Source organism: Serratia sp. Ag1 (genome assembly GCF_000743355.1).
Classification (GTDB): Bacteria; Pseudomonadota; Gammaproteobacteria; order Enterobacterales; family Enterobacteriaceae; genus Chania.
Genome location: NZ_JQEI01000004.1, coordinates 1 through 57,671, shown reverse-complemented (window position 1 = coordinate 57,671; position 57,671 = coordinate 1). Strand labels below are relative to the sequence as shown.

The window sequence follows — 57,671 nt, the reverse complement described above, 5'->3', positions numbered from 1 at the left end:
CCTAAGGAAGCGTTTTATGACTACGCAAGAAATCGACGCCTGCAGCAGCCAGGCGGGGGATGCTGTTGCCGAAAACCCGCAGGATCGGGTGCGCTGGTCAGTACCGGCGGCCCTGTTTGCCTGCGTTTTATTGGCGTTTTTCGACAAGATCAGTATTGCGGCGCTGTTTTCCGATAGTGCATTTCAGGAGGCGATGGGGATTGGTTTTGATCCCACGCGGCTTGGGCTCTTGATGAGTGCCTTTTTGTTCTCGTACGGCTTCTCTTCAATGCTGTTAAGCGGCATTGGCGATCGGCTGAACCCGGTCAAGATGCTGTTCGGCATGATGGTGGTGTGGGGCATATTGATGGTGATGATGGGCATGGCGCGCTCTTATCACACCATGATGACCCTGCGTATTATGCTCGGCATCGCCGAAGGGCCGTTGATAGCGATTGCTTATGCGATTGTCCGCCATGCTTTCCCACAGCGCCTGCAAGCGCGTGCCACCATGATGTGGCTGCTGGGAACGCCGATCGGCGCGGCGCTGGGCTTCCCGGTAACGCTGTTCATTCTTAGCCATTTTGACTGGCGAACCACCTTCTTCTTTATGGCATTTCTCACCTTGCCGGTGATGCTGCTGGTGATGTTCGGTTTACGTCATCTGAACGTTTCACGCTCGGCGAAAAGCGCCGTTGCGCAACCGAGCAGTGCCGAACGCAAACAGCTGCGTTATGAACTGTTTCGAACTCCGCATTTCTGGATGATCTGCCTGTTTAACATCGCGTTTCTGACCTACCTGTGGGGCATGAACGGCTGGCTACCCAGCTACCTGATCAAAGGCAAAGGGATCCATCTGGAGCATGCCGGTTACCTGTCATCACTGCCGTTTATCGCCATGCTGCTGGGGGAGGTGGTGGGGGCCTGGCTTTCAGACAAACTGGATCGCCGCGCTTTGGCCTGCTTTATCTCGCTGTGCGGCGCTGGGCTAGGGTTGGCAGTGGTACTGCACCTGCAAGGCACCTACAGCGTGATCGCTGCCATGTCGTTCAGCACCTTTATGTGGGGGGCCGGTGCGCCGAATATTTTCGCCCTGTTGGCGAAGGCCACCAGCAGCCGGGTCAGTGCCACTGCAGGCGGCATTTTTAACGGATTAGGTAATTTTTCCGGGGCATTGGCTCCGGTGGTGATGGGCGCGCTGATCGCCGCCACCGGCAACATGGATAACGGCCTGCTGTTCCTGGTGGTAATGGCCTTGGTCGGCAGCACCATTCTGCTGCCACTGCTGAAGAAATATTGACAACGAAGGAGAAACAACATGTCTCAAGTTGATAATCAAACTGGCATCAAGCCGCAAGATCTGTCGATGGCGCAGTGGGTGGAGTCACGCATTGCCCGGTTTGAAGGCCGTAAATATGACTGGAATGCGCTGAAATTCCAGGCTGATTACGATCCAAAGTACCGCCGTGCGCAGATGCGCTATATCGGTACTGGTGCGACCGGCGTGGTCAGCGACACCAACACCGTGCCGGCAGAGCATTTTACCTTCTCCACTATGGTGTTGCCGTCCAAATGCGAAGGGCCACTGCACCTGCATGACGATGTGGAAGAAGTGTTTTTTATGCTCAGAGGCAGCATTACGCTGATGATTCAGGATGGTGAAGAGTACTACGAAACCAAGCTGAAAGAGCGCGACCTGATTTCAGTGCCTGCAGGCGTTTATCGTGGCCTGTTTAATCACGGTGAAGAAGAAGCGCTGATGTGCGTGATGCTCGGCACCTCCAAGCCGGAAACCCCGACCTACCCGGCGGATCATCCACTGTCAAAGGTGAAACGTTACTGATGAACGCGTTACCGGAACGCCAGCAGGAAGATTGTAGTGGCTTTTGGCTGGGTTGGCGCGAAGCCGGGCATGGCCGGGCAGTGGTACTGCTGCATGGTATCAGTTCCGGTTCTGCGTCCTGGGTGAAGCAGTTTGGCGATGGAGCGTTAACCAACGGCCATCGCCTGATTGCCTGGGACGCGCCAGGCTATGGCGGCAGTGCGGCATTGCCGCTGGCGGAGTCAAAGGCCAGCGGTTATGCCCAAGCGCTGGCGGCGCTGATCGCTGAACTGGAATTAGAGCAGCCGCTGATTGTCGGGCATTCGCTTGGGGCGCTGATCGGCAGTGCTTATGCAGCCGCTTATCCCAGTGGGCTGAGTGGGCTGGTGCTGGCAGACCCTGCACAAGGCTATGCCAGCGCAGCAGCGGAAAAACGCCAGCAGGTGTATGGGCAGCGCAAGCAGATGATCGAAACGCTCGGCCCGCAGGGCTACGGTGAACAGCGTGCAGCGGCCTTGCTGCGTGATGGTGCCGATCCGTTGGATATCGCCTGGGTACGCAGTGGCATGCAGCAGCTTAACCCGGCGGGTTTTCTCAGTGCTGCCTGGATGTTGGCGAATGACGATATCAGCCGCTACCTGCGCCATTACCACGGCCCGCTACAGGTGTGGTGTGGGCGTGAAGATCGCATCACGCCACCAGAAGGGGCTGAAGCATTGGCGCAACAACAGGATGCCCAGTTTCGCCCGATCGACGCTGCCGGGCATGCCAGTTATCTCGATGCACCAGAGCAATTCAACCGCTATGTGCAGGATTTTACGGGAGTAATCCAACCATGAACTTTCAGATTGAACAGCGGGTAGCGGTGGTCACCGGCGGTTCTTCAGGCATCGGTTTTGAAACCCTGCGTTTGCTGCTGGTGGAAGGAGCGAAAGTGGCCTTCTGTGGCCGCAACCCGGACAAACTGGCCAGCGCCGAGGCCAGCCTGCGTGAAGAGTTCCCGCAGGCGGAGATCCTGGCGCTGTGCTGCGATGTGCTGGATGCAGAACAGGTGGCACAGTTTGCCCAGCAGGTCAGCCACCGTTTTGGTGGCGTGGATATGTTGATCAACAACGCCGGGCAGGGTTTTGTCGCCCATTTTGACCAAACTCCGCGTGACGCCTGGTTACATGAGGCCGAGCTGAAACTGTTTGGCGTGATCAACCCGGTGCAAGCCTTTTTACCGGCGCTGGAACGTTCAAATATCGCCTCCATCACCTGTGTTAACTCGTTGCTGGCGTTGCAGCCGGAAGAACACATGATCGCCACTTCTGCCGCCCGCGCCGCCTTGCTCAATATGACGTTAACGCTGTCGAAAGAGCTGGTGGGCAAAGGTATCCGCGTTAATTCCATCCTGCTGGGCATGGTGGAGTCTGGCCAGTGGCGGCGGCGTTTTGCCGAGCGGCAGGACAAAGAACAAAACTGGGAGCAGTGGACGGCAGCGATTGCGGCACGGCGCGGCATCCCGTTAGGCCGCTTGGGTAAACCGCAGGAGCCAGCGCGAGCGTTGTTATTCCTGGCTTCGCCGATGGCGTCATTCACCACGGGTGCGGCGCTGGACGTGTCCGGCGGCTTTAGTCGCCATCTGTAATCAGGGCTGAAAAAATGAAAAAGATCATGATGATTGGCTACGGCGCGATGGCGAAAGAGGTGTTGGCGCGCCTGCCGGAAGGCGTCGGTCTTGGGTGGATCGTCGCTCGTGAAAAATATCACGCTGAGATCCAAACAGCTTTTACCGGGCGAGTACAGGCGCTGACGCATCCTGAACAATGCAGCGAGCAGCCCGATTTGGTGCTGGAATGTGCCAGCCAGCAGGCGGTGGCTGAATTTGGCGAAGCGATCGTCAAGCGTGGTTGGCGCTTGGCGGTCATCTCTACCGGAGCACTGGCGGATGCCGCGTTGCAACAGCGCCTGCAACAAGCCTGTGCGCGTTTTAACGGGCGCTTGATCGTGCTGTCTGGTGCCGTGGCAGGCATGGACGGATTAGCCTCGGCGCGCGAAGGCGGGCTGGAGAGCGTCACCTATCAATCCAGCAAAAGCCCCGCCAGTTGGCGTGGCAGTATGGCGGAGAAGTTGATCGACCTGAATGCCGTCAGCGAAGCGCGGGTGTTCTTTGAAGGATCGGCGCGCGAGGCGGCGCAGATGTTCCCGGCCAACGCCAACGTGGCGGCCACCATTGCCTTGCACGGCCTGGGGATGGATGCCACACGGGTGCGTCTGCAGGTGGATCCCCATACCCAGCGTAATACCCATCGCTTACAGGTGTGCGGTCAGTTTGGTGAATTCCAGATTGAACTGTGCGGTAACCCGCTGGCGAGTAACCCAAAAACCTCGACACTGGCAGCACTGAGCGCGGTGCAAGCCTGCCGCAGTCTGGTGGATGGCGGTTTTATTGCCTGAATGGCAGGAGTATTAAATGGAAACGTTAAAGATTTTCCTTGCTGGGCGCTGGTGTGAAGGGCGTGGCGAGGTCATGAGCTCGGTTTTTCCGGCTGATGGCAGCAGCAACGCCCGCTTGCACGCGGCTAACGTCGAAGACGTTAATGAGGCGGTAGGCGCTGCCGAACGTGCTTGGCGCGATCCGGCCTGGCGTGGTTTGGTGCCGCATCAGCGTGCGGCGATCCTGCATCGCGTCAGCGATTTGATTACCGCGCAGGTAGATGAACTGGCGCAACTGCAAACCCGCGACAACGGCAAACCGCTGGAGGAAACCCGTGGCCTGGTGATGAGTGCCGCCGCGACCGCCCGCTATTTTGCGGCGGCCTGCGAAGTGCTGGAAGGGGAACTCCCCACCCAGCGCAACCGCGATGTGATGACGCTGAGCCAGTATCAGCCGCTGGGGGTGATCGCGGCGATCACCCCGTGGAACTCGCCCATTGCCAGTGAAATGCAGAAAGTGGCCCCCGCACTGGCGGCGGGTAACGCGGTGATCCTCAAACCGGCGGAAGCGACGCCGCTGATGGCGCTGAAGCTGGCGGAACTGTTTGAGCAGGCCGGGTTGCCTGCTGGCTTGCTTAGCGTGCTGCCGGGCAAAGGATCGGTGATCGGTGAGGCGTTGGCACGCCATCCATTGGTGAAAAAGATCTCCTTTACCGGTGGCACCAGCACCGGTCGCCATTTGGCGCATATCGCCGCCGAAAAACTGATCCCGACCTCGCTGGAACTGGGGGGCAAATCGCCCACTATCGTGCTGGACGATGCCGATCTGGAACAGGCGGCGCGCGGTATCTGCTACGGCATTTTCAGCTCTGCCGGGCAGGCTTGCATTGCCGGGTCACGGCTGTTTGTCCACCGTTCGCTGTACCAACCGCTGCTGGCGCGTTTATGTGAGTTGACCGCCGGGTTGCGTATCGGCAACCCGTTTGAGCCGGGAGTGCATCTGGGCCCGCTGATCAATGAAAAACACCGGCAGAGTGTGGCGGACTACGTGGCATTGGCGAAGCAGGAAGGGGGCCGGGTGGTGATGGGCGGCGAAGCGCCAGCCGATCCTCTACTGGCACAGGGCAGTTATTACCTGCCGACCATTATCGAGGGGTTGAGCAACAGTGCGCGCACCTGCCAGGAAGAGATCTTCGGCCCGGTGTTGGTGGCACTGCCGTTTGACGATGAGCAACAGTTGATCGAACAGGCTAACGACTCGGTTTATGGGCTGGCCGCCGGGATCTGGACACGCGATTTTACCCGCGCCATGGCGTTGGCTGAGCAGTTGGAAACCGGCACCGTGTGGATCAACACCTACAAGACATTCTCGATTTCTACGCCGTTCGGCGGATTTAAGCAAAGTGGTCTGGGGCGTGAAAAAGGCCTGCACGGCATTCAGGCTTATATGCAGCAAAAGAGTCTGTATCTGGCCCTTAACAATCAGCCTAACCGCTGGAGCGATTAACTCGCGATCCCGACGACATAAGACAATTAAGAAGGCAGATGATGAGCGAAAAAATAACGGTTGGTGAGGCGATAGCCCGAACTCTGGAACAGTACGAGGTGGCCGCAATGTACGGCATCATCTCAATTCACAATCTGCCGATTGCCGATGCCGTAGGGCAACGCGGGGCGATCCGCTTTGTGCCTGCGCGTGGTGAGGCTGGTGCGGTGACGATGGCAGACGCCCACGGGCGTTTCTCTGGCTTGGGCGTGGCGCTGACCAGCACCGGTGCCGGAGCGGGTAACGCAGTAGGGGCGATGATTGAAGCGTTGAATGCCAATACGCCGTTGCTGCATATCACCGGCCAGGTAGAAAAGGCCTATCTGGATGCCGACGCCGGGTTTATCCATGAAACCAAAGATCAGTTGGGCTTCCTGCGCGCCTGTTCGAAGCAGGCTTACCGGGTAAACTCCCCTGAGCAGGCGGTGGCGGTGATCCAACGGGCGATTAAAGAAGCGCAGACTGTGCCTTGTGGCCCGGTGGCGGTAGAGATCCCGATTGATATTCAGAACAGCCTGGTACCCGCCAATCTGGTAGGGAAAGCGATACAGCCGCCAGAACTACCGGTGGCTGATCAAGCGGCGGTTGAGCTGCTTTATCAACGGTTAAAACAGGCTAAACGCCCCTTGTTGTGGGTAGGTGGGGGCGCATTAGCGTGTCGCGATGCGGTGAAGCGGTTGGCGGACGCCGGGGTGGTGGTGATGTCCAGCACCCATGGGCGCGGTATTTTGCCAGACAGCCACCCGCGCAGCCTGCGCGCTTTCCACAACTCACCGAGCGTTGAGGGCATTCTCAAACAGTGTGATTTGACGCTGGTCGCCGGTTCCCGCCTGCGCAGCAACGAAACCCGCACCTGGACGCTGCCGTTGCCGCGCCCGCTGGTGCAGATTGATATCGATCCGGCGGCGGCCAACCGCAACTATGTGGCGGACGAGCAGGTTAATGGCGACTGTGGTGCATTGCTCAGCGCGCTGGCGGCCCGTTTAGCCCCTGGTGAGAAGGTGAATGCTGCATGGGATGCCGAGATTAGCTTGGCGGTGCAGCAGGCTGAAACGGCGTTGCGCCAGCAATCGGGTGAATATGCCAAACTGAATGACGCGATTGCCGCCGCGCTGCCCGCAGATGGCCTGCTGGTGCGCGACATCACCGTCTCCGGTAGCGTATGGGGCAGCCGCTTGTTCCGGGCGATCTCGCCGCTGTGCAACATTCACTCCTTGGCTGGGGCGATCGGTATGGGGCTGCCGATGGCGATCGGCACAGCGATTGCCAACCCGCAGCGCAAAGTGGTTGGGCTGGTGGGGGATGGCGGTTTGGCGCTGGGATTGGGAGAGCTGGCGACCATGGCGCAGGAGCAGGCCAATATCACGCTGCTGATCATGAACGACGGTGGCTATGGCGTGATGCGTGGCATTCAGGACAAGTATTTCGCCGGGCGTCAGTACTATAACGATTTGCATACCCCAGCATTTTGCCAAGTGGCAGAAGCGATGGGGCTGAAGGCCTGGAAAGTCAGCGATGCTGCGCAGTTCAACGGTGTGCTGGCAGAGGCGATTAACTATCCGGGGCCGTCAGTGGTGGAAGTGGATATGAAGAGCGTTGGGCCGTTGACGTTCGCCGGGCCACCGCAGAAGCTGTATTGAGTGGGTGAACAGGTAATAAATGGGCGCAGCGATCTGCGCCCAGAACAGATAATTTATTTCCCGGCGGCAATACGCTCGCGGATATGCTGCGCGCGGGCTTCTGAAGGTGGGTGGCCGTCAAACATGCTGCTCTTGCGGCTGCCTTCCATCTGCGCCAATTTCTCGAAGCTGGTCACCAGCCCGTTTGGATCGATACCGCGCTTCTTCAGCAGATCAAACGAATAATCATCAGCCTGGCTTTCCTGCTTCTGAGAGAACTGAGCATTGATCAGCTTTTCGCCCAGATCGGCCAACTGCGACTCAGACAATGAACCCACAATGCCACCAGCCGAAGAGGCGGCGGTGCGCAGTGCTACGGTGCCGTAAGCCACCTGCATCGCTTTACGGGTGTGGCCCAGCGCCACGTGGCCGATTTCATGGCCCAATACGCCTTCCACTTCGTTGTCGTTCATGATGTCCATCAGGCCGCTGTAAACGCGGATGCAGCCGTTAGCCATCGCCCAGGCATTCACGTCTTTTGTCAGGTAAACCTTGTAGTTCGCGGAGGTACCGTCGATATTATCACCCAGCGCAGCAGCGATCTTGTTCAGACGCTGTGTGTAGGTGCTGTTGGCGGGTGCGATTTGCGCCTGGTTGTCCATTTCGGCGCAGGATTTATCACTCAGCGCTTTGACATCGTCATTACTTAGCGTAGCGGCCTGAAAGGCTTGTGCTCCAGATTGCATCAGAGTATCAGTGTTCAGGTTCTGGCAGCCGGTCAACAGGGTAGTGATGCTGATTGCCAGCAAAGAAGTGCGGATCTTCATAAAGCTATCTTCCCATGATAGTAAAAGGGTGGTGTGCGCAGTGTTTGTTGACGTCATTTCTGTCGCACGAGCCTATTGTACGTCAAGTATGGTGAGAATAGTGTTATTCCGAAAAACTGACCGAACGTGCTAATAAGTTGTGAACTCGCTCTCATTTGGCATTAGGGATTGCCGTTTTAATGCTGAGTCTGAGAAAATAGAAAACTAGACTGCTTTTTTAATCCGACCTGGAGTAAAACATGTCCTCTCGTAAAGAGCTTGCCAACGCGATCCGCGCCCTCAGCATGGATGCCGTGCAAAAAGCCAATTCCGGCCACCCTGGGGCCCCAATGGGGATGGCAGATATCGCCGAAGTCCTGTGGCGTGACTACCTGAACCATAACCCGACTAACCCACAATGGGCTGACCGTGACCGTTTCGTGTTGTCAAATGGTCATGGTTCCATGTTGATTTACAGCCTGCTGCACCTCACCGGTTACGATCTGCCGATGAGCGAGTTGGAAAACTTCCGCCAACTGCATTCCAAAACGCCGGGCCACCCGGAATACGGTTATACCCCAGGGGTAGAAACCACGACCGGCCCATTGGGGCAGGGGATTGCCAACGCGATTGGTTTTGCCATCGCCGAGCGCACGCTGGCGGCGCAGTTTAACCGCCCGGGTCATGACATTGTCGATCACCACACCTATGCCTTTATGGGCGATGGTTGCATGATGGAAGGCATTTCCCACGAAGCCTGTTCGCTGGCGGGTACCATGAAGCTCGGCAAACTGACCGCGTTTTATGACGACAACGGTATTTCCATCGACGGCCACGTAGAAGGCTGGTTCACTGACGATACCGCCAAACGCTTCGAATCCTATGGCTGGCACGTGGTGCGTGGTGTTGATGGCCACAACAGCGATGCCATCAAAGCGGCGATCGAAGAAGCACATAAAGTCACCGACAAACCTTCCTTGCTGATGTGTAAAACCACCATCGGCTTCGGATCACCGAATAAAGCCGGTAGCCATGAATCCCATGGTGCACCGCTAGGTGCCGCTGAAGTCGCAGCTACCCGTGAAGCACTCGGTTGGAAATATGCCGCCTTCGAGATCCCGCAGGATATCTATGCCCAGTGGGATGCCAAAGAAGCCGGTCAGGCGAAAGAAGCGGCCTGGAACGGCAAGTTCGCCGCTTACGCCAAGGCCTTCCCAGAACTGGCCGCCGAGTTTAAGCGCCGTGTGAATGGGGAGCTGCCTGCCAACTGGCAAACCGAAGCCAAGCAGTTCGTTGAACAACTGCAAGCTAATCCAGCTAACATTGCCAGCCGTAAAGCTTCACAGAACGCGTTAGAAGCTTTCGGTAAAGTGTTGCCAGAATTCCTCGGCGGCTCCGCTGACCTGGCGCCGAGCAACCTGACCATGTGGTCTGGTTCCAAATCCTTGAGCGATGATCCGGCGGGTAACTACATCCACTACGGTGTGCGCGAATTCGGCATGACCGCCATCACCAACGGTATCGCGTTGCACGGTGGTTTCCTGCCGTACTCTGCTACCTTCCTGATGTTTGTGGAGTATGCCCGTAACGCGGTGCGTATGGCGGCGTTGATGAAACTGCGCAACGTGTTTGTCTACACCCACGACTCTATCGGTCTGGGCGAAGATGGCCCGACGCATCAGCCGGTTGAACAACTGGCCAGCCTGCGCGTGACCCCGAATATGAGCACCTGGCGCCCTTGCGATCAGGTTGAGTCTGCGGTTGCCTGGCAGTACGGTATCGAACGCAACGACGGCCCGACCACGCTGGTATTCTCCCGCCAGAACCTGACCCAGCAGCCGCGTACTGCTGAACAGTTGGCAAACGTCTATCGTGGTGCTTACGTGCTGAAAGATTGCGCTGGCACGCCAGACGTGATCCTGATTGCTACCGGTTCTGAAGTGGGTATTACCGTACAGGCTGCTGATAAGCTGAGTGCCGAAGGGCACAAAGTGCGCGTAGTCTCCATGCCGTCTACTGACGCGTTCGACAAGCAGGATGCGGCGTACCGCGAGTCTGTGTTGCCATCTTCCGTGAGTGCCCGTGTGGCGGTGGAAGCCGGTATTGCGGATTACTGGTACAAGTACGTGGGCCTGAACGGTGCGATCGTAGGTATGCACACCTTTGGTGAGTCTGCTCCGGCAGAGCTGTTGTTCAAAGAGTTTGGTTTCACCGTTGATAACGTGGTAGCCAAGGCTCAAGCCTTGTTGAAATAAATCCGCTGGGAGCTGTGTGCAGCTCCTATTGGTTTTTTCTGCAGTTGCAGCAAAGCCCGGCAATCCCGGGCTTTATTTGACTTAGAGCTGAGTCAATCTCTTCACTTCTAAACTCACCAGCTTCCCTTCCAGTTCAGCTAAGAAGGCATCATGGTAAGACATGGCCATATGCTCTTTCAGTGCTTGCTCAGAAGTCCAACGTTCGATAAACACGAAAGCCCCCGGATGGCCTTGCTCTTCATGCAGATCATACTGGATGCAGCCTGGTTCAGAGCGGCTTGGAGCAACCATGGCACGCACGGCTTTATCCACGGCAGCACGGTGTTCTGGCTGGGCTTTGATCAGGGCGACTACTTTAACTTCACTCATTTCTGCTCCTTGTTATGCAACATTGACTGCCAAAAAACCTTACCCGTCATACTGTAAAACGTAGCGGATGACTTCCGATTGCTAGCGGGCAGCGTAAAGGCTAACAGTTTACCTCAATAAATGCTGAATTTATCTTAAGTATCTGACTGTTTACGTTAACTCATGTGCTTGATGCCAGCATGCTAATGCTATTGGGGATAAGGGCGTAAAAACGTGCGCTAGATCATTTTATTTTCGCAAAATCACTTCCACTCGACAGGCTGGTGGTTACACCTGTTCCTTTTAGCAAAACTTTGGTTTATTCTCGGCTGAAGCGTTTCAGTTGGCGTTGTATGCCACTGAAACGTGCGAGGAGCGGTTGCGATGAGCAACAAGGTTTGATGAATAATGTAATGCAGCGATTCACAGCAGGCGGTGCGCTACAGTACTCTAGGCGGATAATCACAACCCGACCTTTAACCGGAGTAGCTCCGGCAGGGAAGGCCCTTTTTCAGGGAGTAGCATGACAATCCGCATAGCGATAAACGGCTTTGGCCGTATTGGCCGCAGCGTTTTACGCGCACTGTATGAATCAGGACGACGCGCTGAGATTTCTGTAGTGGCCATCAATGAACTGGCAAACGCTGAAGGGATGGCCCATCTGCTGAAATATGATTCCAGCCATGGCCGTTTTGCCTGGGATGTGCATCAGGAAGCTGATGTGCTGAGCGTTGGGGATGACAGCATCCGGTTGTTGCATCAACCCGCAGTGGAACAACTGCCCTGGGGCGAATTGGGCGTGGATGTGGTGTTGGATTGCAGCGGCGTGTACGGCAGCCGCGCCGACGGTGAGGCCCATTTGGCCGCTGGCGCGAAGAAGGTGCTGTTTGCCCACCCGGGGGGCAACGATCTGGATGCAACTATCGTGTTTGGGGTTAATCACCAAACGCTGCGTGGCGACCACCGCATCGTTTCCAACGCATCCTGTACCACCAACTGCATTATTCCGATTATCAAACTGCTGGACGATGCCTACGGCATCGAATCCGGCACGGTGACCACCATCCACTCCTCAATGAACGATCAGCCGGTGATAGATGCCTATCATCAGGATTTGCGGCGCACCCGTGCGGCGAGCCAGTCGATTATTCCGGTCGACACCAAGCTGGCCGCGGGTATCACCCGTATCTTCCCGCAGTTTTGCGATCGTTTTGAAGCGATTTCCGTGCGTGTGCCAACCATCAACGTCACGGCCATTGATCTCAGCGTCAGCGTGAGTTCAAAGGTGTTGGTGACAGAGGTCAACCAGTTGTTGCAAAAGGCCGCACGGGGCGCATTTCGTGGTATAGTTGACTACACCGAACTACCATTAGTTTCGATCGATTTTAACCATGACCCGCACAGCGCCATCGTGGATGGCACGCAGACTCGGGTCAGTGGGCAGCACCTGATAAAGACCTTGGTCTGGTGCGATAACGAATGGGGCTTTGCCAACCGGATGTTGGATACAACACAGGCAATGGCCGCAAGCGGTTTCTAATAAGGCACTCTGCATCAACGCCGTGTTGATGTGCTGTTCAGGCAATTTTTATAGAGAATCAACAAAGAGGGTTCACCATGTCTGTAATCAAGATGACCGATCTGGATCTGGCCGGTAAGCGCGTTCTGATCCGTTCCGATCTGAACGTTCCAGTAAAAGACGGTAAAGTGACTTCCGATGCGCGTATCCGTGCCTCCCTGCCGACCATTGAAGCTGCGCTGAAACAAGGTGCGCATGTGATGGTGACTTCGCACTTGGGCCGCCCTACCGAAGGCGAGTACAACGAAGAGTTCTCTCTGCTGCCGGTGGTGAACTACCTGAAAGAACACATGAAATCCCCAGTACGTCTGGCGAAGGATTATCTGGACGGTGTTGAGGTTGCAGCCGGTGAACTGGTGGTTCTGGAGAACGTGCGCTTCAACAAAGGCGAAAAGAAAGACGACGAAACCTTGTCCAAAAAATATGCGGCGCTGTGCGACGTGTATGTGATGGACGCTTTCGGGACTGCACACCGTGCGCAGGCTTCGACTCACGGCGTGGGCAAATTTGCTCCTGTTGCCTGTGCGGGCCCACTGTTGTCTGCTGAGCTGGAAGCTCTGGGCAAAGCCCTGGGTAACCCGGCGCGCCCAATGGTGGCGATTGTTGGCGGTTCTAAAGTCTCTACCAAACTGACCGTACTGGATTCTCTGTCCAAGATTGCCGATCAGCTGATCGTGGGCGGTGGTATTGCCAACACCTTCGTGGCTGCTCAAGGTCACAACGTCGGCAAATCCCTGTACGAAGCCGATCTGATCCCAGAAGCGAAAAAGCTGCTGGAAACCTGTGATATCCCGGTGCCTACCGATGTACGTGTAGCGACCGAGTTCTCTGAAACCGCAGTGGCGACCCTGAAGCCAGCCAGCGAAATCAAAGACGAAGAACAAATTCTGGATCTGGGCGATGTTTCGGCTGAGCGCCTGGCCAAGATCCTGAAAGACGCCAAAACCATTCTGTGGAATGGCCCGGTTGGCGTATTCGAGTTCCCTAACTTCCGTAAAGGCACCGAAGTTGTGGCACGTGCTATCGCTGATAGCGAAGCCTTCTCGATTGCAGGCGGCGGTGACACTCTGGCAGCGATCGATCTGTTCGGTATTGCTGACAAGATTTCCTACATCTCTACCGGTGGCGGTGCTTTCCTTGAGTTCGTGGAAGGCAAACAGCTGCCAGCTGTGGTGATGCTGGAAGAACGCGCTAAGCAGTGATTCAGATAACGGGGGGTGAAAACCGCCCGTTTGCTTTGCTCCGCCCGAGATACTGTGGTGCGGAATGTAAAATAAATCTCCATCCCTACCCGTTAGCTTTCAGGCTGCAGCCAACTGTGCTGTGGCTTAAAAATGAAGGGATTAACGGCCAACGAAACAGGACAAAGTCGCATGTCTAAAATATTTGATTTCGTAAAACCTGGTGTTATCACCGGTGATGACGTTCAGAAAGTATTCGCAGTTGCTAAAGAGAACAACTTTGCTCTGCCAGCAGTAAACTGCGTGGGTACCGATTCCATCAACGCCGTGCTGGAAACCGCCGCCAAGGTGCGTGCTCCGGTTATCGTTCAGTTCTCTAACGGCGGTGCCGCGTTTGTTGCAGGCAAAGGCGTGAAGACTGATATCCCACAGGGTGCGGCGATTCTGGGCGCAATCTCTGGTGCACACCATGTTCACCAGATGGCTGAGCATTACGGCGTGCCGGTGATTCTGCACACCGACCACTGTGCGAAGAAACTGCTGCCATGGCTGGACGGCCTGTTGGATGCGGGTGAGAAACACTTTGCAGCCACCGGTAAGCCACTGTTCTCTTCTCACATGATCGATCTGTCTGAAGAATCTCTGGAAGAAAACATCGAAATCTGCAGCAAGTACCTGACTCGCATGGCGAAGATCGGTATGACGCTGGAAATCGAACTGGGTTGCACCGGTGGTGAAGAAGATGGTGTAGACAACAGCCATATGGACGCATCCGCGCTGTACACGCAGCCAGAAGACGTGGCTTACGCTTACGAAAAACTGAATGCTATCAGCCCGAACTTCACCATTGCGGCCTCTTTCGGTAACGTACACGGTGTGTACAAGCCAGGTAACGTGAAGCTGACCCCAACCATCCTGCGTGATTCTCAGGCTTACGTCTCCAAGAAATTCAACCTGCCACACAACAGCCTGAACTTCGTGTTCCACGGTGGTTCAGGTTCTAGCGACGCAGAGATCAAAGAGTCCGTCAGCTATGGCGTGATCAAGATGAACATCGATACCGACACCCAGTGGGCCACATGGGAAGGTATCCTGAATTACTACAAAGAAAACGAAGCTTATCTGCAAGGCCAGTTGGGTAACCCTAAAGGCGCAGATCAGCCGAACAAGAAATATTATGACCCACGTGTATGGCTGCGTGCTGCCCAGACTTCTATGATTACCCGTCTGGAACAGGCTTTCAAAGATCTGAACGCCGTAAACGTGCTGTAATCTTTGTCCTCCTTGACGCTGAAGGCTCCCTTTTGGGGGCCTTTTTTGTGGTGTGAATCCCCCTCGATTGAGGGAATGAAAGTAGAGGCACTAAAATGAAAGATCTCAATATCATTGAGGACATCAATCAGGCTAGCAGTTGGCTGGTGGATCATCAGGATATGCTGATCCAGTATGCGGTAAACATTGTCGCTGCGATCGTCATTTTCATCATCGGTTCGATTATTGCGCGCGTTATCAGTAACGCGATCAATCGCGTAATGAAGCTGCGGGGTATTGACGCCACGGTGGCTGACTTCCTCGCTGCAATGGTGCGTTACGGCATTCTGGCATTTACGCTGATTGCGGTGTTGGGGCGGATTGGCGTGCAAACCACCTCGGTGATTGCGGTGTTGGGTGCCGCCGGTTTGGCGATTGGCCTGGCGTTACAAGGCTCGCTGTCTAACTTTGCGGCTGGCGTGCTGTTGGTTGCCTTCCGTCCGTTGCGTGCCGGTGAGTTTGTCGATCTGGGAGGTGTTGCTGGTACGGTTGATCAGGTAGAGATTTTCTCTACTACCCTGCGTACTTCCGATAACAAAACCATTGTAGTGCCGAACGGTAAAATCATCTCTGGTAATATCATCAACTTCTCGCGTGAGCCGCACCGCCGCGTGGATATCGTGGTGGCGGTAGCTTACAGCGCTGATGTTGATCGGGTGAAACAGGTACTGGGCGATGTGATTGCTGCCGACAAGCGTATTATGCACGATAAAGGGGTGACCGTGCGTTTGAACGAAATGGCTCCTCCGGCATTGAATTTTGTCACCCGTTGCTGGACGACTAATGCCCAGTTCTGGGAGGTTTACTTCGATCTGATGGAAAACTTCAAACGCCAGTTAGACATTCACCAGATCGGCGTCCCGTGTCCGCAGATGGATGTACGTGTTAGCCATCTTGAAAAGCCAGAATAATCAGCAAATTGCTGACAAAGCGGGTTATTAGGGGGAGCGTCCCTCGGTGCGCTAGACCTGGGTATCCCGGGCTAGAAGACCAACCTCAGGCCACCCCCACGGTGGCCTTGTCGTATCCGTCATAAGCGTTTCAAGCTTGTCGTTTTTGCCCTTTATTTTACGCCCCAGATGGTTTTGTAATGTTCCTGATAACCGTTCTGCGGGTCATACAGGTTACTGGCACCGCCGCTGCTGGCAATATTGTCACGGGTGATCAGGTGCACGGGGGTGACGTAACCGGAAGGTGGCTGTTTGGCAAAGGCGCGGTTGAATTCATCCAGCAACTGCCAGCCGTGCAGCTTCAGCGGTTCAGGCACGGTGGCGGATTGGCTGTCGCCTGAGCGGATGCGCTGATAGGCGGAAATAGAACCGTCACCGGCAGAGATGTTATACGGTGCATTTTGGCCGCCTTTACCGGCGGTTTTTAGTGCTGGAGCCATAAAGTCGAAATACAGATCGTTGATCGCCAGCGCGTACTGGAATTGATCACCGTACTTCTGCAGCAGGCTGAAGGTCATGGCGGGCATACGGTTGGCGGTATCAGCCAACGGTGTGTCGATGAATTCCAGCACTTTGCAGCCGCTGCATTTACCGATCTCCTGTTTCATCACATTGGCCTTATCCAAAGCGATTTGATACAGCGAATCTGTAAAGATCAGCACGTTAGCCTGCCCGCCGGATTTCACCACCGCGTATTGTGCCGCGATGCGCGCCACCTCGTTGGAATCGGAAGTGACGTTATAGAAGATATTGTACTTGGCGATCGGGCCTGGCTCTGGCTCTGCGTGCCAGGCGGTAAGCACGATGCCTTGCTGGATGGCCTTTTTCAGCGGGATCTTGGCTACGTTGGGGTTCCAGCCACCGATGACGATGCCGTCCGGTTTCTGGGCAATCGCCTGGTTGAGTGATGACAGTTGATCTTTCACCGATCCACCGCCGTCCAGCGTTTCTAGCTGCCAACCGGCGGCTTTGGCCGCTTCACTCAGCCCTTGCTGCACCCCCTGTACACCGCCGTTTTTCATGTCGGAGGCAATAAAAATGATTTTCTTGTGCGGTTGTAACTGCGGACCGCTGGTGGGGCCATCCCACTGGGTGGTGCTTGCCGTGGCCCTGTTCACTGCTGCCGTGGCTTGCTCAAGATAAGTATCCGCCCAAGCGGGTGCGGTGGTTAACAGCAACGTGGTGGCTCCTGCCAACATCCAAAAACGTTTCATACGTGAACTCCGGCTCAAGAATCGATCTCTTTCTGGTTATTTTTTTCAGTTAAAACGGCATGGCTGTGCTGTACCGTTTTTTGATTGAGTAATCGGCGGCGCTGGGCATAGCCTGCCAGCGTGATGGAAAGCAGTAAGGTGGCACCGTTGAATAACGGTTCCACCCAGAATGCCCCGCCAAATTGTTGGATACCGGCAATGCCGATCGCCAGAATGGCAATACCGATCACTGTACCCCAGACGTTAACCCGTCCTGGGCGGATGGTGGTGCTGCCGAGGAAAGCCCCAACCAAGGCCGGTAACAGATAATCCATACCGACGCTGGCCTGCCCAACCCCTTGCTCTGCAGCGATCAACACACCACTGAAACCGGTGAGCACGCTGGAAGCAATAAAAGCACCTATGGTGAAGCGGTTGACGGAAATACCGTTCAGCCGTGCTGCTGCCGGGTTGCCGCCGACCGCATACATGCAGCGGCCAAGTGGCGTGTGTTCTGTGATTAACCACAGAACGATAGCCACGATCAGCACATAAAAAGCGACGATCGGGATACCGGCGATTTCGCTATGGTGCAGGGCGATAAAGGCATCGGGTAAATCGCCGACAATCTGCCGCCCGCCGGAGTGCCACAGGGCTACGGCATACAGCACGGTGCCGGAACCCAGTGTGGCAACGAAGCTGTCGATATCCGCCAATGCCACCAGAATCCCGTTCAGCAGGCCATACAAGGCAGAAATCACCAACACGGTTAACACCGCCATCTGCCAGGAAAACCCGTATTCCACCTGGAGGGTGATTGCCAGAATGTGCCACAGCACGATGCCGAAACCGACGTTGAGGTCGATCTTGCCGACGATCATCGGAATGGTGGCTGCCAGTGCCAGCAGGGCGATTTTGGCTTTGCTGGACAGGATCGCCTGCAGCGTCAGCATGGAGGCGAACGACGGCGTAGTCAGTGAAAACAGGGTCACCAGCAGGATGCAGAGCAACAACAAGCCGTAACGGGTGAGGAGTTGCATTAACCACGGGCCCGCGCCGTCTTGCGCAAGGCTGACGCGCTGTTCTAATGCTGTTGATTTAACGGATGTTTTATTCGACATGCTGTTGCTCCACCACAACTTCCTCAAGGCTGGCAGAGGCCAGTTCCAATAAATTGGCGAACGAGACCTGCTGGTTTTTCAGTTCGCCGACCACGCTTCCCCGGTTGAACACCAAGGCACGGTTGCAGATATGGGCGATCTCCTCGAAATCGTTGGAGATCACCAAGACAGCCACGCCTGCGGCCAGGGATTGATTTAACAGATGATAAATTTCTGCCCGTGCACCGACATCGACACCTGCGGTCGGATCTTCCAGGATCAGCAGCGGTGCGCCCAAGTGCATCCAACGTGCCATCACGACTTTTTGCTGATTGCCACCGGACAGGGCGCTGATATCGGTATCAACACCTGTTGGCCGCACGTCAAACAGTTGCACTTTCTGCGCGCTGGCGGCGGTTTCGGCACGGCGACTGTAGTGTGCCAGCAGCCTGTGGCCGTCGGCGCAAGGGTTGAGGAACAGGTTTTCACGCACGCTCATCGACATCACCAGACTTTCGCCGGTACGATCGCCTGCGACTAACGAAACGCCGCAGGCGATCGCCTGTTGTGGGCTTGTGGCTGCGTAAGGCCGATCGCGGAACTGGATTTCACCGCTATCGCGCTGGCGCAGGCCAAACAGCAGGCGGCCAATCTCTTCCTGCCCGGCGCCGCGCAGCCCGGCCAAAGCCAGCATTTCACCCGGTTGCAGACTGAAGCTGACTGACCCGATCTCGCCGATCACCACATTACTGAGCTGCAGTACCGCAGGTTGCTGCTCTGGCAACGGCTTGCGGCTATCGCCCGTTATCGCTTCGCCGACGATCAGGTGTACCAGATCGTGCAGGGAGTAATCGGCGGTGTGGCCCCCGGCAACGTAACAGCCGTCGCGCATCACGCATACCCGATCGGCAATCTCAATCACCTCATCCAGGCGATGGGTGACATAGATCATGCCGACCTTTTTGGCGCGCAGCCGGTTGATCACGGCAAATAAGTGGCGCACATCGTTGGCGGGGAGAGACGCGGTGGGTTCATCCAGCACCAGCAGTTCGGCGTTTACCGCCACCGCCCGGGCGATGGCCAGCAGCGATTTCTCGGTGCGGGAAAGTTCAAACACTCGGGCCTCAGGATCCAGCATCAGGCCGATATCCTGCAAGGCTTCTGCGGCGCGCTGGCGGACGGCGCGCCAGTTGATCAGCCCCAAACGGCGCGGGAAACCCATCACCAGGGCCATGTTTTCGGCCACCGTCATCCACTCGATCAGCCCTAAATCCTGGTGGATAAAGGCAATCGGCTGGTGGTTGGCGTTGTTTATCGCCGCCGCCGAGCTGATATTGCGGCCCTGAAAGCGAATCTCACCACCCTCACGTGGGTAAACCCCGGCTAACACCTTGATCAGCGTCGATTTGCCAGCACCATTCTCACCCAATAGCGCCACTACCTCGCCGGGCATCACTTGCAGGCTGACATCGTTCACCGCGATGTTGCCGCCAAATCGCTTCACGATATTGCTAAGTGTCAGAATGGGTTGGTCTGTATTGCTCTGCATCATGTGATGTCCCCCGGTGTTCGGTGAGCGCAACCTTGAGCGGCCAGCAGATACCGTTGTGCTGAGCGGTCTTGGGCAAGATCGTTATGAAACATGGCGGGCTATTAGTGTTGCTGATGGCTGATTAGAAATATCCATTTCCCCTAATAATCATCTCTTCGTATGATGCGCGTGCTGAATGACATGTGCCGCTTTTCTGGCGTTCTCGCCTTCGAAACGCGGTCTAAAAGCCCAGCATTCTATAGTCAGAGGAAACAAAATGTTAACCATCTTTTTGCAAGGCTTTGCTTTGAGTGCTGCGATGATCTTGCCGCTGGGGCCGCAAAACGTGTTTGTGATGAACCAGGGGATCCGCCGCCAGTATCATCTGATGATCGCCTCGCTGTGCGCCTTGAGCGATATCGCTCTGATTTGTGGCGGTATTTTCGGTGGTAGCGCTTTGCTGAGCCGTTCGCCGCTGTTGTTGCAGTTGGTCACCTGGGGGGGAGTGGCGTTTCTGCTGTGGTATGGTTGGGGAGCCTTCCGCACCGCGTTCAGCCAGCATCTGGCACTGGCGACGGCCAAAGAGATGAACCAAAGCCGCTGGCGCATCGTGGTTACTATGTTGGCGGTAACCTGGCTGAACCCACATGTTTATCTTGATACCTTTGTGGTGCTCGGCAGTCTCGGCAGCCAACTGGCTCCGGAGATCCGCTCCTGGTTTGCCTTGGGCGCAGCCAGTGCGTCGATCGTCTGGTTTTTCGCTTTGGCTTTGCTGGCTTCCTGGTTGGCTCCGTGGTTGCAAACTCAACTGGCGCAGAGGATTATCAACGTTCTGGTCGGGCTGGTGATGTGGGCTATCGCAATACAATTAGCCTGGAATAGCGCAAGTTTGTAGAATTTGTCACTAATCCGAATTTAAAGTACCGCCAGATATGTTAGATTTTAGGCTCAGTAACGAACCATTTTAAGGAGACACTGTGAAGCTGAAAGCATTGGCCATGGCCGCAATGATTGGATTTGGGGCATTACCTCTGGCGCTGCAGGCGGCGGAATTACCCGAAGGGCCGCACGTAGTGACTTCCGGTAGCGCCAGCGTGGACGCCACCCCGGATATCGCTACGCTGGCGATCGAAGTCAGCGTGTCCTCTAAAGACGCCGCTGAAGCGAAAAAGCAGGTCGACGAGCGTGTCGCGCAATATTTCGATTTCCTGCAAAAAAGCGGTATTGAAAAGAAAGATATCAATGCCGCCAATCTGCGCACGCAGCCGGAATATGATTATCTGAAAACCGGTGAGTCGGTGCTGAAAGGTTATCGTGCGGTGCGTCAGGTACAGGTGACGTTGCGTCAGTTGGATAAGCTGAACGAGCTGTTGGACGGCGCGTTGAAGTCTGGCCTCAATGAGATCCGCTCGGTTGAACTGGGTGTGGCCAACCCGGAGGCTTATCGTGAGCAAGCCCGCCAGAAAGCGATAGAAAACGCTACCCAGCAGGCGGCTTCACTGGCGAAGGGCTTTAAAGTGACGTTAGGGCCGGTTTACAGCATCCGTTATCACGTGGCTAATACTCAGCCGATGCCGGAACCGCGTATGTTCAAAATGGCCGCTGCCGCACCGGAAAACGATGTGGCACAAACCTATCAGCAGCAAAGCATACGCTTTGACGATCAGGTCGATGTCGTTTTTGAATTGCAGCGTAACGCGGCGCAGTGAATCACGAGCAGGGCGCGGTTATTGCGCCCCATACCCGTCATACTTCAAGTTGCTTGGGTGTTGGCTTCCCTCACTCACCCCAGTCACTTACTTGAGTAAACTCCTGGGGCTTCGCTCAGTTGCTGCCTACAAGCAACTCGAATTATTTAGGGTATATACTCTATTAATCTTGCCTTAACACCTGATGCCCATGCGCTAGTAATGCGTCGGTCACCTTGCGCATCATGCGGCTTTCTGGCGCGAAACGGTGCCAGAACAGCATGCGCCGCTGGAACAGGCCCGGCGTCAGATCGATCAACTCCCCTGAAGCCAATTCTCTTTCAATCTGCAGATGCGGGATCATACAGCAGGTGGTGCCTTGCCGTGCCAATTGCACAAAAGCTTCTGAAGAGTTAACGATATGACAGGGCACACTGCCCGGGGAAAGATCGAAGTTTTGCTGCAAAAATGCCTGGTGCATGTCGTCAAGGTGATCAAACGCCACCGCCGGAGCTTTCAGCAGGGCGGAGCGGGTAACGCCATTGGGGAAATAGCGCTCGGCAAAGCCCTTGGAAGCGACAAACAGATAATCCAGCGCCCCTAACTGATCCACCAGGCAACTCGGCAGCGGCTGCGGTTGGATACTCACCGCGCCCACTACTTCACCCCGGCGCAGGCGTTCCTGAGTGCGGGTTTCGTCTTCAACTTGCAGATTCAGGCGGATCGGTGAGTCGGTCAGCACTGGTTTTAGCGCCGGTAACAGCCAGGTTGCCAGGCTATCGGCGTTAACCGCCAGCGACAGCAGCAGCGGCGTGTCGACCCCGTTATCATTCCCCAGCCACTCTTCTTCCAGCAGTTCAACCTGGTGCAGTAATGCCAGCAATTTCTGCCCTTGTTCTGTCGGGCGCGGCGGCACGGTACGCACTAACAGCGGTTGGCCGAACAGGTTTTCCAACTGTTTGATGCGTTGGGATACAGCCGATTGGGTGATACACAGTTTTTGTGCCGCGCGTTCAAAACCACGCTCACGGATCACCGCGTCCAGCGCTTGTAGCGTTCGATAGTCTGGGCGTTTCATCGGAGATATATCCCTATAAAAATAAATTGATATCGGCACTATGCCACATTTTTACGCTTTCTCGGGTGAAATAAGTGTGATCATGCCTGAGTGTCAAATGGCGATTTACCCTATAATACGCCCACGTTTTCGCACATAGGCAATGAACACATCATGACTCAGGATGAACTGAAAAAAGCGGTAGGCTGGGCGGCGCTGGAATATGTGAAACCAGGCACTATTGTGGGGGTTGGCACTGGCTCCACAGCGGCTCATTTTATCGACGCACTTGGCTCGATCAAAAACCAGATCGAAGGTGCGGTATCCAGCTCCGACGCTTCTACCGCCAAGTTGAAAAGCCTGGGGATCCACGTTTTCGACAGCAACGAAGTGGATTCGCTGGATATCTATGTTGATGGCGCAGATGAGATCAACGGCCATATGCAGATGATCAAAGGCGGTGGTGCAGCCTTGACCCGCGAGAAAATCATTGCCGCGATTGCCCGCAAGTTTATCTGCATCGTCGATTCAACCAAACAGGTTGATGTGTTGGGCAAGTTCCCATTGCCAGTGGAAGTGATCCCGATGGCGCGTTCTTACGTGGCACGTGAACTGGTGAAGCTGGGCGGTTTGCCGGAATATCGCCAGAACGTGCTGACCGACAATGGCAACGTGATCCTGGATGTGCATAACCTGAACATTCTTGATGCGGTGGCGCTGGAAAATACGATCAATGGCATCGCGGGTGTGGTGACTGTCGGTCTGTTTGCCAACCGTGGCGCGGATGTTGCGCTGGTCGGTACGCCGGATGGCGTTAAAAAAGTGCTCAAATAACGTAGTCGTCAGGGCGCAGTGGATTGCGCCCTGATAGTTTGCCGTTTTCCTGTTTCTTGAGATTTTTGGCTAAAAAATATCTTATCTCAAAACCGCTAAATTTAGTGATATATATCACGTTATACTCATAACCTCCATTAAGTTCCTGCCAAACTCTTTCGCTCTGGCATCTTCCACCAGAAACCTGCCGCATCAATGAGCCTTGTGCTGATCGGCGGGCAATCGTTTGTATTGCCGGGCGCGTTATTTTTGTTATGTTGGGGGGATGTACTGTTTTTTATGCCCGGGCAACTCGAAGTATGAAGGGTATAGCAGTGGTTTCTGAGGTCTGAATATAGGGTCGGGTAAATGGCAAAAGTATCATTGGAGAAAGACAGGATTAAATTTCTGTTGGTGGAAGGGGTTCATCAAAGCACGGTAGATAGCCTGCGCGCTGCAGGGTATACCAACATTGAATATCACAAAGGTGCGTTAGACACCGAAGCGCTTAAGGCATCGATCCGCGATGCGCACTTCATCGGTATCCGTTCACGCACCAATCTGACCGAAGAAGTTTTCGCTGCTGCAGAGAAGCTGGTTGCAGTGGGTTGTTTCTGTATCGGCACCAATCAGGTTGATTTGAAAGCGGCGACCAAACGCGGTATCCCGGTGTTTAACGCCCCATTCTCCAATACTCGCTCCGTTGCTGAAATGGTGTTGGGTGAGCTGTTGCTGATGTTGCGCGGTATCCCAATGGCTAACGCCAAGGCGCACCGTGGCCAGTGGCAAAAACTGGCCGTGGGTTCGTATGAAGCGCGTGGCAAGAAACTGGGGATCATCGGCTACGGCCATATCGGTACTCAGCTCGGTATTCTGGCGGAAGGCCTGGGTATGAAGGTGTTCTTCTATGATATCGAGAATAAATTGCCGCTGGGTAACGCTCAGCAGGTACGCCACTTATCCGATCTGCTCAATATGAGCGATGTGGTAACGCTGCATGTGCCGGAAACGCTGTCTACCAAAGACATGATCGGCGCTGAAGAGTTAGCACTGATGAAGCCAGGGGCGATTTTGATCAACGCCTCACGTGGCACCGTAGTGGATATCCCTGCGCTCTGCAACGCGCTGGCGAGCAATCATCTTTCAGGGGCGGCGATCGACGTCTTCCCAGAAGAACCTGCAACCAACAGCGATCCGTTCAATTCGCCACTGTGCGAGTTCGACAACGTGCTGCTGACGCCGCACATCGGCGGTTCAACCCAGGAAGCGCAGGAGAACATCGGTGATGAAGTGGCCGGGAAACTGGCGAAATACTCTGACAACGGTTCTACGCTGTCTGCGGTTAACTTCCCAGAAGTTTCACTGCCGACGCATGGCCCAAACTCGAGCCGTTTGCTGCACATCCATGAAAACCGCCCAGGCATCCTGACGCAGATTAACCAGATCTTCGCGGAAGAGGGTGTGAACATTGCGGCGCAGTATCTGCAGACCGGTGCGGAAATCGGCTATGTGGTTATTGATGTCGAAGCAGAAACCGAGCGTGCTGAAGCGGCGTTGCAACGGATGAAAGCGATCGAAGGCACCATTCGTACGCGCCTGCTGTTCTGATAACGATTGTGCTTGAATCCAAGGCCGGTGAAAACCGGCCTTTGCTATTCTGCCGTTGGCCATGCCCACTGTTGCGAAGGCGTAATGATTTCCGGCAGCGGGATATCCCAGTGTTCCACCGGTAATCTTTCCACCTGCTGGCAATCATGTGCCAACCCTAGCGGGTAGGGGCCACTCTGCTGCCAGTTTTGTAAGGTGCGATCGTAAAAACCACCGCCCATCCCCAGTCGCTGGCCTACAGCATCAAACGCCACCAGCGGTGTCAGAACGACATCTAACTGCAACACCGGTAACACACAGCGCACATCCAATGCAGGTTCCAGAATATTGAAGCGATTGCTCACCAACTCTGTTGCGGGGGTGTAGCGCAAGAACAGCAAGTAACCGGGGTTAAACGGGTGCAATACTGGCAGGTAAACCTGCTTGCCCAGTTGCCATAGCTGCTCAATCAGCGGGCGGGTATCCAGTTCACCATCAAAGGAGAGAAATACTGCAATACGCTGTGCGGCCTGAATACGCGCATGCTGTACCAGGCGTGTAGCCACCTGCAACGCAAAATTATGCTGCTGCGCGGGCGTCAGGGCACGTCGCCGCTGGCGGATTTCATTGCGGATCGCTTGGCGTTGTTGATCGAATCGAGGTTGAAAAGACATATCGACGAACTTGCGTGGTAAACCACGAGTGAAGGGGGAATCTCCGAGATGCCGTCGCAGGCTGTAACCCTTGAACCCATGGTTCAAGGTGAACATGATGTCGCAATCTTAAGGCTTCTCGGACGGGCCGAGCATGCTCACCGATCACGAGTCATCACATTCTGTTAGTACTAAATATCGGCTCAGGGGACTGGCCCGCTGGCAAACATCTCAGAGAAATTTTTTTACCCATTGCCGAAAGACAACATTTCAGCAACTTAAGTTATTCGAATTGTGCATCCTGACGTTCAGTGATGCGACCCTGTTCAAGCAATGCCTGTTCAATGGTCTGTTGCAGCATACGAATTCGTTGTTCCATATTGGCCGCATAATCACGCGTTTTCAAGCGTTCTTGAGCAAGTTCGTGACAGACGTTCAATGCTGCGATGAAAACGAGTTGTTCTGTATTTGTGACTCTAGTGCGAACTTTAAGATCTTGCAACCGCTGGTTAAGATCTTCTGCTGCCATGTTCAACGCATCTTGTTGTTCTGGCGGGCAATTGACTCTTAATGAACGGCCAAAAATCTGAATATCTACCGGTTGTGCAGACATGCCACCTTCCTGCCTAAATTTCGCGCCAGCTCCGGCCAGCTTGTGCTGTGCCACTCAAAGCGGGCGCCACTATATATACCTCGGTACCAAGATACAACACTTTTTCAGTACCGGTTTTAATCGACAGCGGCCAAGATTACCAGACAAAAAAGGGTTTCAAAATGCACACTTACCGCAATTCTATCCGGTGAAAATACCCAGGCGCTCTGACTATAACACGCCACTGAGATAGTGCGCTCAACTGGTATAGCGACGGACCTTGGTGGTAGCATAACACGAACTTATCCTGCCAACGACGACGAATGCGCATGTCCATACAGAATACATTTCCAAGTTACCAATCTTTGACCGTTGCCCTCAATCAGCAGGCGGTAGCTTTAACCGCGGCAGAAATGCACGGCCTGATCAGCGGCCTGCTGTGCGGTGGCAACCGTGACGCCAGTTGGCGCACGCTGGTTTTTGAACTGACCAACGAAGGTGTGGCTTTTCCACAGGCGTTGGGGGGGCCATTGCAACAGTTGCATGAAGCGACGCGCGATACGCTGGAAGACGACGAATTTATGTTCCAGTTGCTGTTGCCGGAAGGTGATACGGTCAGCGTTTTTGATCGGGCCGATGCGCTGGCGGGATGGGTGAACCACTTTCTGCTGGGGCTGGGGATGATGCAGCCAAAACTGGCGCAGGTAAAAGACGAAGTGGGTGAAGCGATCGACGATCTGCGCAACATAGCTCAATTGGGCTACGACGAAGACGAAGACCAGGAAGAACTGGAGCAATCGCTGGAGGAAGTGGCTGAGTATGTGCGCGTTGTCGCGATCCTCTGCCATACCGAGTTTACCCGTCACAAACCGACGGCACCGGAAGTTCACAAACCAACATTACATTGATTGCCGGTTCTGCGTAGCTGCAGCGCACAGGTAAAGCGATTTCAGGAGAAGGTGATGACTCAGCAGGAATTTCACAACCGCCGTCAGGCGTTGTTGGCGAAGATGGCTCCGGGCAGCGCAGCGGTTATTTTCGCCGCCCCAGAAGCGACACGCAGTGCGGATTCTGAATACCCCTATCGCCAGAATAGCGATTTCTGGTATCTGACCGGTTTTAACGAACCGGAAGCTGCGCTGATTCTGGTAAAAAGCGATGAAACCCATAACCACAGCGTCTTGTTCAACCGGGTACGCGATCTGACGGCAGAAATCTGGTTTGGTCGCCGTTTAGGGCAAGAGGCCGCGCCAGCTAAGCTGGGAGTGGATCGCGCCTTGGCATTCAATGAGATCAATGACCAGTTGCACCTGTTGCTCAATGGTCTGGACGTGGTGTACCACGCGCAGGGGCAATATGCTTATGCGGATGAAATCCTGTTCGCTGCGCTGGATAAATTACGCAAGGGCTTTCGCCAGAACCTGCAAGCCCCGGCGAGCATGACCGACTATCGCCCATGGCTGCATGAAATGCGCCTGTTCAAATCGCCGGAAGAAGTGGCGATCATGCGCCGCGCCGGAGAGATCAGCGCGCTGGCTCATACCCGAGCGATGGAGAAATGTCGCCCTGGGATGTTCGAATACCAACTGGAAGCAGAAATCCTACACGAATTTGGCCGCCTCGGCGCACGCTACCCTTCTTATAACACCATCGTTGGTAGCGGTGAGAATGGTTGCATCCTGCACTACACCGAGAACGAATGCCAAATGCGCGACGGCGATCTGGTGCTGATCGACGCGGGGTGTGAATATCGCGGCTATGCCGGTGATATCACCCGTACTTTCCCGGTAAACGGTAAGTTCAGCAAACCGCAGCGTGCGGTATATGACATTGTGTTGGCATCGATCAACCGTGGTTTGGAGATGTTTAAACCGGGGGTCAGCATCCGCGAGGTGAACGATCAGGTAGTGCGTATCATGATCACCGGTCTGGTTGAACTGGGCGTGTTAAAAGGTGAAGTGGATCACTTGTTTGCTGAACAGGCGCATCGCCCGTTCTTTATGCATGGTTTGAGCCATTGGCTGGGGCTGGATGTGCATGACGTTGGTCATTACGGCTCCCCAAGCCGCGATCGTATTCTGGAGCCGGGCATGGTGCTGACCATCGAACCTGGTCTGTATATCGCGCCGGATGCCGACGTACCACCAGAATACCGTGGCATTGGTATCCGTATTGAAGATGACATCCTGATTACCAAAGACGGCAATGAAAACCTGACTGCCAGCGTGGTGAAGGATCCTGACGCGATCGAAGCTCTGATGGCGGCGGCCAGATAGTATGAGCATCATCATTGTTGGCGGCGGGATGGCGGGTGCAACGCTGGCGTTGGCGATCTCATCCCTGACTCAGGGCAAGGTGGCGGTGGATCTGGTTGAGGCCACTCGGCCCGACGATCGTACCCACCCCGGTTTCGATGCTCGAGCTATCGCTTTGGCACAGGGAACCTGCCAGCAGTTAGCGCGCATTGGCATCTGGCCTGCGCTGCGCGACTGCGCCACGGCGATCACCCATGTACATGTCAGCGATCGCGGTCATGCCGGGTTTGTGAATCTGCGCGCGCAGGACTATCGGGTTGATGCCTTGGGGCAGGTGATTGAGCTGCATGACGCCGGTCAGCGGCTGTTTACGCTGTTGGCGAAAGCGCCGGGCGTTACGTTGCATTGCCCGGCCAAAGTGGTCGATGTGTTGCGTACTGAGGATCAGGCTGAAGTGCAGTTGGACAACGGGCGGCGCTTAAGCGGGCAACTGCTGGTGGCGGCGGATGGTTCACGCTCGGCATTGGCGCAGGCCTGCCATGTACAGTGGCAGCAATCTGATTACCCGCAGTTTGCGACCATCGCTAACGTCACTACCTCGCAAGCCCCACTGGGGCGAGCCTTTGAGCGCTTTACCCGTTACGGGCCACTGGCGCTGTTACCGATGTCGCAGGGGCGTAGCTCGCTGGTGTGGTGTCACGCCAGAGAAGATCGGGCACAGGTGGATAGCTGGGATGACGCGCGTTTTCTCGCTGAATTGCAGCAGGCGTTTGGCTGGCGGTTGGGCAAAATGCTGAAAGCGGGTCAGCGCCACAGTTATCCTCTCAGCCTGCTGATGGCTAATCAGCATGTCAGCCATCGTTTGGCGTTGGTGGGGAATGCCGCGCAGACGCTGCACCCGATCGCCGGGCAGGGCTTCAATTTGGGCCTGCGTGATGTGATGTCGTTAGCTGAAACGCTGGCAGACGCGGCACGGGCCGGTGAAGATCTGGGGGCTTATGCGGTGTTGAGCCGTTACCAGCAACGGCGGCAGCAGGATCAGCAGGCAACGGTTGGCGTGACCGACGGCTTGATCCGGCTGTTTGCCAATAATTATGCACCGCTGGTGGCCGGGCGTAATCTGGGGCTGATGGCAATGGAACAGTTACCGGCCATGCGTGACGCTTTTGCCAAACGTACTTTGGGCTGGGTTGAGCGTTAAATATCCCTTTTGGGATGTCCGCTAATTTAAGGAATTAAAGCAGCATGCAATCATTTGATGTGATTATCGCCGGTGGCGGTATGGTGGGGTTGGCATTAGCCTGCGGTTTGCAGGGCAGTGGCCTGCGCGTGGCGGTGTTGGAGCAGCGGCAGCCGGAAGTATCGCCGCTGCAGGCACAACCGGCGCTGCGCGTCTCCGCCATTAACGCCGCCAGCGAGCGTCTGCTGCAACAGATTGGCGTGTGGGATGAGATCCTCAACCTGCGCGCCAGCGCGTATAACGCCATGGAAGTGTGGGATCGAGACAGCTTCGGCAAGATCGCCTTTCGCGGCGATGAATGCGGCTTCAACCATTTGGGTCATATCATTGAAAATGACGTGATTCAGCAGGCGCTATGGAAAAAGGCGCAAACGCTGGCCGACGTCACTCTCATTGCCCCTGCGGCGCTGAAACAGGTGGCCTGGGGTGAGAACGATGCTTTTGTCACGTTGGAAGATGGCCGTATGCTGACCGCTCGGTTGCTGGTTGGGGCCGACGGTGCCAATTCCTGGCTACGCCAGCAGGCCGATATTCCGCTGACGTTCTGGGACTATCGTCACAGCGCGCTAGTCGCCACTATCCGCACCGAAGAGCCCCACTTGGCTACCGCGCGTCAGGTTTTCCACGGTGATGGTATTCTGGCCTTCCTGCCTTTTAGCGATCCGCATCTGAGTTCTATCGTCTGGTCAGTGGTCCCGGAAGCAGCGGAACGGTTAAAGCAGCTTGAAGCCGCAGCTTTTAACCGCGAACTCGCCATGGCCTTTGATATGCGCTTGGGCAACTGTGTGCTGGAAAGTGAACGCCTGACCTTCCCGCTCACCGGGCGTTATGCCCGTAGTTTTGCTGCCCATCGCTTGGCGTTGGTGGGGGATGCGGCCCACACCGTGCATCCGTTGGCCGGGCAAGGGGTGAATCTGGGCTTTATGGATGCTGCCGAACTGATATCCGAACTGAAACGCTTGCAACGTCAGGGCAAAGATATCGGCCAACATTTGTATCTGCGCCGTTATGAACGCCGTCGCAAGCATGGTGCTGCAGTGATGTTGGCCAGTATGCAAGGGTTCCGCGAGCTGTTTGCTGGCAATAACCCGGCCAAAAAACTGCTGCGCGATGTTGGCCTGCGCTTGGCAGACAGCCTGCCGGGCGTGAAGCCCAAACTGGTGCGCCAGGCGATGGGGCTGAACGATTTGCCTGAGTGGTTGGTATAACTACTGTACAGAAGCCAGCAAATTGCTGGCTTCTTCGCTTTTACCCTTTTATTTCCCCGCATTAAAATTTTTCGCTTGGCCGTTGTGGTTTTTCTTATCCCTTCATTTGAGAAATTCTAATTTCAGCTGTTTTCTATCATTACTTTTTCTAATTCTATGGCTGACAATAGAAAGCCAAAACTCTCCAGTTGAGCGCCTTTTTGTTACATGAATTCGGTTTTATACTGCTTTAATTGTGATTTTTGTGTATTGAAACGCATTTTTTCAGTGAAAAACTCTACACATTAGCGTAAGGATTTTCGGCCCTTGGACGAGGTTGAGTATATTTTAACTTATGGTTAACGTGCTCGTTCAGTGGTAAGTTCAAGGCCAAGGTATCGTTTGCGCCATGCTGGTTTGTTGTACCGGCACGGCAAGGTGTATTGAGCAGTCAGCGTGTGCCGCGCAGTCAGGCCCGTGAAATGTTCCACGAGCCACTCCTGTCTCATTGCGTAGCAACACCCTGTCTTCGGCTATTTGAGTGGAAAGAGGGAAAAGATGGCAAAGCAAACCCCATTGTACGATCAGCACGTGGCGTGTGGCGCGCGCATGGTCGATTTTCATGGCTGGATGATGCCACTGCATTACGGTTCTCAGCTTGATGAGCACCACAACGTGCGCCAGGATGCGGGCATGTTTGATGTTTCCCACATGACCATCGTGGATCTGCACGGTGCCCGTACGCACGAATTTCTGCGTTATCTGCTGGCGAACGATGTCGCCAAACTCACTCAATCGGGTAAAGCGCTGTATAGCGGTATGCTGAATGCGTCCGGCGGCGTGATTGACGATCTGATTGTTTACTTCTTTACCGAAGACTATTTCCGTCTGGTGGTGAACTCCGCCACGCGCGACAAAGACTTGGCCTGGATCGAACAGCATGCTGCGCCCTACGGTGTTGAACTGGCAGTGCGTGACGATCTGGCGTTGATCGCGGTGCAGGGCCCTCAGGCTAAAGAGCGTGCTGCCACCTTGTTTACCCCACAGCAAAAGCAGGCAGTAGAAGGGATGAAGCCCTTCTTTGGCGTGCAGGCCGGGGATCTGTTTATTGCCACCACCGGTTACACCGGTGAAGCAGGCTATGAAATTGCCCTGCCAAAAGAGCGTGCGGTCGATTTCTGGCAGCAACTGCTGGCTGCTGGCGTCAAACCTGCCGGGCTGGGCGCGCGCGATACTCTGCGCCTGGAAGCGGGTATGAACCTTTACGGCCAGGAAATGGACGAGGGGATTTCTCCGCTGGCTGCCAACATGGGCTGGACTATCGCCTGGGAACCGCAGGATCGTCAGTTTATTGGCCGTGAGGCGCTGGAAAAGCAGCGCGAGCTGGGCACCGAACAGTTGGTCGGTCTGGTCATGACGGAGAAAGGCGTATTGCGTAATGAGCTGCCAGTGCGTTTCACCAATGCCGCCGGTCAGTTGTACGAAGGTGTGATTACCAGCGGCTCCTTCTCACCGACCTTGGGCTATAGTATTGCGTTGGCGCGTGTTCCTGCCGGTATCGGCGAGCATGCGGTTGTCCAGATTCGCAACCGGGAAATGCCAGTAAAAGTGACTAAACCCGGTTTTGTGCGTGCCGGTAAATCACTGATCAACTAGTTTCTATTTTTGAAGGAGTAGCAGGCCAATGAGCAATGTGCCAACCGAACTGAAATATGCCGCATCCCATGAGTGGGTGCGCGACGAAGGTAACGGCGAATATGTGGTAGGGATCACCGAACACGCGCAAGAGCTGCTGGGTGATATGGTCTTTGTCGATCTGCCGGAAGTGGGTAGCACCGTTTCCGCCGGTGATGATTGTGCCGTAGCGGAGTCGGTGAAGGCGGCTTCTGATATTTATGCGCCAATCAGCGGTGAAATCATTGCCGTTAACGGCGAGCTGGAGGCTTCTCCGGAGCTGGTCAACAGCGAGCCGTACGGTGATGGTTGGCTGTTCCGCATCAAGGCTTCTGACGAAGCTGAGCTGGACGATCTGCTCGATGCGGATGCGTACCAGGCCTCCATCGACGAGTAGCACCTTTAACGCCCCGCATGTGACCCATCGCGGGGCGTTTTGTAGTTAAGGCATTATCCCGTACCCCGCAAGCATTCAGGAATTTGTAGCAATGACCCAGACACTCAGCCAACTCGAACACAGCGAAGCGTTTATTGAACGCCACATTGGCCCTTCTGCGCAGCAACAACAGCAGATGCTGGCAGCCGTGGGGGCTCGTTCACTCAACGCGCTCATTGAACAGATCGTGCCAGCAGACATTCAACTGCCTGGGCCACCACCTGTGGGTGATGCGGTCACTGAACATCAGGCATTGGCCGAGTTGAAGGCGATTGCTGCCCAGAATCAGTGCTACAAATCCTATATCGGTATGGGCTACAGCGCGGTGCTGACGCCGCCAGTGATCCTGCGTAATATGCTGGAAAACCCGGGTTGGTACACCGCTTACACACCTTATCAGCCAGAGGTGTCGCAGGGGCGTTTGGAGGCGCTGCTTAACTTCCAGACCGTTACGCTCGATTTGACCGGGCTGGATCTGGCTTCTGCTTCATTGTTGGATGAGGCGACTGCCGCTGCAGAAGCGATGGCGCTGGCTAAACGCGCCAGCAAGCTGAAAGACGCTAACCGTTTCTTTGTGGCTGACGATGTACACCCGCAAACGCTCGACGTGGTGCGCACTCGGGCCGAAACTTTTGGCTTTGAAGTCATTGTCGATCAACCTGCGAAGGTACTGGAACTGCAAGGCGTGTTCGGCGTGTTGCTGCAGCAGGTCGGCACTACCGGTGAATTGCATGACTACAGCGCCTTGCTGGCTGAGCTGAAAAACCGCAAAATCATTACCAGCATGGCGGCGGATATGATGGCGCTGGTGCTGTTGGCCGCGCCGGGTAAACAGGGCGCCGATGTGGTGTTTGGCTCCGCGCAGCGCTTTGGGGTGCCGATGGGATATGGCGGCCCACACGCGGCATTCTTCGCCTGCCGTGACGAATTCAAACGCTCCATGCCGGGCCGGATCATCGGTGTTTCTCGCGATGCGGCCGGTAACACCGCGCTGCGCATGGCGATGCAGACGCGTGAGCAACATATCCGCCGTGAAAAGGCTAACTCGAATATCTGTACGTCGCAGGTGCTGCTGGCCAATATCGCCAGCCTGTACGCGGTGTACCATGGCCCGCAGGGCCTGCAGCGTATCGCCGGGCGCATCCATCGCCTGACCGATATTCTGGCTGCTGGCCTGCAACAGGCGGGTTTGTCTCTGCGCCATAAAACCTGGTTCGATACCCTAACCGTGGAAGTGAAAGACAAAGCGGCGGTGCTGGAGCGTGCGTTGAGTTTCGGTATCAACCTACGCACTGATATTCACGGCGCAGTGGGCATCACGCTGGATGAAGCCACTTCACGCGAAGATGTCCAGGCACTGTTTGCCGTGCTGGTGGGGGAGAACCACGGCCTGGATATCGACACGTTAGACACGGCAGTTAGCGGCGGTCGCTCGTCGATCCCGGCGGCGATGCTGCGTAAAGACCCGATCCTCACCCATCCGGTGTTTAACCGTTACCACAGCGAAACCGAGATGATGCGTTACATGCATCGCTTGGAGCGTAAAGACTTGGCGCTGAATCAGGCTATGATCCCGCTGGGTTCTTGCACCATGAAGCTGAATGCGGCGGCGGAAATGATCCCGATTACCTGGCCTGAATTTGCCGAACTGCATCCGTTCTGCCCGCCAGAGCAGGCGGCGGGTTACCAGCAGATGATTGGTCAACTCTCACAATGGCTGGTGCAACTGACCGGTTACGATGCGGTATGCATGCAGCCTAACTCTGGTGCACAAGGGGAATATGCCGGTTTGCTGGCGATCCGCCGTTACCACGAAAGCCGCAACGAAGCAGGCCGCCATCTCTGCCTGATCCCAAGTTCGGCGCACGGCACCAACCCGGCTTCTGCCCAGATGGCGGGTATGAGCGTGGTGGTGGTGGCCTGCGATAAGAACGGCAACATCGATCTGCACGATCTGCGCATGAAGGCGGAGCAGGCCGGGGACGAACTCTCCTGTATCATGGTGACCTACCCGTCAACCCACGGTGTGTATGAAGAGACCATTCGCGAAGTGTGCCAGATAGTGCATCAGTTCGGCGGTCAGGTGTATCTCGACGGTGCCAACATGAACGCTCAGGTGGGGATTACCACGCCGGGCTATATCGGCGCTGATGTCTCACACCTTAACCTGCATAAAACGTTCTGTATCCCACACGGTGGCGGCGGCCCAGGCATGGGGCCGATCGGCGTCAAAGCGCATTTGGCACCGTTCGTGCCAGGGCACAGCGTGGTGCAGATCGACGGCGTTACCACGCAGCAGGGTGCGGTGTCTGCCGCACCGTTCGGCAGCGCCTCAATCCTGCCGATTAGCTGGATGTATATTCGCATGATGGGGGCAGAAGGTTTGAAGCAGGCCAGCCAGGTGGCGATCCTGAATGCTAACTACATCGCCACTCGTCTGAAAGAGGCTTATCCGGTGCTGTATACCGGTCGCGATCATCGTGTGGCGCACGAGTGTATTCTGGATATTCGTCCGCTGAAAGAGCAGACCGGTATCAGCGAAATGGATATCGCCAAGCGCTTGATTGACTATGGTTTCCATGCGCCGACCATGTCATTCCCGGTTGCGGGCACGCTGATGGTGGAACCGACCGAGTCGGAGAGCAAAGTGGAGCTGGATCGCTTTATCGACGCCATGCTGGCGATTCGTGGTGAAATCGATCGTGTACACCAAGGTGAATGGCCGCTGGATGATAACCCACTGGTCAATGCGCCGCATATTCAGGCTGAACTGGTTAGCGACTGGCAGCATGCATACAGCCGCGAACTGGCGGTGTTCCCGCTGGCTGGCGTACGTGAGAACAAGTACTGGCCGAGCGTGAAGCGCCTTGATGACGTCTATGGCGATCGTAATCTGTTCTGCTCTTGCGTACCAATGAGCGAATACGAATAACACCGGGCTCGCCAAAGCGATAGCCGAGGGACGCTGCATGATGCTGTGTCCCTTTTTAATGCGTTAAAGAGGGAGGAACAGGCATGACTAAAGTGGCATTAGTGACCGGCGCTAGCCGTGGTATAGGCCGCGCAACGGCATTATTACTGGCCAGGCAGGGTTATGCGGTTGGCGTGAACTACCTGCAAGATCGGGCTGCGGCGGAGCAGGTAGTTGCGCAGATCCGTGAACAAGGTGGCAAGGCGTTGGCTCTGCAGGCCAATGTCGCCGAGGAAGATCAGGTGGTGGCGATGTTCGCCGCCCTGGAACAGGCGCTTGGCCCGATAGATGCTCTGGTGAATAACGCCGGTATTCTGTTCCAACAGGCCGGGATTGAGCAACTCACCGCCGAGCGGATCAATAAGGTGTTGACTACCAACGTCACCGGTTATTTCCTCTGCTGCCGCGAAGCGGTAAAGCGTATGGCGCTGCGCCACGGTGGCAAGGGCGGGGCGATCGTCAATGTTTCCTCTGCTGCGGCGCGTTTGGGTTCTCCGTGGGAGTACATCGATTATGCTGCGTCGAAAGGGGCAGTGGATACGCTGACTACCGGTCTGGCGTTGGAAGTAGCAGCACAGGGGATCCGCGTCAACGGCGTGCGGCCAGGTTGTATCTATACCGAAATGCATGCCAGCGGCGGTGAACCGGGGCGTGTGGATCGGGTGAAAACGCTGTTACCGATGCAGCGTGGTGGTCAACCGGAGGAAGTGGCTGAAGCGATTGCCTGGTTGCTTTCTGATGCGGCCTCTTACGTGACCGGCAGTTTTATCGAGGCTTCCGGCGGGCGCTGAATTAAGTAGGGTGCCAGTGGGAGCACCCTCGCTACATTTATTTAAGCCAGCCTTTGCGCTGTGCGTCCTGCAAGTGGTGGTGCAAATGCTGCCACAGCTCAGGATGGATATCGGCAATCATCGCATTGCGTGCCACCACCTGTTCCAGGCTGATACCGTTTTCGACCCAACTTTGGCCTTTGTTATGCAGGTTCATCAACATCGGCAGGCTGCGATCCAGCACTAGCGCAAAACGGGCATCGGCGCTTTCACCCTCTTCATATTCCTGCCACAAGGCGGTGAACGAGGTGCGTTGAGGTTCCGGCAGCAAACCGAACAGGCGCTTTGCTGCGGCGACTTCCTGATCGTGGATCGCCGCACGCGCTGCCAGATTGTAAACCATCACATCACCGGCATCGATCTCAACGATGTCGTGCAGTAGGGCCATCTGGATCACTCGCTGAATATCGACCTCTGCACTGGCATAAGGTGCCAGGCTTAATGCGGCAATGGCAAAGTGCCAACTGTGTTCAGCCGAGTTTTCCTGACGTTGGCTACCCAGCACTTTGGTTCGGCGCTGAACATCTTTCAGTTTGTCGATTTCCATCAGGAAGTGAATCACTTGAGTCATGGAACCAAAATCTAAGGCGGGTACAGCAGATGACATGGGGCAAACCTCAAGGTTAGTAGCGGGAAAAGCCCGCCGATTGTAGCTCAGCGAGCTGATAATTTCGACGTTGGCGGTGGTGTTACAAGCACTCACATTTTTATTTTAGCGTACACGTGTACACTGAAATTATTCTCAGTTAAGCTCTTTTGCAGTAATTTCAAACAATATTGGCTGCTCTGAGGATGTGCGCATTATGGGGAAAACGGATCAAATAAAGGCTGGGCCTGATAAACTTGCGGGCGAGCCTTATCCATGGGCTGAAGAGATTGCGAATAGCATCAGCCACGGCATTGGGTTGGTACTGGGCATTGTCGGTTTAGTATTGTTGCTGGTTCAGGCGGTGAATACCGGCGCTGATGCGATAGCCATTACCAGCTATAGCCTGTATGGCGGCAGCATGATTCTGTTGTTCCTGGCCTCTACTTTATATCACGCTATTCCTCACCAAACCGCCAAACGCTGGCTGAAAAAATTCGACCACTGCGCCATTTATCTGCTGATTGCCGGAACCTACACGCCTTTCCTGCTGGTGGGGCTGGACTCCCCGTTAGCCAGAGGCCTGATGGTGGTGATCTGGGGGCTGGCATTGCTTGGCGTGATTTTCAAACTGGCATTTGCGCACCGTTTTGAAGTGTTATCGCTGGTGACCTATCTGACCATGGGGTGGTTGTCGCTGATTGTGATCTATCAGTTGGCTACCCGGTTGGCTATTGGTGGCGTCACCCTGCTGGCGGTGGGCGGCGTGGTGTATACGCTGGGGGTGATTTTCTATGCGTCGAAGCGTTTTCGCTTTGGCCATGCTATCTGGCACGGTTTTGTGCTCGGCGGCAGCCTGTGCCACTTTCTGGCGATCTATCTCTACGTCTGAACCGGGTGTGATAGTTAACGCCGCAGACCTTGCGCCTGCGGCAGTGATATCCGTTACTTTTCTTCCGCCAGTGAATACGGCAGTGGTTTGATAGCAAGCTGGCTGGCTGCGTCATCACGCACGCGTAATACCGTCTCGTCTGCCAGATCGTTATTCAGAATTGCCTGCACCCACAGTATGTCGTTATCTAACCGGATTGCGGCTAAAACGGTGCCGGTACGCCGCCAGTTTTCGCCCAACTGTAATTCCAAATCTTCACCTGCTTCCGGCACTCGGCTGGCTTTGCCCTCCAGCCAATACAAAGCACGCTTGTTGGCACCACGGAACTTGGCGCGCGCCACCATTTCCTGCCCGGTATAGCAGCCTTTGCTGAAACTGATACCGCCCGGCAACGCCTGTAGATTGGTGGCTTGCGGCACCAATTGCGCGCTGGTGGCTGCATCAATCACCGGGTAACCGGCTTCGATATCCAATGCCAGCCACTGTTGGCTGTTGTTCAACATGGCTCGGCCATCAAGTTTAGCGCTAAGTTTGCTTGCCGATTCTGCGGTAGCGATCAGCAGAAAACGTTCTGCTGGCAGAGCAAAGTGCAGCAAGGTGGTATCCCCATCCTGCACCACTTGGTGCTCGGCATCTGGCAGGGTGGTGAACATTTCTGCCAGTGCTGCACGAGCCTGCAAACCTGCGACCCCTATCAGCACAGCATCCTGATCCGCTGCGATGGTCACCTTAGAGAACACGGCATATTTCTTGATTTCTGCCAACTGACTTTCCAGTACGCTGCGGCGTTCCAGATAAGCGAAGCCTTCACCCGCGTGGAACAGGCGCAGGTTGCTCCACATTTTGCCTTTGGCATCGCAATGGCCGCACAGCACATGCTGCTCTGCCGCTAATTTGTCGATATCAGCCGTCACCTGACCCTGAAGATATTTCACCGTATCTGGCCCGTTCAATCGAACCAGCGCCCAATCTTCTAAGGAGATCAGCGTCAGCGGCAGATGGGCTGAGGCGGAAGGTTGACGGGGTGGGAAAGGAATATTGAACGCCATAGTAAGTTCCTGCTTCATGTACACAAAATAATTCGAGTTGCTTGTAGGCGCCAGAGCGCAGCCAACACCCAAGCAACTTGACGTGTGAAGTGTATATTCAGATTGCCTGAAAGGGTTAACCGCATGGTAAAAGAGGCGGCTCTGTTTGCAAACAGTTATTAAGGGATTGCGCTTTTTTTGGCATTTTGCGCTTTGGATCGGAGAACGGCCTTTCCGACAAGTATGTCAAATTGTTACCCTATATACTCAATGCTTCTGATCAACGATAACTCTTCGTGGATTGATGGAATTATATTGCGCGCGCGTTGCCATACATAGCGTCGGTTGAACCCTATGCTAGCAAGGCATGCCAGAAAGAGGTTAGTCATAACACCATGGATATTAATAATAAAGCACGTATTCATTGGGCCTGCCGCCGCGGGATGCGTGAGCTGGACATTTCGATCATGCCGTTCTTTGAGCACGAATATGAGACGTTGAACGACGAGGATAAAGCCCTATTTATCAGCCTGTTAGAGTGTGACGATCCTGATTTATTTAACTGGCTGATGAATCATGGTGCTCCGCAGGATAAAGAATTGCAGAGAATGGTTTCCCTGATCCAAACGCGAAATAAAGACCGTGGCCCAGTGGCGCTGTGATGTCCGTATTTCCTGGCGCACCCAGTTATTCTCGCTGCTGACGCATGGCTCGCTGATACTTTTGATCCTGATCTCACCTTGGCCCGAAGGTTACAGCCCGATTTGGCTGACATTACTGACGCTGGTGATATTTGAATGCATCCGTAGCCAGAAGCGTATTGGTTCAAGGCAGGGTGAACTGCGGTGGCTGATGGATCGGCGGGTGGAGTGGCGCGGGCAGGAATGGTGGCTACCGAAAAAACCTTGGATGTCAGGATTCGGTATTTTGCTCACCTTGCAACAGGTTAACGGTAAAAAACGCCAGCGCCTGTGGCTGGCTTCAGACAGCCTGAGTCAGGCAGACTGGCGGCATCTGCGCCAGTTGTTGCTGTCTCCGCCATTCGGTGAGGGTGGGGGAGAATAATGAAACCGCTGCTCTGGCTGGTGGAGGATGAGCCCAGCATTGCTGATACGTTGATTTATACCCTGGAGAGTGAAGGTTTTCAGGTGCGCTGGTTTGAACGGGGTGAGCCAGCGTTGCAGGCTTTACCACAGGGGGCACCGGCACTGGCGATCCTCGACGTCGGTTTGCCCGATATCAATGGCTTTGAGCTTTGCCGCCGGTTGCTGGTGCAGTCGGTGGATTTACCCATTCTGTTTCTTACCGCGCGCAGCGACGAGGTCGATCGCCTGATTGGCTTAGAGATCGGTGCCGATGACTATGTCGCCAAACCCTTTTCCCCACGTGAGGTTAGCGCCCGCGTCAGAACCATCCTGCGGCGCTTGCAAAAACAACAGCGCCTGCAACAGCCTGCTTGGTATCAGTTCGGCGCTTTTACCCTCGACGAAGAGGGGGCTGTTATCTGCTATCACCACCAACCGTTAACGCTGACTCGCTACGAATTTCTGCTGCTGAAAACCTTGCTGTTGGCACCAGGGCGGGTGTTCTCGCGTCAGCAATTGATGGAGAGCGTTTGGGTACAGGCCGAAGAGAGCCTGGATCGCACCGTGGATACCCACATTAAAACGCTGCGAGCCAAATTGCGGGCCATTGATACCGCAGAGCCGCCGATCCATACCCATCGCGGGTTGGGTTATAGCCTGAGCCGCCAGTCATGAGGATTGGCCTGCGCCTGTTGTCAGGGTATTTCCTGATTGTGGCGGTGGCGGGTTATTTCGTGTTGAGCATTTTTGTGCAGGAGGTGAAGCCAGGGGTGCGGCGCGCCACTGAAGGCACGCTGGTGGATACCGCTAATCTGCTGGCGCAGATCGCTCGCTTGGATATGCAGCACGGCAATGCCGCTGACGGCCAGTTGGCACAGGCTTTTGCCCAGCTTAATCAACGGCCAATCGGGGCCAATATTGCCGGTATCCGTAAGGATCGTAACGAATATCGCGTTTATCTGACCGATGCGCGTGGCAAGGTGATTTTTGACTCCGGCGGCCAGGCGTTAGGGCAAGATTATTCGCGCTGGAATGATGTTTATTTGACCCTGCGCGGCCAATACGGTGCTCGTAGCACGCGTGCTATTCCTGATGATGAAAACAGTTCGGTGATGTATGTGGCTGCTCCGGTTATCGAGCAGGGGCAGATTATCGGCGTGCTGAGCGTTGGCAAACCCAATAGCAGTATGACGGCGGTTATTCGGCGCAGCGAACGGCGGATCCTGCTGGCAGGAGCGGTGCTGCTGGGGATCGCCCTGGCGATCGGATTGGGCTTTGTCTGGTGGATCAATCGCTCGATCAACCGTTTGGTACGCTACGCCGACGGCGTGGCGCAAGGGGAAGCGGCACCGTTGCCGCAGATGGGCAGTGTAGAACTGACTCAATTGGCGCAGGCGTTGGAGAGCATGCGCACGAAGCTGGAAGGCAAAGCCTATATCGAGCAATACGTGCATACCCTGACCCATGAGCTGAAAAGCCCGCTGGCGGCGATCCGTGGTGCTGCCGAGCTGTTGCAGGAGATGCCACCACCAGCGACTGCAAAACGTTTTTTGACCAATATCGAACAGCAAAGCGCCCGCATCCAGCAATTGGTCGACAAGTTGCTGATTCAGGCGCGGTTGGAAAGCAGACCAGGGCTGGAACTGGCTCCGGTGGCGTTGGAGCCGCTATTGCGGCAGGCGATCGCAGGCAAAGAGGCACAGGCCGCACAGCGTGGTGTCACTCTCCAGGCGAAGGCTCTGGCAGAAGCCACCCTGATTGGCGATGCTTTTCTGCTCAGCCAGGCATTAAGTAATCTGTTGGACAACGCACTCGATTTCACTCCGGCAGGCGGAACCATCAGCGTTCAAGGCGTGCGACAGGAACAGCACTATCAGATCACCATCAGCGATACCGGTAGCGGCATTCCGGATTATGCGCTGGATAAGGTGTTCGAACGTTTTTATTCGCTGGCGCGTGCGGATAAACCCAAAAGCAGCGGCCTGGGGCTGAACTTTGTGCAGGAAGTGGCGCGGCTGCACCGTGGCACTATCCGTTTGCACAACCTGCAGCCGCATGGTGCTGCGGCAATTCTCACTTTATCGCTCTGACTTCACCTGCTCTTCACATAACCACATTCTGTTTTCACTTGTCGGTTTTATCGTTGCGTCATTACCTACAAGGAGTACGCAACGATGTTTAAATCGGTATTGTTTTGGAAAATAACCACCCTGTTGGGATTGATGATCCTGATGATGATCCCGGTAGCACAATTAATGAACGTGGTGCAGGAACGCAGTGGCTATCGCCAGAGCGTGGTTGGGCAAGTGAGCGAAAGCACCAGCCGGGCGCAGCGGATCCTCGGGCCGTTGATTGTCATCCCTTATACCCTGCGGGAAGAGAAGAAAGATGATAAAGGGGAAATTTATGTACAGGTGAGCCGCCATCAGCGCTTTGTGCTGCCGGAATCATTGCTGGTGGATGGCAAACCGAACGTTGAGGTGCGCAAACTGGGGATCTACCAGACGCAGGTGTATCAAGGGCCACTAAAGTTCCAGGTTAAATTTGCTCAACCTGAATTGGACGATTTGCACAGCAGCAATGTGACTATCGGCCAGCCATTCTTGGTGGTGTCACTGAGTGATTCACGGGGGATTAAGAGTATTTCATCGCTGAATGGTGTGCAGCAGGCCGAGTTTGAGCCGGGCACGCTGGTGGAGGGGCTTTCTCAGGGGATTCATGCACCGCTGGCACTGGATACTTTGCAGCAACACGGTTTAGAGGCGGATTTCACCCTGACGCTGGCCGGGACCAGCAGCCTTTCCCTGGTGCCGCTGGGGCGCAGCTCTGAACTGGTATTGCAGAGCAATTGGCCGCATCCTAATTTCCTCGGCAATTTCCTGCCGGACGAGCGCAAAGTGACGGAGAGCGGCTTCACCGCCCGTTGGCGCAGCACCTGGTTTGCCAACAATATCAACAGTGCGTTTCTTTATGATAACGGTATGAACGGCGAGGAGAAATTACCGACGTTCACCACCAGCCTGATTGAACCGGTTGATCACTATCAGTTGACCGAGCGGGCGGTGAAGTATGCGGCCTTGTTCCTCGGGTTGACGTTTATGGCGTTCTTCCTGTTTGAAACCCTGACCGGGCTGCGGGTGCACCCGATTCAGTATCTACTGGTGGGGGCTGCGCTGGTGTTGTTCTACCTGATTCTGTTGGCCTTCTCGGAACATCTTGGCTTTGATGTGGCCTACTTGCTGGCCAGCTTGGCTTGCAGTGGGTTGATTGGTTTTTACCTCAGCGCGGTGCTGCACGGCAAGTTACGCGGTGCACTGTTCGCCGCCAGCCTGTTGTTGCTGTATGGCGTGCTGTACTTGCTGTTGCAATCGGAAGATAACGCGCTGGTGTTGGGCTCTGTGCTGTTGTTTGGCGTTCTGGCTGGCATTATGTTGTTGACGCGCAAGCTGGACTGGTATCAGGTGGCTGATTCAGCGCGGCTGAAAGGGAATACCACCACTGAAGCGGCAGTAGAAACCGGCGCAGCACCCGCCAGCCATGGCGAAAATCGTTTCAGATTGTGGAAGTAATTTACGCAACGGGCGCATTTTGCGCCCGCTGATTTTACAGCAACGGTTCCATCTCCAGCAGGATCTGTTCGCACCACTGTTGCAAGCGATCTTCGCTCAGTTCGTACTGATTCACCTCATCCAGCGCCAGGCCGACAAAGTGTTTGCCATCGGCACTGAGGGGCTTCGGGCTGGTGAATTCAAAGCCTGCGGTTGGCCAGAAACCGATAAACTGCACGCCAAGCGGAGCCAAACGATCGTGCAGCATCCCCAGCGCATCCAGGAACCATTCGCCGTAACCTAACTGATCGCCCATCCCGTACATGGCTACAATTTTGCCTTGCAGATCCAGCTCGCCCAGTTGCGGCCAGATGGCTTCCCAGTCCTCTTGCAGTTCGCCAAAATCCCAGGTAGGAATACCGAGGATCAGGATGGTGTAATCTTCCATCAGCTTGGGGGAAACGTCTTTCAGGTTGTGCAGGTCGACCAGGTCTTCGCCCAGAATCTCACGGATTTTTTCTGCTGCCATTTCGGTGTAGCAGGTGCTGGAGCCGTAAAACAGACCAATCTTCATGTGTAAACCGTTATATCGCCGTACCGAGAATGAGCGGGAGTGTAACAGATTTGCGCTGGCTTCAGGCATAATGCCGGGGCATGAACGTAACAAAAGAGAGGAGCCTATGCAGCAACAAGAAAGTGCGCTGATTGAGCAATTCCTGGATGCGCTATGGCTTGAACGCAATCTGGCAGAGAATACGCTGGCTTCTTATCGGTTGGACTTGCAGGCGTTGGCTGGCTGGCTGGAGCACCATAACAGCAGCCTGTTGCAGGCGGAAGCGCTGGATTTGCAGGCATTTCTCGCCGAGCGGGTTGAGGGGGGCTACAAAGCCACCAGCTCCGCGCGCCTATTGAGCGCAATGCGCCGTTTATTCCAATATTTTTACCGCGAAAAGCTGCGGGCGGACGATCCCACCGCACTGTTGGCTTCGCCCAAATTGCCGCAGCGGTTGCCAAAAGATTTGAGCGAGGCGCAGGTTGAAGCATTGCTTCAAGCCCCCTGCGTTGATCAACCGCTGGAACTGCGTGATAAAGCGATGCTTGAAGTGCTGTATGCCACCGGGTTGCGCGTATCGGAACTGGTGGGGTTGACCATCAGCGATGTCAGCCTGCGCCAAGGGGTGGTGCGGGTGATCGGTAAAGGCAATAAAGAACGTTTGGTGCCGCTGGGTGAAGAAGCGGTGTACTGGATCGAAAATTATCTGGAACATGGCCGCCCATGGATGTTGAATGGCCAAACGCTGGATGTGCTCTTCCCCAGCAACCGCTGCCAGCAAATGACTCGACAGACGTTCTGGCATCGCATCAAACACTATGCGATCCTAGCGGGCATTGACAGCGAGCGGCTGTCTCCACATGTGCTGCGTCATGCTTTCGCCACCCATTTACTGAACCATGGTGCCGATCTCCGTGTCGTACAGATGTTATTGGGGCATAGTGACCTCTCGACCACACAAATTTATACACATGTAGCAACCGAACGATTGAAACAGCTACATCAACAGCATCACCCGCGCGCCTGACGTGATGGGTTAGAAAGGATTGAAAGAATGAAAAAAGGTTTAATGCTGCTCTCTATGCTGGTGGCTTCATTTACCGGTACGGTTCACGCTGACGACGCGGCCATTCAAAAAGCGCTCGACAGCCTGGGTATCAAGCAAGCTGATGTGCAAGCTTCACCGGCTGCTGGTTTGAAAACCGTCTTGACCGAGAACGGCGTGCTGTACATCACGGAAGATGGCAAACATGTGTTGCAGGGGCCGATGTATGACGTCAGCGGTGCAGAACCGGTTAATGTGACCAACCAACTGCTGCTCACCAAGCTGGACGCGCTGAAAGATCAGATGATCGTTTATAAAGCGGCAAAAGAAAAACACGTGATCACCGTGTTCACCGATATCACCTGCGGCTACTGCCACAAACTGCATGAGCAGATGAAAGAGTACAACGATCTGGGGATCACTGTGCGTTATCTGGCGTTCCCGCGTCAGGGGTTGAATTCACAGGCTGAGAAAGATATGCAGTCTATCTGGTGTGCTGCCGATAAGGCTAAAGCCTTCGATGCTGCTCTGAAAGGTGATGCGATCTCTCCGGCCACCTGCAAAACCGACATCAGCAAGCACTATGCACTGGGCGTACAGTTTGGCGTTCAGGGCACCCCCGCTATCGTTCTGCAAAATGGCATGTTGATCCCAGGCTATCAGGGCCCGAAAGAAATGGTCGCGATGCTTGATGCACATGCTGCCTCAGCCGCAAAGAAATAAGAGCCAGTGAGTATTAAAACCCAATTACGCCGCCGCGAGGCGGCGGACGCTAGCCATTTGCCAGCCAGTTTGCCGCCGTTATTACGCCGCCTATACGCTTCGCGCGGGGTAAAAGGGGAACAGGAACTGGAACGCAGCGTCAAAGGGATGTTGCCTTGGCAACAACTGGACGGTATCGACGCTGCGGTAGATATCCTGCAGCAGGCTATTTTTGATCGCCACCGCATTATGGTGGTGGGGGATTTTGATGCTGACGGTGCCACCAGTACCGCATTGATGGTGCAGGCTTTGCGCAGCATGGGCTGTAGTGCCGTTGATTATCTGGTGCCAAACCGTTTTGAAGATGGTTATGGCCTGAGCCCGGAAGTGGTGGAGCAGGTGGCGGCGCGCGGTGCTGAACTGATCGTCACCGTGGATAACGGCATTTCTTCTCATGCAGGCGTTGACTTGGCCCACGCCAAGGGAATGCAGGTGCTGGTTACCGATCATCATCTGCCGGGAGAAACGCTACCTGCGGCGGAAGCGATTGTTAACCCCAACTTGCGCGGCTGTGCTTTCCCCTCCAAATCCCTGGCCGGTGTCGGTGTCGCGTTTTACCTGATGCTGGCGCTGCGCGCCCGGTTGCGTGACTGTGGCTGGTTCGATCAGCGAACATTGGCCGTGCCCAATCTGGCAGAACTGCTGGATCTGGTGGCTTTGGGTACGGTGGCAGACGTGGTGCCGCTGGATGCCAATAACCGCATTCTGGTGCATCAGGGGTTGAATCGCATTCGCGCCGGTAAATGTCGGCCCGGCATCCGGGCCTTGCTGGAAGTGGCGAACCGGGATGCACGTCAATTAGCGGCCAGCGATCTTGGTTTTTCCCTCGGCCCACGACTGAACGCTGCTGGGCGATTGGATGATATGTCGATTGGTGTGGCTTTGCTGCTGAGCGACGACATTGCTCAGGCGCGTATGTTGGCCAACGATCTTGATGCATTGAACCAGACCCGGCGTGAAATCGAACAAGGGATGCAGGTTGAAGCGCTGCAACTGTGCGACCAACTGGAACGCACCACAACCGAACTGCCTTATGGATTGGCGATGTATCACCCGGAATGGCATCAAGGGGTCGTCGGTATCCTGGCTTCTCGCATCAAAGAGCGTTTCCATCGCCCGGTTATTGCTTTTGCACCGGCAGGTGACGGCATTCTGAAAGGATCTGGCCGCTCGGTGGCCGGGTTGCACATGCGTGATGCATTGGAACGGCTTGATTGCCTGCATCCAGGGCTGATGATGAAGTTTGGTGGCCATGCGATGGCGGCGGGTTTGTCGCTTGAAGAAGCCAATTTTGACGAGTTCCGCCAGCGGTTTGCCGATCTGGTGGGGGAATGGCTCGATCCAGCCATGCTGGAAGGGGTGATCTGGTCCGATGGCGAACTGGCGCTACAAGAACTGACGTTAACCACGGCAGAACTGTTGCGCGAAGGCGGGCCATGGGGGCAGGCGTTCCCAGAGCCGACGTTCGATGGCAAATTCCGTATTCTGCAGCAGCGGTTGGTGGGGGAAAAACACCTGAAGCTGATGGTGGAACCGCTCGGTGGTGGCCCGTTGCTGGACGGCATCGCTTTTAACATCGATACGGCGTTGTGGCCCGACAGCAGCGTGAAAGAGGCTGAATTGGCCTACAGGCTGGAGGTTAATGAATTCCGCGGCAACCGTAACGTACAGTTGCTGATCCAGCATCTCTGGCCGCGCTAACCCGTTTGCAGGGCACCTTAGGGTGCCTTTGCCGCTAGAGTTCCTCGTCAGGCACCCTGCTAACTTGCAGTAAGAAGGGTATATAAACTGGTCGCTGGATCCGCTAGAATTAACGGTTCCAGTGGCATTTCGCCATCGACGACATCAACGTAAGAACGCTAAAAATCATGTTTGAAATTAATCCGGTAAAAAACCGCATTCAGGACCTGTCTGAGCGGACGGCCATTCTCAGGGGGTATCTTTGACTATGATGCCAAGAAAGAACGCTTAGAAGAAGTCAACGCCGAGCTGGAACAGCCGGACGTTTGGAACGAACCTGAACGCGCACAGGCGCTGGGTAAAGAGCGCTCGGCGCTGGAAGCCATTGTTGAAACCATCGATCAGATGGAACAAGGCTGTGAAGACGTTTCCGGTCTGCTGGAACTGGCGGTAGAGGCCGAAGACGAAGAAACCTTTAATGAAGCGGTGGTCGAGCTTGACCAACTGACCGTCAAGCTGGAGCAACTGGAGTTCCGCCGTATGTTCTCTGGCGAATACGATAGTGCAGACTGCTACCTGGATATCCAGGCCGGTTCCGGCGGCACCGAAGCACAGGACTGGGCCAGCATGTTGCTGCGCATGTACCTGCGTTGGGCCGAAGCGAAAGGTTTCAAAACAGAAGTTATTGAAGAGTCCGACGGCGACGTTGCGGGCTTGAAATCTGCGACCATCAAAATTATCGGCGACTACGCGTTTGGCTGGTTGCGTACTGAAACCGGCGTGCATCGCCTGGTACGCAAGAGCCCATTTGATTCTGGTGGCCGCCGCCACACCTCGTTCAGTTCAGTGTTTATTTACCCGGAAGTGGATGATGACATCGATATCGACATCAACCCGGCCGATCTGCGCATTGACGTTTACCGTGCTTCTGGCGCGGGTGGTCAGCACGTAAACAAAACCGAGTCAGCGGTGCGTATTACCCACTTGCCGACCAACATTGTGGTGCAGTGCCAGAACGATCGCTCTCAGCATAAGAACAAAGATCAGGCATTCAAACAGCTGCGTGCCAAGCTGTATGAATATGAGATGCAAAAGAAAAATGCTGACAAGCAAATGATGGAAGACGGCAAGTCTGACATCGGCTGGGGCAGCCAGATCCGCTCTTACGTGCTGGATGATTCCCGTATCAAGGATCTGCGCACCAACGTAGAAACGCGTAATACGCAGGCCGTACTGGATGGCGACCTGGATAAATTCATTGAGGCAAGTTTGAAAGCCGGGTTATGAGGAACAAGAATGTCTGAGCAACAAGCACAAGGCGCCGAGCAGGCGTTGGATCTCAACAACGAACTGCAGTCACGCCGTGAAAAACTGGTCGCGCTGCGCGAGAACGGCATTGCGTTCCCGAATGATTTCCGCCGTGATACCACGTCTGACAAACTGCATGCAGAATACGACAGCAAAGACAACGAAGAGCTGGAAGCACTGGGCATTGAAGTGACCGTTGCTGGCCGTATGATGACCCGCCGTATTATGGGGAAAGCCTCGTTCGTCACGTTGCAGGACGTAGGTGGCCGCATTCAGCTGTATGTGGCGCGCGACGATCTGGCTGAAGGCATCTATAACGAGCAGTTCAAGAAGTGGGATCTGGGCGATATCCTCGGCGCTCGCGGCAAACTGTTCAAAACCAAGACCGGTGAGCTTTCTATCCACTGTACCGAACTGCGCTTGTTGACCAAAGCGCTGCGTCCGCTGCCGGACAAGTTCCACGGCTTGGCGGATCAGGAAACCCGTTATCGCCAGCGTTATCTGGATCTGATCGCCAATGAAGAATCGCGCAAGACCTTCCAAGTGCGTTCTCAGGTGATGGCGGGGATCCGTAACTTCATGGTGGGCCGTGGCTTTATGGAAGTCGAAACCCCGATGATGCAGGTGATCCCTGGCGGTGCTTCTGCCCGCCCGTTTGTTACCCACCACAATGCGTTGGACATCGATATGTACCTGCGCATCGCGCCAGAGCTGTATCTGAAGCGCTTGGTGGTCGGTGGCTTCGAACGCGTGTTTGAGATCAACCGTAACTTCCGTAACGAAGGCGTTTCTCCGCGTCATAATCCAGAGTTCACCATGATGGAACTCTATATGGCGTATGCGGATTACAAAGACCTGATCGAACTGACCGAGTCGCTGTTCCGCACGTTGGCGCAGGATGTGCTGGGGAATACCCAAGTGCAATACGGTGATGAAGTGTTCGACTTCGGCAAACCGTTTGAAAAGCTGACCATGAAAGAGGCGATCAAAAAGTATCGCCCTGAAACCGATCTGAACGACCTGAACGATATGGGTAAAGCGGTAGCGATTGCTGAATCCATTGGTATCAAGGTTGAGAAGAGTTGGGGTCTTGGCCGTGTCGTCACTGAGATTTTCGAAGAGACGGCAGAAAGCCACCTGATTCAGCCTACCTTTATTACCGAATATCCGGCAGAAGTTTCCCCGTTGGCACGCCGTAACGATCAGAACCCGGAAATTACCGATCGCTTCGAGTTCTTTATCGGTGGCCGTGAAATCGGTAACGGTTTCTCTGAGCTGAACGATGCAGAAGATCAGGCCCAGCGTTTTGCTGACCAGGTTGCTGCAAAAGATGCGGGTGACGATGAGGCGATGTTCTACGACGAAGACTACGTGACCGCGCTGGAACATGGCCTGCCACCAACCGCAGGTTTGGGCGTTGGTATCGATCGGATGGTGATGTTGCTGACCAACAGCCACACTATCCGTGATGTGATCCTGTTCCCGGCTATGCGCCCGACCAAGTAATATTGCGTTAATTCATCAACCGGTGCCGCTTGCGGTGCCGGTTTTTTTTCGCCTGAAGCTGGCCGAAGGGCTATGTTGCTGCTAACCGCTTAAAACATCAGCAGTTAAATGCTTTCTCCGCTTGCCCGATGCGCATAACCGGTTATAATGCCAATCGCACACCAAAGCGGGTGTAGTTCAATGGTAGAACGGCAGCTTCCCAAGCTGCATACGAGGGTTCGATTCCCTTCACCCGCTCCAAACTCACTTCTTCCAACGTCTACCAAAGCCTACTCAACCCAGTAAATTCAAGCCTTCCGGCGAAATCTCGTTATCCCAAGGTCTACCCGCATCTACCAAAATCTATACATCCATGTGTATAGTAATGTGTATAGGATGTCGAATCTTCTTCGGAGCTATACACAATGCCCCTCACAGACCTTGAGCTACGGCGCTCTAAGCCGCAAGACAAACCCTATACACTCAGTGACGGTGGTGGGCTTTCTATACTCATTGAGCCGAACGGTTCCAAACCGAGCAACTGACTGATGATGCGTTTTTCTCCTGTAAGTCTCAGCTTGATGATTGGCTAAAGCCATTCGACGCCATTAAAAAGAGGAGAGGAAAGCTATCAGTCTATACATGACTTTTACGTCAGGGTGATCGAAACTCGACAGAAGGCAGACAAAATCAATATTAAAAATTGAACATTTTATCTTCAATGGCAGCGCCTTCCTATATGGCTAAAACATCACCCGCACGCGCGGCAAACGAAAAAATGTGTATATATCCACCCTACTTCAAGTCGATCGAATTATTTCGGGTATAGTTTTTTTATCAACTTAGAACGTGTCATTTTTACTGAATTTAATTGTTGGCGTTCTACTCCCTGCACCTAGAATTCAGGCATTAACATATTGAATACGAATCATTCCTTATAGCTAGCTTTGAATTATTAATTCCAACACCTAGTTATTCCTGATATCAATCTAAAACTCCTTAGCCATTTGTTTTTTTGAATTAATTTAATGCTTTGTATATCAGTGATATAGACCGTTGATTGATGATAAATAATACGATATTTATAGAAATTGTTATTTCGTTAAGACTCTTCTTAACGTGTTGAATGTAAATATTAATTTCAAAGTAAATATCATTTCTTGCTCCTTTTTTATTGATTTTAAAAGGTTTATAGCCGCAGGAGACCAACTTGCGTTTTGGCAAGACGGAACTAGATTTAAGCTAAATTTGTGTTTTTCTATCTTCAAATCACGCTACTGCTGGCTCCGAGTTGAAGAGAACAAACAGTTCAATGATGGCTGATGACTGCCATACCTTTAAAGGAGTTTTTATGAACAAAGTTTACCGAGTGATATGGAGTACAGCGTTGCAGGTGTGGGTGGTTGTCAGTGAACTAACAAATAAAAAGCAGAAAACGGCCAATCACAGTAGTTGTGAGCAACAACGTCTTGAAGGCACAAGCAAAAATAGCCAGATCTTCAAAAACAGTACAATTGCTTTGTCGATATTCTCCGCTTTGGGTATCTATAGTAATGCCTATGCTTTGACTCCAGCAGAATGTGCCGCTATGGGGAGCAGTTGCGTAGCGGTGGGCACGCCAGCAGCCTTGGTCACGGCGTTGGGGAATACCAGTACGGCAACGACGATTTTATTAACCGCCAATATCGATATTTCAGCATCCAATGCGTCAGGGATTGCTGTAAACCAAGCTACAAACGCCCGACGGGATCTGGTGATTGATGGTGGCGGCTATAATTTAAGGTTTGCTGGTTATGCTTTTACCATGACCGCTGCAGGCACTAACAATGCGGCTTGGGCTGGCCAGAATGCCACTTTCAAACTCACTAATTTTGGCGATATTACCTCAACGTCGGCGATCACCAGCGGCACTGTTTCCCGGTTGGTGTATGCACAAGACGACACCACCCGATTGTCGGCGACGTTGGATAACATCAACTCGGTACCCAATGGTAAGTTGGTCGCCATGGGACTTGACAGCGCAGCGGTTACCGCTAACTCTGTTGGGAGGGTGATATTTGGCGATATTATCCAACCTATCACATTGAATTTCGGTACCTACCGGCAATCGGTATTAGGCACCAATATTACCTTTACTGGCCACTTCAACCTAACGGGGATCAACAGCCCGGACTATCCTGCGGTATTCTGGAGTAACGCTACCGCCGCTAACAGCTTGCTTCATTTTGCCGCTGGTTCTGATGTGAATATTATTGGTACGCGCCTGACCAACGGCCCTGGTGTGGTTGGTGTTGGTGTAGCGTCATATAATTACCTGATTGATGATGGCGCGAAGCTGACTTTGACCATTGATAGTCAGAATCCATTGGGTGTTGCCAACTATGGTGTGCAGATAGGTTCTTATGACACGGGAACCGGTTTATTTGGCTCCGGAGCTGTTATTGTCATGAATAATCTGGCGGGTGATGTGATCAGTAATGCCCCCAGTACCACCACGACCTCATACATTTACAATGGCCCGGCTTCGCCTAACGATGTGATCTACAACTTGGCTCCAGGGTCAAACTTGGTGGTTGCCGCAGGTGCTGCTAATGATGGGATCCTTGCCACCAAAACTACCGGAACGGGGGGCATTTACATCCGTTCAGCGGCAACCATGTCGGATGGCACAGCAAATACCACTGCCGGTACCGGGATTAACGTCACTGCAGGTTCATCCGGCAAAGTGATCGTGCGTAATGAAGCAGAAGGTACGATCAGAAAAGCGACCGGGATTAGCGTCACTGATTCGGGCAGTGGCTCGGTCGATGTCACCAACGCCGGTACTATAAACAGTACCACTGCTGGGGTGGCTCTCACCCACAATGGCACAGGTACAGTGAAGCTCACCAATAGTGGTTCGATCACCAGTACCACCGCAGGTTTGGCGCTGAGTGCTGCCACGGTGGGTAAGAACATCACGGTAGATAGCACTGGGGGAACAATTACCGCCACTGGCGGCAGTGGTATTACGCTTGGTAACAACGTTGTTCTTAACCTCATCAACGGTACCATTGCGACCACTGGCGCGGCTACGGGGTTGACGATAGGCGCAACCAATGCGGGTATCCAGATCCTGACAGGAACCATCTTCAATCTGGGCGGTACCGGTAGTGCAATCTCTAAAGGCGCATCGGGGAGTGTCAATCTCAGCAATACCCAATTCAATGCGACCAGCGGTACGGTGTTCACCACCTTGGCTGGCCTCAATTTCCTGCAAGGCCTAACCAATAACGCGATTAACCTGACAGGAAGTGGTGCAGTCACCGGGATCAGTTCAACGGCTTCGCTCGATCTGTCTCCTGCTTACCTGGATATCAATGTTAACAATGCGGCGGCAACGGGGATCTCGACCTCAGGTGCGACTGGTGGAGCCGTTACCGTCGGGCCCAACACTACGATCAATGCCAGCGGTGGGGCTGCTGCGATCACTTTTGGTAATACGATTGCCGAATCATTGATCAATAACGGGCTGATCAGCGGCAGCATTTCTATGGGTAACAGCGGTAATACCATCGTCAATAACAAGACGTTAGGTTCGCTGACCAGCGGCACCGGGGCGGATACGCTGACGTTGAATAGCGGTTCGGTCAGCACGGGGATTATCGATCTTGGATCTGGTAATAACATCGTCAATATTAGCGATGGTGCCACGATTTATGCTGTCAATACGGGAATTGGCAACGACACCTTCAACGTTAACGATCTCACCAACGGCAGTACCACTTCTTTAGGTGTGCTGAATGCGGGAGGTGGCACCAATACGCTGAACCTGAACAACTCCACTCGTACTCTGAACAGTGCCACCCGGCTGCAGAATTTTGCCAATATCAATCTGACGAGTAATTCCCTGATTACCCTGAGTGATGTCAATAATATCACCAGTGGTAACGTCAATCTGGCTGCCGGTAATACCCTGGCATTCGGTAATACCTATAATGGCACATTCGGCGCTATTCTGAGCGGCGTGGGTAATGCACAGGTACAGTCTGCTGGAAATGTGACCTTAAACGCTGCCAGTACCTTTACCGGGAGCTGGCAGATTGATACTGGCGGCACATTGAATGCTGATGCATTCAATCAGTTTGGTAGTACGCCCGCAATCGTGCTGAACGGGACATTGAACTTTAACAATAGCGGTACGTTTAATAATGCCTTAACCGGTACCGGCTTGCTGAATATTAACGACACAAATGGGGTCTTTGACTTTGGCGCAGGTGCCGGGAACGCGTTTGCCGGTACGGTGGATCTCAATAATGCTACCTTCAACCTATCGGGACTCAATTCCAGCGCCTTGAATAATGCCACACTGCGGGGTTCTGCAGGGAGTGTGATCACTCTGGATCCCGGTGTGCACAACGTAGGCGATCTGGTCTTTAATGGCGGTACATTACAATTTTCACCGGGCGGGCTTATCAGTACTGGAGGGGGCACGGGCTCAGGTTCACTCTCAGTGACTGGCAACTCAATTATCCAGGCTGACCCGACATTGCTGACCGCTGGCAACCTGTTAGATCTGAATGCCGGGGTGTTTACCGATCTGGTACAAAGTGGCAACACGCTCTCCGCCGCCGATTTGGCAAGGCTCCAGCTACAGGATTTATTGGGTAATAGCCTGGCTGCTGGCACTACCGCAGACTATATCCAGGGCGGCCAAGTAGTCGCAGTGAATACCTACGATTTTGATCTGGTCAGCAATTATGGTTTCAGTAGTCGTGGGTTGAGTATTTATGAACAGCTTACCCAATCGGATTTACAAGCTGGGCAAACGCTGACCTTAACCTCCAACGGTGCCAGTAATACCACACTAACCTCACAATTAACCGGTTCGGGTAATCTGGCGATTGGGGCGGACAACACGGCACTGACTCTCAGCAATGATTTGAACAATTACACCGGTTCCACCACAGTCAATGCGGGTAGCCTGACGCTGGGAACCAATAACTCGCTGGGTAATACGTCCCTGCTGGATGTTGCCGCTGGGGCAACGGTCAATCTGGCTGGCAATGAGCAAACTGTTGGTACATTGAACAATGCAGGAACTGTCGGCCTGGCAGGTGGGAGCCTGAACATCACCACGGGGGGGACATCAAGTGCGACTGGTGGGCTAAGCGGGGCGGGCGCGTTGAACATTAACGGTGGTTCGTTCACCGTCACGGGAGCAAACGACAGCCTGACAGCTAAGACGACCGTTGCTGGTGGTGCGAGCGCTACACTCAGCGGAGCGGGTAATCTCGGTAGTGGTGGTATTGAGGTTGATGGCACCCTGAATCTTAACAGTGCCAATCCGGCCTTTAACAACACCCTCAGTGGTGTGGGAACCGTGAACACTAATGCGGCTATCGGGCTGACGGGCAACAACAGCTTCAGTGGTGCTTTTGAGGTGAATACCAACGGTAGCTTGACGGTAAGCAGCGCTGCCAACTTGGGTAGTGCAGAGGTGGATTTAACGGATGCCACCGCTCAACTGCTGCTCAATGGTTTTACCGAAAGTCTGGGTAACACCCTGAGTGGCGTGGAGGGCTCTACCGTGCGGCTCAACAATGGCTCTTCGACGACCTTGAGTGGGGCCAACGCGGACTTTGCGGGTCTGTTTGACCTGCTGGGCAACAGCACCCTGACGGTGTCGCAACCGGCCCATCTGGGCAGCGGCAGCGTCAATATTGCCAGCGGCAGTACGCTGGCGTTTGACACCTATGCCGGGGGGGCGCTGACCGCCCTGAACAATGCCCTGAGCGGGGCCGGGACCTGGGTGCTGCGCAACAGTAATATTAATCTTTCGGGGAACAGCACGGATGTCGTGGGCTTCGGTGGCCTGCTGGACATCAACACCGCGTCCTCGTTGACGCTGGATGGCACAACAGCCCTGAATGCCGGCACCGTGCTGAACGTCAATGACGCCAGCAGCACGCTGAATATCGCCACCACCGGCAGCTATACCCTGAACAACACCCTGACCGGGGCCGGTCAGGTGAATGTCGATACTGCCAACACCGCCTTCAACCTGGGGGCCGGTGCAGGCAGCGCCTTTACCGGCAATATGACGTTGAATAATGCCACCTTCTCGCTGGCGGGCACCAATGCCGGTGCCCTGGTCGGGGCCGGGCTGACGCTGGGCAGCGGCAGTGTGACCACCGTCGGCGTGCCCGGCACACCGGCCACCGAGACGCTGCGGGCCCTGGCCCTGGACGGCGGGACGCTGACCTTTACCGGCGGCGCGCCGCTGTCGCTGGCCGAGAGCACAATTGACACCCAGAGCCTGACCGCCAATGGCGGCACCGTCAACGTGGTGGGCGGCGGGGCGTGGGACAACACCCTGCCGGTGGTGCCACCGAACCTGTCGATACTCGACCAGAACCGCGGGGCGACGGCGATGACGCTCATCAACGCCAACACCGCCAGCGGGGCCGATACCCTGACGCTGATGATTGACGGCGTGGCGGTCACCCCGCAAGGGGTGGTCTCGGCCATCAACCAGAACGCTTTTCACGTGGCGGACGCGACTTATCATTATTCGTTATCCAACACCAACAGTGCCAGCGCAGCGGGCTTGTACCTGAACTATGATCTGAGTGCCATCAACCTGTTGTTGGACACCCCCAATGCGCTGGTGATTGCCACCGACGCCAGTCCGGATGCCAACAAGACCCTGACGGCACAGCTGACCGGGGCGGGTGGCATTGTGTTTGATGCCACCCACGATACGCTGACCGTCACCAATAGCCAGAACAGCTACACCGGCAGCACCACGGTGACCGGCGGCACCGTCCTGCTGGGCAGCAACAGCGCCTTCGGGGCCACTTCGCTGCTGACGGTGAACAGCGGTGCCACGTTTAATACCAATAATTTCAGCCAGAGTGTGGGGGCATTGACCAACCTCGGCACCGTACGCCTCGACCCCGGCGTGTTGACCAGCGGCCTGCTGACCAACACCGGGGTGATTGACCTGGCAGGCGGCACCCTCAACCTGTCAGCCGGCGGCACCTCCACGGCGGTGGGCGGCCTGACCGGGGCCGGCACCCTGAACGTCAACGGCGGT

General features: G+C 54.8%; 47 protein-coding genes, 1 tRNA gene and 1 other RNA gene. 37 read left to right on the top strand and 12 right to left on the bottom strand.

Translation table 11 applies throughout. From position 1 onward, the window contains the following. Window positions 1-16 precede the first annotated feature (16 nt). The 7 genes from IV04_RS03475 to IV04_RS03445 are packed head-to-tail and all read left to right on the top strand — an operon-like array spanning window position 17 to window position 7,405. Window positions 17-1,279: an MFS transporter gene (locus IV04_RS03475; RefSeq protein WP_037400760.1), complete on the top strand. Its 1,263-nt coding sequence runs from the start codon at window positions 17-19 to the stop codon at window positions 1,277-1,279. 18 nt (window positions 1,280-1,297) lie between these two features. Then, window positions 1,298-1,822: a cupin domain-containing protein gene (locus tag IV04_RS03470; protein ID WP_037400757.1), complete on the top strand. Its 525-nt coding sequence runs from the start codon at window positions 1,298-1,300 to the stop codon at window positions 1,820-1,822. Continuing rightward, window positions 1,822-2,640 (top strand): alpha/beta fold hydrolase, encoded by an 819-nt coding sequence (locus IV04_RS03465; RefSeq protein WP_037400753.1) that lies wholly within the window; start codon window positions 1,822-1,824, stop codon window positions 2,638-2,640. The genes IV04_RS03470 and IV04_RS03465 overlap by 1 nt, the downstream gene beginning before the upstream one ends. Next, on the top strand, window positions 2,637-3,431 hold the full coding sequence (locus IV04_RS03460) for an SDR family oxidoreductase (RefSeq protein WP_037400750.1): 795 nt from the start codon (window positions 2,637-2,639) through the stop codon (window positions 3,429-3,431). The genes IV04_RS03465 and IV04_RS03460 overlap by 4 nt, the downstream gene beginning before the upstream one ends. Before the next feature lie 14 nt (window positions 3,432-3,445). Continuing rightward, a complete protein-coding gene (locus IV04_RS03455; RefSeq protein ID WP_037400749.1) occupies window positions 3,446-4,240 on the top strand; it encodes an aspartate dehydrogenase in 795 nt (264 codons plus the stop codon). A 16-nt stretch (window positions 4,241-4,256) separates the two neighbouring features. Continuing rightward, entirely contained in the window at window positions 4,257-5,726 is a 1,470-nt protein-coding gene (locus IV04_RS03450; RefSeq protein ID WP_037400748.1) for an aldehyde dehydrogenase, read from the top strand. A 41-nt stretch (window positions 5,727-5,767) separates the two neighbouring features. Then, the gene (locus IV04_RS03445) at window positions 5,768-7,405 is read left to right on the top strand and encodes a thiamine pyrophosphate-binding protein (protein ID WP_037400746.1); all 1,638 of its coding nucleotides are present in this window, start codon (window positions 5,768-5,770) and stop codon (window positions 7,403-7,405) included. A 53-nt stretch (window positions 7,406-7,458) separates the two neighbouring features. On the opposite strand, the gene IV04_RS03440 is transcribed toward IV04_RS03445, so the two are convergent. Then, a complete protein-coding gene (locus tag IV04_RS03440) occupies window positions 7,459-8,211 on the bottom strand; it encodes a M48 family metallopeptidase (RefSeq protein ID WP_037400743.1) in 753 nt (250 codons plus the stop codon). 239 nt (window positions 8,212-8,450) lie between these two features. Between IV04_RS03440 and tkt the strand changes: the two genes are divergently transcribed. After that, on the top strand, window positions 8,451-10,445 hold the full coding sequence (tkt, locus tag IV04_RS03435) for a transketolase (RefSeq protein WP_037400740.1): 1,995 nt from the start codon (window positions 8,451-8,453) through the stop codon (window positions 10,443-10,445). Window positions 10,446-10,526: 81 nt separating this feature from the next. Here the strand turns inward: tkt and IV04_RS03430 are convergent, their stop codons facing one another. After that, a complete protein-coding gene (locus tag IV04_RS03430) occupies window positions 10,527-10,814 on the bottom strand; it encodes a putative quinol monooxygenase (protein WP_037400737.1) in 288 nt (95 codons plus the stop codon). Window positions 10,815-11,316: 502 nt separating this feature from the next. Here IV04_RS03430 and epd point away from each other — a divergent pair. From epd to mscS, 4 genes are all read left to right on the top strand, one after another. Further along, window positions 11,317-12,333, top strand: a complete 1,017-nt coding sequence (gene epd / locus IV04_RS03425; protein ID WP_037400735.1) for an erythrose-4-phosphate dehydrogenase — start codon at window positions 11,317-11,319, stop codon at window positions 12,331-12,333. Between the two features lie 77 nt (window positions 12,334-12,410). Further along, window positions 12,411-13,574, top strand: coding sequence for a phosphoglycerate kinase (gene pgk / locus IV04_RS03420; protein ID WP_037400732.1), 1,164 nt, complete (start codon window positions 12,411-12,413; stop codon window positions 13,572-13,574). Window positions 13,575-13,745: 171 nt separating this feature from the next. Further along, on the top strand, window positions 13,746-14,825 hold the full coding sequence (fbaA, locus tag IV04_RS03415; protein WP_037400730.1) for a class II fructose-bisphosphate aldolase: 1,080 nt from the start codon (window positions 13,746-13,748) through the stop codon (window positions 14,823-14,825). A gap of 95 nt (window positions 14,826-14,920) precedes the next feature. Next, window positions 14,921-15,775: a small-conductance mechanosensitive channel MscS gene (gene mscS / locus IV04_RS03410; RefSeq protein ID WP_037400728.1), complete on the top strand. Its 855-nt coding sequence runs from the start codon at window positions 14,921-14,923 to the stop codon at window positions 15,773-15,775. A 152-nt stretch (window positions 15,776-15,927) separates the two neighbouring features. On the opposite strand, the gene IV04_RS03405 is transcribed toward mscS, so the two are convergent. Genes IV04_RS03405 through IV04_RS03395 form a run of 3 tightly spaced genes read right to left on the bottom strand, consistent with a single transcriptional unit; the run spans window position 15,928 to window position 19,659 of the window. After that, entirely contained in the window at window positions 15,928-17,028 is a 1,101-nt protein-coding gene (locus IV04_RS03405; RefSeq protein WP_037400726.1) for a substrate-binding domain-containing protein, read from the bottom strand. A gap of 14 nt (window positions 17,029-17,042) precedes the next feature. Beyond that, window positions 17,043-18,128 carry an ABC transporter permease gene (locus IV04_RS03400; RefSeq protein ID WP_037400724.1) on the bottom strand — a complete coding sequence of 362 codons (1,086 nt, stop codon included), beginning with the start codon at window positions 18,126-18,128 and terminating at the stop codon, window positions 17,043-17,045. Then, window positions 18,118-19,659 (bottom strand): sugar ABC transporter ATP-binding protein, encoded by a 1,542-nt coding sequence (locus tag IV04_RS03395; RefSeq protein WP_037400722.1) that lies wholly within the window; start codon window positions 19,657-19,659, stop codon window positions 18,118-18,120. Before IV04_RS03395 ends, IV04_RS03400 begins: the two co-directional genes overlap by 11 nt. Before the next feature lie 256 nt (window positions 19,660-19,915). On the opposite strand from IV04_RS03395, the gene argO reads away from it, so the two are divergent. Both argO and IV04_RS03385 read left to right on the top strand, forming a co-directional pair. Next, window positions 19,916-20,533, top strand: coding sequence for an arginine exporter ArgO (argO, locus tag IV04_RS03390; protein ID WP_037400721.1), 618 nt, complete (start codon window positions 19,916-19,918; stop codon window positions 20,531-20,533). A gap of 82 nt (window positions 20,534-20,615) precedes the next feature. After that, entirely contained in the window at window positions 20,616-21,347 is a 732-nt protein-coding gene (locus tag IV04_RS03385; RefSeq protein WP_072010818.1) for an oxidative stress defense protein, read from the top strand. A 163-nt stretch (window positions 21,348-21,510) separates the two neighbouring features. Here the strand turns inward: IV04_RS03385 and IV04_RS03380 are convergent, their stop codons facing one another. Then, window positions 21,511-22,404, bottom strand: a complete 894-nt coding sequence (locus IV04_RS03380; protein WP_037400718.1) for a LysR family transcriptional regulator ArgP — start codon at window positions 22,402-22,404, stop codon at window positions 21,511-21,513. 153 nt (window positions 22,405-22,557) lie between these two features. On the opposite strand from IV04_RS03380, the gene rpiA reads away from it, so the two are divergent. Then, on the top strand, window positions 22,558-23,217 hold the full coding sequence (gene rpiA, locus IV04_RS03375; RefSeq protein ID WP_037400715.1) for a ribose-5-phosphate isomerase RpiA: 660 nt from the start codon (window positions 22,558-22,560) through the stop codon (window positions 23,215-23,217). Window positions 23,218-23,565: 348 nt separating this feature from the next. After that, window positions 23,566-24,804: a phosphoglycerate dehydrogenase gene (gene serA / locus IV04_RS03365; RefSeq protein WP_037400710.1), complete on the top strand. Its 1,239-nt coding sequence runs from the start codon at window positions 23,566-23,568 to the stop codon at window positions 24,802-24,804. Window positions 24,805-24,848: 44 nt separating this feature from the next. Here the strand turns inward: serA and IV04_RS03360 are convergent, their stop codons facing one another. The 3 genes from IV04_RS03360 to zapA form a co-directional block, all read right to left on the bottom strand. Continuing rightward, window positions 24,849-25,457 carry a 5-formyltetrahydrofolate cyclo-ligase gene (locus IV04_RS03360; RefSeq protein ID WP_037400805.1) on the bottom strand — a complete coding sequence of 203 codons (609 nt, stop codon included), beginning with the start codon at window positions 25,455-25,457 and terminating at the stop codon, window positions 24,849-24,851. 36 nt (window positions 25,458-25,493) lie between these two features. Beyond that, window positions 25,494-25,677: non-coding RNA, 6S RNA (ssrS, locus tag IV04_RS24970), on the bottom strand. A 42-nt stretch (window positions 25,678-25,719) separates the two neighbouring features. Next, window positions 25,720-26,049 (bottom strand): cell division protein ZapA, encoded by a 330-nt coding sequence (gene zapA, locus IV04_RS03355; protein ID WP_037400707.1) that lies wholly within the window; start codon window positions 26,047-26,049, stop codon window positions 25,720-25,722. A 308-nt stretch (window positions 26,050-26,357) separates the two neighbouring features. On the opposite strand from zapA, the gene IV04_RS03350 reads away from it, so the two are divergent. From IV04_RS03350 to IV04_RS03315, 8 genes are all read left to right on the top strand, one after another. Then, window positions 26,358-26,936: a YecA family protein gene (locus tag IV04_RS03350; RefSeq protein WP_037400705.1), complete on the top strand. Its 579-nt coding sequence runs from the start codon at window positions 26,358-26,360 to the stop codon at window positions 26,934-26,936. 54 nt (window positions 26,937-26,990) lie between these two features. Further along, complete coding sequence (gene pepP / locus IV04_RS03345; protein WP_037400702.1) at window positions 26,991-28,304, top strand: Xaa-Pro aminopeptidase; 1,314 nt, start codon at window positions 26,991-26,993, stop codon at window positions 28,302-28,304. Between the two features lies 1 nt (window position 28,305). Then, complete coding sequence (ubiH, locus tag IV04_RS03340; RefSeq protein ID WP_037400699.1) at window positions 28,306-29,484, top strand: 2-octaprenyl-6-methoxyphenyl hydroxylase; 1,179 nt, start codon at window positions 28,306-28,308, stop codon at window positions 29,482-29,484. A 44-nt stretch (window positions 29,485-29,528) separates the two neighbouring features. Beyond that, on the top strand, window positions 29,529-30,731 hold the full coding sequence (gene ubiI / locus IV04_RS03335) for an FAD-dependent 2-octaprenylphenol hydroxylase (protein WP_037400697.1): 1,203 nt from the start codon (window positions 29,529-29,531) through the stop codon (window positions 30,729-30,731). A gap of 537 nt (window positions 30,732-31,268) precedes the next feature. After that, window positions 31,269-32,366, top strand: a complete 1,098-nt coding sequence (gene gcvT, locus IV04_RS03330) for a glycine cleavage system aminomethyltransferase GcvT (RefSeq protein WP_037400694.1) — start codon at window positions 31,269-31,271, stop codon at window positions 32,364-32,366. 28 nt (window positions 32,367-32,394) lie between these two features. After that, window positions 32,395-32,781 (top strand): glycine cleavage system protein GcvH, encoded by a 387-nt coding sequence (gene gcvH, locus IV04_RS03325; RefSeq protein WP_037400689.1) that lies wholly within the window; start codon window positions 32,395-32,397, stop codon window positions 32,779-32,781. 91 nt (window positions 32,782-32,872) lie between these two features. Next, window positions 32,873-35,752: an aminomethyl-transferring glycine dehydrogenase gene (gene gcvP, locus IV04_RS03320; protein ID WP_037400686.1), complete on the top strand. Its 2,880-nt coding sequence runs from the start codon at window positions 32,873-32,875 to the stop codon at window positions 35,750-35,752. A gap of 83 nt (window positions 35,753-35,835) precedes the next feature. Then, window positions 35,836-36,582 carry an SDR family oxidoreductase gene (locus IV04_RS03315; RefSeq protein ID WP_037400684.1) on the top strand — a complete coding sequence of 249 codons (747 nt, stop codon included), beginning with the start codon at window positions 35,836-35,838 and terminating at the stop codon, window positions 36,580-36,582. A gap of 37 nt (window positions 36,583-36,619) precedes the next feature. Here the strand turns inward: IV04_RS03315 and IV04_RS03310 are convergent, their stop codons facing one another. Next, entirely contained in the window at window positions 36,620-37,228 is a 609-nt protein-coding gene (locus IV04_RS03310; RefSeq protein ID WP_037400681.1) for an HD family hydrolase, read from the bottom strand. A 196-nt stretch (window positions 37,229-37,424) separates the two neighbouring features. Between IV04_RS03310 and IV04_RS03305 the strand changes: the two genes are divergently transcribed. Then, a complete protein-coding gene (locus IV04_RS03305) occupies window positions 37,425-38,099 on the top strand; it encodes a hemolysin III family protein (RefSeq protein ID WP_037400678.1) in 675 nt (224 codons plus the stop codon). 53 nt (window positions 38,100-38,152) lie between these two features. On the opposite strand, the gene ygfZ is transcribed toward IV04_RS03305, so the two are convergent. Next, window positions 38,153-39,148: a tRNA-modifying protein YgfZ gene (gene ygfZ, locus IV04_RS03300; RefSeq protein WP_037400676.1), complete on the bottom strand. Its 996-nt coding sequence runs from the start codon at window positions 39,146-39,148 to the stop codon at window positions 38,153-38,155. Window positions 39,149-39,522: 374 nt separating this feature from the next. On the opposite strand from ygfZ, the gene sdhE reads away from it, so the two are divergent. The 5 genes from sdhE to creD all read left to right on the top strand — a co-directional run bounded on the left by sdhE (window position 39,523) and on the right by creD (window position 43,781). Further along, a complete protein-coding gene (gene sdhE, locus IV04_RS03295; RefSeq protein ID WP_037400673.1) occupies window positions 39,523-39,789 on the top strand; it encodes an FAD assembly factor SdhE in 267 nt (88 codons plus the stop codon). Beyond that, on the top strand, window positions 39,770-40,192 hold the full coding sequence (locus IV04_RS03290; protein ID WP_037400670.1) for a protein YgfX: 423 nt from the start codon (window positions 39,770-39,772) through the stop codon (window positions 40,190-40,192). The genes sdhE and IV04_RS03290 overlap by 20 nt, the downstream gene beginning before the upstream one ends. Then, window positions 40,192-40,887: a two-component system response regulator CreB gene (creB, locus tag IV04_RS03285; protein ID WP_037400667.1), complete on the top strand. Its 696-nt coding sequence runs from the start codon at window positions 40,192-40,194 to the stop codon at window positions 40,885-40,887. The genes IV04_RS03290 and creB overlap by 1 nt, the downstream gene beginning before the upstream one ends. Next, on the top strand, window positions 40,884-42,302 hold the full coding sequence (gene creC, locus IV04_RS03280) for a two-component system sensor histidine kinase CreC (protein WP_037400665.1): 1,419 nt from the start codon (window positions 40,884-40,886) through the stop codon (window positions 42,300-42,302). Before creB ends, creC begins: the two co-directional genes overlap by 4 nt. An 84-nt stretch (window positions 42,303-42,386) precedes the next feature. Then, complete coding sequence (gene creD, locus IV04_RS03275) at window positions 42,387-43,781, top strand: cell envelope integrity protein CreD (RefSeq protein ID WP_037400663.1); 1,395 nt, start codon at window positions 42,387-42,389, stop codon at window positions 43,779-43,781. 34 nt (window positions 43,782-43,815) lie between these two features. On the opposite strand, the gene fldB is transcribed toward creD, so the two are convergent. Continuing rightward, window positions 43,816-44,334 carry a flavodoxin FldB gene (fldB, locus tag IV04_RS03270; protein WP_037400660.1) on the bottom strand — a complete coding sequence of 173 codons (519 nt, stop codon included), beginning with the start codon at window positions 44,332-44,334 and terminating at the stop codon, window positions 43,816-43,818. A gap of 106 nt (window positions 44,335-44,440) precedes the next feature. Here fldB and xerD point away from each other — a divergent pair, with 106 nt between their 5' ends. From xerD to IV04_RS03235, 7 genes are all read left to right on the top strand, one after another. After that, entirely contained in the window at window positions 44,441-45,340 is a 900-nt protein-coding gene (gene xerD / locus IV04_RS03265; RefSeq protein ID WP_037400802.1) for a site-specific tyrosine recombinase XerD, read from the top strand. A gap of 27 nt (window positions 45,341-45,367) precedes the next feature. Continuing rightward, complete coding sequence (gene dsbC / locus IV04_RS03260; RefSeq protein WP_037400658.1) at window positions 45,368-46,081, top strand: bifunctional protein-disulfide isomerase/oxidoreductase DsbC; 714 nt, start codon at window positions 45,368-45,370, stop codon at window positions 46,079-46,081. 6 nt (window positions 46,082-46,087) lie between these two features. Continuing rightward, window positions 46,088-47,821 carry a single-stranded-DNA-specific exonuclease RecJ gene (gene recJ, locus IV04_RS03255; RefSeq protein ID WP_037400655.1) on the top strand — a complete coding sequence of 578 codons (1,734 nt, stop codon included), beginning with the start codon at window positions 46,088-46,090 and terminating at the stop codon, window positions 47,819-47,821. Window positions 47,822-47,988: 167 nt separating this feature from the next. Then, window positions 47,989-49,087 (top strand): peptide chain release factor 2 gene (gene prfB / locus IV04_RS03250; RefSeq protein WP_152562793.1). Its coding sequence is split into 2 segments (ribosomal slippage): window positions 47,989-48,063 and window positions 48,065-49,087, totalling 1,098 coding nucleotides; the frame shifts between segments, so codons are not numbered across the junction. Window positions 49,088-49,096: 9 nt separating this feature from the next. Next, the gene (gene lysS, locus IV04_RS03245; RefSeq protein ID WP_037400649.1) at window positions 49,097-50,614 is read left to right on the top strand and encodes a lysine--tRNA ligase; all 1,518 of its coding nucleotides are present in this window, start codon (window positions 49,097-49,099) and stop codon (window positions 50,612-50,614) included. Window positions 50,615-50,780: 166 nt separating this feature from the next. Next, window positions 50,781-50,854: transfer RNA gene (locus IV04_RS03240), tRNA-Gly, on the top strand. Between the two features lie 1,090 nt (window positions 50,855-51,944). After that, a partial coding sequence (locus IV04_RS03235) for an ESPR-type extended signal peptide-containing protein (RefSeq protein ID WP_255351734.1) occupies window positions 51,945-57,671 on the top strand: 5,727 nt, incomplete at its 3' end.

Coding starts and splice junctions, on each gene's coding strand:
- gcvH (WP_037400689.1), top strand. CDS start 32,395: ATGAGCAATGTGCCAACCGAACTGAAATATGCCGCATCCCATGAGTGG.
- IV04_RS03400 (WP_037400724.1), bottom strand. CDS start 18,128: ATGTCGAATAAAACATCCGTTAAATCAACAGCATTAGAACAGCGCGTC.
- IV04_RS03455 (WP_037400749.1), top strand. CDS start 3,446: ATGAAAAAGATCATGATGATTGGCTACGGCGCGATGGCGAAAGAGGTG.
- creB (WP_037400667.1), top strand. CDS start 40,192: ATGAAACCGCTGCTCTGGCTGGTGGAGGATGAGCCCAGCATTGCTGAT.
- IV04_RS03305 (WP_037400678.1), top strand. CDS start 37,425: ATGGGGAAAACGGATCAAATAAAGGCTGGGCCTGATAAACTTGCGGGC.
- gcvP (WP_037400686.1), top strand. CDS start 32,873: ATGACCCAGACACTCAGCCAACTCGAACACAGCGAAGCGTTTATTGAA.
- ubiI (WP_037400697.1), top strand. CDS start 29,529: ATGCAATCATTTGATGTGATTATCGCCGGTGGCGGTATGGTGGGGTTG.
- IV04_RS03380 (WP_037400718.1), bottom strand. CDS start 22,404: ATGAAACGCCCAGACTATCGAACGCTACAAGCGCTGGACGCGGTGATC.
- lysS (WP_037400649.1), top strand. CDS start 49,097: ATGTCTGAGCAACAAGCACAAGGCGCCGAGCAGGCGTTGGATCTCAAC.
- ubiH (WP_037400699.1), top strand. CDS start 28,306: ATGAGCATCATCATTGTTGGCGGCGGGATGGCGGGTGCAACGCTGGCG.
- pepP (WP_037400702.1), top strand. CDS start 26,991: ATGACTCAGCAGGAATTTCACAACCGCCGTCAGGCGTTGTTGGCGAAG.
- pgk (WP_037400732.1), top strand. CDS start 12,411: ATGTCTGTAATCAAGATGACCGATCTGGATCTGGCCGGTAAGCGCGTT.
- ygfZ (WP_037400676.1), bottom strand. CDS start 39,148: ATGGCGTTCAATATTCCTTTCCCACCCCGTCAACCTTCCGCCTCAGCC.
- fbaA (WP_037400730.1), top strand. CDS start 13,746: ATGTCTAAAATATTTGATTTCGTAAAACCTGGTGTTATCACCGGTGAT.
- zapA (WP_037400707.1), bottom strand. CDS start 26,049: ATGTCTGCACAACCGGTAGATATTCAGATTTTTGGCCGTTCATTAAGA.
- rpiA (WP_037400715.1), top strand. CDS start 22,558: ATGACTCAGGATGAACTGAAAAAAGCGGTAGGCTGGGCGGCGCTGGAA.
- creD (WP_037400663.1), top strand. CDS start 42,387: ATGTTTAAATCGGTATTGTTTTGGAAAATAACCACCCTGTTGGGATTG.
- IV04_RS03395 (WP_037400722.1), bottom strand. CDS start 19,659: ATGATGCAGAGCAATACAGACCAACCCATTCTGACACTTAGCAATATC.
- IV04_RS03360 (WP_037400805.1), bottom strand. CDS start 25,457: ATGTCTTTTCAACCTCGATTCGATCAACAACGCCAAGCGATCCGCAAT.
- IV04_RS03315 (WP_037400684.1), top strand. CDS start 35,836: ATGACTAAAGTGGCATTAGTGACCGGCGCTAGCCGTGGTATAGGCCGC.
- dsbC (WP_037400658.1), top strand. CDS start 45,368: ATGAAAAAAGGTTTAATGCTGCTCTCTATGCTGGTGGCTTCATTTACC.
- IV04_RS03450 (WP_037400748.1), top strand. CDS start 4,257: ATGGAAACGTTAAAGATTTTCCTTGCTGGGCGCTGGTGTGAAGGGCGT.
- xerD (WP_037400802.1), top strand. CDS start 44,441: ATGCAGCAACAAGAAAGTGCGCTGATTGAGCAATTCCTGGATGCGCTA.
- IV04_RS03445 (WP_037400746.1), top strand. CDS start 5,768: ATGAGCGAAAAAATAACGGTTGGTGAGGCGATAGCCCGAACTCTGGAA.
- IV04_RS03440 (WP_037400743.1), bottom strand. CDS start 8,211: ATGAAGATCCGCACTTCTTTGCTGGCAATCAGCATCACTACCCTGTTG.
- serA (WP_037400710.1), top strand. CDS start 23,566: ATGGCAAAAGTATCATTGGAGAAAGACAGGATTAAATTTCTGTTGGTG.
- IV04_RS03430 (WP_037400737.1), bottom strand. CDS start 10,814: ATGAGTGAAGTTAAAGTAGTCGCCCTGATCAAAGCCCAGCCAGAACAC.
- IV04_RS03350 (WP_037400705.1), top strand. CDS start 26,358: ATGTCCATACAGAATACATTTCCAAGTTACCAATCTTTGACCGTTGCC.
- creC (WP_037400665.1), top strand. CDS start 40,884: ATGAGGATTGGCCTGCGCCTGTTGTCAGGGTATTTCCTGATTGTGGCG.
- IV04_RS03470 (WP_037400757.1), top strand. CDS start 1,298: ATGTCTCAAGTTGATAATCAAACTGGCATCAAGCCGCAAGATCTGTCG.
- IV04_RS03405 (WP_037400726.1), bottom strand. CDS start 17,028: ATGAAACGTTTTTGGATGTTGGCAGGAGCCACCACGTTGCTGTTAACC.
- tkt (WP_037400740.1), top strand. CDS start 8,451: ATGTCCTCTCGTAAAGAGCTTGCCAACGCGATCCGCGCCCTCAGCATG.
- fldB (WP_037400660.1), bottom strand. CDS start 44,334: ATGAAGATTGGTCTGTTTTACGGCTCCAGCACCTGCTACACCGAAATG.
- gcvT (WP_037400694.1), top strand. CDS start 31,269: ATGGCAAAGCAAACCCCATTGTACGATCAGCACGTGGCGTGTGGCGCG.
- IV04_RS03310 (WP_037400681.1), bottom strand. CDS start 37,228: ATGTCATCTGCTGTACCCGCCTTAGATTTTGGTTCCATGACTCAAGTG.
- argO (WP_037400721.1), top strand. CDS start 19,916: ATGTTAACCATCTTTTTGCAAGGCTTTGCTTTGAGTGCTGCGATGATC.
- IV04_RS03475 (WP_037400760.1), top strand. CDS start 17: ATGACTACGCAAGAAATCGACGCCTGCAGCAGCCAGGCGGGGGATGCT.
- IV04_RS03465 (WP_037400753.1), top strand. CDS start 1,822: ATGAACGCGTTACCGGAACGCCAGCAGGAAGATTGTAGTGGCTTTTGG.
- IV04_RS03460 (WP_037400750.1), top strand. CDS start 2,637: ATGAACTTTCAGATTGAACAGCGGGTAGCGGTGGTCACCGGCGGTTCT.
- epd (WP_037400735.1), top strand. CDS start 11,317: ATGACAATCCGCATAGCGATAAACGGCTTTGGCCGTATTGGCCGCAGC.
- sdhE (WP_037400673.1), top strand. CDS start 39,523: ATGGATATTAATAATAAAGCACGTATTCATTGGGCCTGCCGCCGCGGG.
- mscS (WP_037400728.1), top strand. CDS start 14,921: ATGAAAGATCTCAATATCATTGAGGACATCAATCAGGCTAGCAGTTGG.